Source organism: Cytobacillus luteolus (assembly GCF_017873715.1).
In the GTDB taxonomy this organism is placed as follows: domain Bacteria; phylum Bacillota; class Bacilli; order Bacillales; family Bacillaceae_L; genus Bacillus_BV; species Bacillus_BV luteola.
Genome location: NZ_JAGGKM010000005.1, coordinates 172,749 through 230,419 on the forward strand (window position 1 = coordinate 172,749; position 57,671 = coordinate 230,419).

41 protein-coding genes and 3 riboswitches (1 of these 44 only partly in view) are annotated in these 57,671 nt (G+C 37.7%); of the genes, 24 read left to right on the top strand and 17 right to left on the bottom strand.

The genetic code is table 11. The features are described 5' to 3' along the window. Positions 1-59: 59 nt before the first annotated feature. A complete protein-coding gene (locus J2Z26_RS15445) occupies positions 60-992 on the bottom strand; it encodes an ImmA/IrrE family metallo-endopeptidase (protein WP_193534622.1) in 933 nt (310 codons plus the stop codon). Positions 993-1,294: 302 nt separating this feature from the next. Between J2Z26_RS15445 and trhO the strand changes: the two genes are divergently transcribed. The 4 genes from trhO (at position 1,295) to J2Z26_RS15465 (ending at position 7,296) form a co-directional block, all read left to right on the top strand. Next, a complete protein-coding gene (gene trhO / locus J2Z26_RS15450) occupies positions 1,295-2,203 on the top strand; it encodes an oxygen-dependent tRNA uridine(34) hydroxylase TrhO (RefSeq protein WP_193534621.1) in 909 nt (302 codons plus the stop codon). A gap of 140 nt (positions 2,204-2,343) precedes the next feature. Beyond that, entirely contained in the window at positions 2,344-4,302 is a 1,959-nt protein-coding gene (locus tag J2Z26_RS15455; RefSeq protein ID WP_193534620.1) for a glycosyl hydrolase family 18 protein, read from the top strand. Next, complete coding sequence (locus tag J2Z26_RS15460) at positions 4,280-5,929, top strand: S8 family peptidase (protein ID WP_209794376.1); 1,650 nt, start codon at positions 4,280-4,282, stop codon at positions 5,927-5,929. Before J2Z26_RS15455 ends, J2Z26_RS15460 begins: the two co-directional genes overlap by 23 nt. 227 nt (positions 5,930-6,156) lie before the next feature. Continuing rightward, positions 6,157-7,296 carry a M20 family metallopeptidase gene (locus J2Z26_RS15465; RefSeq protein WP_193534618.1) on the top strand — a complete coding sequence of 380 codons (1,140 nt, stop codon included), beginning with the start codon at positions 6,157-6,159 and terminating at the stop codon, positions 7,294-7,296. A 400-nt stretch (positions 7,297-7,696) separates the two neighbouring features. On the opposite strand, the gene J2Z26_RS15470 is transcribed toward J2Z26_RS15465, so the two are convergent. From J2Z26_RS15470 to J2Z26_RS15485, 4 genes are all read right to left on the bottom strand, one after another. Then, the gene (locus J2Z26_RS15470; RefSeq protein WP_193534617.1) at positions 7,697-8,728 is read right to left on the bottom strand and encodes a DegT/DnrJ/EryC1/StrS family aminotransferase; all 1,032 of its coding nucleotides are present in this window, start codon (positions 8,726-8,728) and stop codon (positions 7,697-7,699) included. A gap of 155 nt (positions 8,729-8,883) precedes the next feature. Continuing rightward, positions 8,884-9,564: a PIG-L deacetylase family protein gene (locus J2Z26_RS15475; protein WP_193534616.1), complete on the bottom strand. Its 681-nt coding sequence runs from the start codon at positions 9,562-9,564 to the stop codon at positions 8,884-8,886. Positions 9,565-9,586: 22 nt separating this feature from the next. After that, entirely contained in the window at positions 9,587-10,282 is a 696-nt protein-coding gene (locus J2Z26_RS15480) for a WbqC family protein (protein WP_193534615.1), read from the bottom strand. Positions 10,283-10,421: 139 nt separating this feature from the next. Continuing rightward, the gene (locus J2Z26_RS15485; RefSeq protein WP_193534614.1) at positions 10,422-11,798 is read right to left on the bottom strand and encodes a glycosyltransferase family 2 protein; all 1,377 of its coding nucleotides are present in this window, start codon (positions 11,796-11,798) and stop codon (positions 10,422-10,424) included. 146 nt (positions 11,799-11,944) lie between these two features. Then, a riboswitch (cobalamin riboswitch) is annotated at positions 11,945-12,143 on the top strand. Between the two features lie 121 nt (positions 12,144-12,264). On the opposite strand from J2Z26_RS15485, the gene J2Z26_RS15490 reads away from it, so the two are divergent. The 7 genes from J2Z26_RS15490 to J2Z26_RS15520 all read left to right on the top strand — a co-directional run bounded on the left by J2Z26_RS15490 (position 12,265) and on the right by J2Z26_RS15520 (position 20,571). Further along, positions 12,265-14,007: a DUF4430 domain-containing protein gene (locus tag J2Z26_RS15490; protein WP_193534613.1), complete on the top strand. Its 1,743-nt coding sequence runs from the start codon at positions 12,265-12,267 to the stop codon at positions 14,005-14,007. A gap of 200 nt (positions 14,008-14,207) precedes the next feature. Next, the gene (locus J2Z26_RS15495; RefSeq protein ID WP_193534612.1) at positions 14,208-14,777 is read left to right on the top strand and encodes a class D sortase; all 570 of its coding nucleotides are present in this window, start codon (positions 14,208-14,210) and stop codon (positions 14,775-14,777) included. Positions 14,778-14,786: 9 nt separating this feature from the next. Beyond that, on the top strand, positions 14,787-15,542 hold the full coding sequence (locus J2Z26_RS15500) for a DUF4430 domain-containing protein (RefSeq protein ID WP_209794378.1): 756 nt from the start codon (positions 14,787-14,789) through the stop codon (positions 15,540-15,542). Next, positions 15,542-16,423: an energy-coupling factor transporter transmembrane component T gene (locus J2Z26_RS15505; protein WP_193534610.1), complete on the top strand. Its 882-nt coding sequence runs from the start codon at positions 15,542-15,544 to the stop codon at positions 16,421-16,423. Before J2Z26_RS15500 ends, J2Z26_RS15505 begins: the two co-directional genes overlap by 1 nt. Then, on the top strand, positions 16,405-18,015 hold the full coding sequence (locus J2Z26_RS15510; protein ID WP_193534609.1) for an ABC transporter ATP-binding protein: 1,611 nt from the start codon (positions 16,405-16,407) through the stop codon (positions 18,013-18,015). Before J2Z26_RS15505 ends, J2Z26_RS15510 begins: the two co-directional genes overlap by 19 nt. Then, a complete protein-coding gene (locus J2Z26_RS15515; protein WP_227413597.1) occupies positions 17,994-18,686 on the top strand; it encodes an ECF transporter S component in 693 nt (230 codons plus the stop codon). The genes J2Z26_RS15510 and J2Z26_RS15515 overlap by 22 nt, the downstream gene beginning before the upstream one ends. Before the next feature lie 352 nt (positions 18,687-19,038). Further along, positions 19,039-20,571, top strand: a complete 1,533-nt coding sequence (locus J2Z26_RS15520; RefSeq protein ID WP_193534608.1) for a S8 family serine peptidase — start codon at positions 19,039-19,041, stop codon at positions 20,569-20,571. Positions 20,572-20,652: 81 nt separating this feature from the next. Here the strand turns inward: J2Z26_RS15520 and J2Z26_RS15525 are convergent, their stop codons facing one another. Together J2Z26_RS15525 and J2Z26_RS15530 are read right to left on the bottom strand one after the other, a co-directional pair. Continuing rightward, positions 20,653-22,461, bottom strand: coding sequence for a bifunctional diguanylate cyclase/phosphohydrolase (locus J2Z26_RS15525; RefSeq protein ID WP_193534607.1), 1,809 nt, complete (start codon positions 22,459-22,461; stop codon positions 20,653-20,655). A 159-nt stretch (positions 22,462-22,620) separates the two neighbouring features. After that, on the bottom strand, positions 22,621-23,163 hold the full coding sequence (locus tag J2Z26_RS15530; RefSeq protein WP_193534606.1) for a DUF5317 domain-containing protein: 543 nt from the start codon (positions 23,161-23,163) through the stop codon (positions 22,621-22,623). Between the two features lie 275 nt (positions 23,164-23,438). Between J2Z26_RS15530 and kynU the strand changes: the two genes are divergently transcribed. From kynU to J2Z26_RS15550, 4 genes are all read left to right on the top strand, one after another. Then, positions 23,439-24,719 (top strand): kynureninase, encoded by a 1,281-nt coding sequence (gene kynU, locus J2Z26_RS15535; RefSeq protein ID WP_193534605.1) that lies wholly within the window; start codon positions 23,439-23,441, stop codon positions 24,717-24,719. A gap of 134 nt (positions 24,720-24,853) precedes the next feature. Next, positions 24,854-26,938, top strand: coding sequence for a transglycosylase domain-containing protein (locus J2Z26_RS15540; protein ID WP_193534604.1), 2,085 nt, complete (start codon positions 24,854-24,856; stop codon positions 26,936-26,938). A 158-nt stretch (positions 26,939-27,096) separates the two neighbouring features. Further along, a riboswitch (cyclic di-GMP riboswitch) is annotated at positions 27,097-27,181 on the top strand. 160 nt (positions 27,182-27,341) lie between these two features. Continuing rightward, positions 27,342-28,664, top strand: a complete 1,323-nt coding sequence (locus tag J2Z26_RS15545; RefSeq protein ID WP_193534603.1) for a DUF5667 domain-containing protein — start codon at positions 27,342-27,344, stop codon at positions 28,662-28,664. Positions 28,665-28,919: 255 nt separating this feature from the next. Then, on the top strand, positions 28,920-33,953 hold the full coding sequence (locus J2Z26_RS15550; protein WP_319638016.1) for a pullulanase X25 domain-containing protein: 5,034 nt from the start codon (positions 28,920-28,922) through the stop codon (positions 33,951-33,953). A 61-nt stretch (positions 33,954-34,014) separates the two neighbouring features. Here J2Z26_RS15550 and J2Z26_RS15555 read toward each other — a convergent pair whose 3' ends face one another. The 4 genes from J2Z26_RS15555 to J2Z26_RS15570 all read right to left on the bottom strand — a co-directional run bounded on the left by J2Z26_RS15555 (position 34,015) and on the right by J2Z26_RS15570 (position 39,400). After that, the gene (locus J2Z26_RS15555) at positions 34,015-36,837 is read right to left on the bottom strand and encodes a neutral/alkaline non-lysosomal ceramidase N-terminal domain-containing protein (protein ID WP_209794380.1); all 2,823 of its coding nucleotides are present in this window, start codon (positions 36,835-36,837) and stop codon (positions 34,015-34,017) included. A gap of 204 nt (positions 36,838-37,041) precedes the next feature. Next, a complete protein-coding gene (locus J2Z26_RS15560) occupies positions 37,042-37,785 on the bottom strand; it encodes an amino acid ABC transporter ATP-binding protein (RefSeq protein WP_193534601.1) in 744 nt (247 codons plus the stop codon). 15 nt (positions 37,786-37,800) lie between these two features. Next, positions 37,801-38,484, bottom strand: a complete 684-nt coding sequence (locus J2Z26_RS15565; RefSeq protein WP_193534600.1) for an amino acid ABC transporter permease — start codon at positions 38,482-38,484, stop codon at positions 37,801-37,803. A 64-nt stretch (positions 38,485-38,548) separates the two neighbouring features. Then, positions 38,549-39,400 (bottom strand): transporter substrate-binding domain-containing protein, encoded by an 852-nt coding sequence (locus tag J2Z26_RS15570; protein WP_193534599.1) that lies wholly within the window; start codon positions 39,398-39,400, stop codon positions 38,549-38,551. 139 nt (positions 39,401-39,539) lie between these two features. Then, positions 39,540-39,646, bottom strand: a riboswitch (SAM riboswitch). A 236-nt stretch (positions 39,647-39,882) separates the two neighbouring features. Here J2Z26_RS15570 and J2Z26_RS15575 point away from each other — a divergent pair. Beyond that, a complete protein-coding gene (locus J2Z26_RS15575) occupies positions 39,883-40,776 on the top strand; it encodes an N-acetylmuramoyl-L-alanine amidase family protein (RefSeq protein ID WP_193534598.1) in 894 nt (297 codons plus the stop codon). A gap of 17 nt (positions 40,777-40,793) precedes the next feature. Continuing rightward, positions 40,794-41,441, top strand: coding sequence for a hypothetical protein (locus tag J2Z26_RS15580; RefSeq protein ID WP_193534597.1), 648 nt, complete (start codon positions 40,794-40,796; stop codon positions 41,439-41,441). A gap of 9 nt (positions 41,442-41,450) precedes the next feature. Here the strand turns inward: J2Z26_RS15580 and J2Z26_RS15585 are convergent, their stop codons facing one another. Further along, positions 41,451-42,353 (bottom strand): helix-turn-helix domain-containing protein, encoded by a 903-nt coding sequence (locus tag J2Z26_RS15585; protein WP_193534596.1) that lies wholly within the window; start codon positions 42,351-42,353, stop codon positions 41,451-41,453. A gap of 193 nt (positions 42,354-42,546) precedes the next feature. Here J2Z26_RS15585 and J2Z26_RS15590 point away from each other — a divergent pair, with 193 nt between their 5' ends. From J2Z26_RS15590 to J2Z26_RS15605, 4 genes are all read left to right on the top strand, one after another. Beyond that, positions 42,547-42,993, top strand: a complete 447-nt coding sequence (locus tag J2Z26_RS15590; protein ID WP_193534595.1) for a hypothetical protein — start codon at positions 42,547-42,549, stop codon at positions 42,991-42,993. Positions 42,994-43,025: 32 nt separating this feature from the next. Continuing rightward, positions 43,026-43,223: a hypothetical protein gene (locus J2Z26_RS15595; RefSeq protein WP_193534594.1), complete on the top strand. Its 198-nt coding sequence runs from the start codon at positions 43,026-43,028 to the stop codon at positions 43,221-43,223. 379 nt (positions 43,224-43,602) lie between these two features. Next, the gene (locus J2Z26_RS15600) at positions 43,603-46,422 is read left to right on the top strand and encodes an EAL domain-containing protein (RefSeq protein ID WP_193534593.1); all 2,820 of its coding nucleotides are present in this window, start codon (positions 43,603-43,605) and stop codon (positions 46,420-46,422) included. 477 nt (positions 46,423-46,899) lie between these two features. Next, positions 46,900-48,531 carry a thiamine pyrophosphate-binding protein gene (locus J2Z26_RS15605; protein ID WP_193534592.1) on the top strand — a complete coding sequence of 544 codons (1,632 nt, stop codon included), beginning with the start codon at positions 46,900-46,902 and terminating at the stop codon, positions 48,529-48,531. A 42-nt stretch (positions 48,532-48,573) separates the two neighbouring features. Here the strand turns inward: J2Z26_RS15605 and J2Z26_RS15610 are convergent, their stop codons facing one another. The 3 genes from J2Z26_RS15610 to J2Z26_RS15620 form a co-directional block, all read right to left on the bottom strand. Then, on the bottom strand, positions 48,574-49,737 hold the full coding sequence (locus J2Z26_RS15610) for an AimR family lysis-lysogeny pheromone receptor (protein ID WP_193534591.1): 1,164 nt from the start codon (positions 49,735-49,737) through the stop codon (positions 48,574-48,576). Between the two features lie 101 nt (positions 49,738-49,838). Then, positions 49,839-50,081: a hypothetical protein gene (locus J2Z26_RS15615; protein WP_193534590.1), complete on the bottom strand. Its 243-nt coding sequence runs from the start codon at positions 50,079-50,081 to the stop codon at positions 49,839-49,841. Positions 50,082-50,165: 84 nt separating this feature from the next. Then, complete coding sequence (locus tag J2Z26_RS15620) at positions 50,166-50,681, bottom strand: DUF3231 family protein (RefSeq protein ID WP_193534589.1); 516 nt, start codon at positions 50,679-50,681, stop codon at positions 50,166-50,168. A gap of 345 nt (positions 50,682-51,026) precedes the next feature. Here J2Z26_RS15620 and J2Z26_RS15625 point away from each other — a divergent pair, with 345 nt between their 5' ends. Next, positions 51,027-51,536, top strand: coding sequence for a competence protein ComK (locus J2Z26_RS15625; protein ID WP_193534588.1), 510 nt, complete (start codon positions 51,027-51,029; stop codon positions 51,534-51,536). Positions 51,537-51,578: 42 nt separating this feature from the next. On the opposite strand, the gene J2Z26_RS15630 is transcribed toward J2Z26_RS15625, so the two are convergent. Beyond that, a complete protein-coding gene (locus J2Z26_RS15630) occupies positions 51,579-52,118 on the bottom strand; it encodes a hypothetical protein (RefSeq protein WP_193534587.1) in 540 nt (179 codons plus the stop codon). Positions 52,119-52,807: 689 nt separating this feature from the next. Then, on the bottom strand, positions 52,808-53,884 hold the full coding sequence (locus J2Z26_RS15635; protein WP_193534586.1) for an SGNH/GDSL hydrolase family protein: 1,077 nt from the start codon (positions 53,882-53,884) through the stop codon (positions 52,808-52,810). 203 nt (positions 53,885-54,087) lie between these two features. Between J2Z26_RS15635 and J2Z26_RS15640 the strand changes: the two genes are divergently transcribed. After that, positions 54,088-55,260, top strand: a complete 1,173-nt coding sequence (locus tag J2Z26_RS15640; RefSeq protein WP_193534585.1) for a hypothetical protein — start codon at positions 54,088-54,090, stop codon at positions 55,258-55,260. 219 nt (positions 55,261-55,479) lie between these two features. Continuing rightward, positions 55,480-57,671, top strand: partial view of an S-layer homology domain-containing protein gene (locus J2Z26_RS15645; RefSeq protein WP_193534584.1) — the 5' portion only. 76 nt of this gene lie beyond the right edge of the window; 2,192 of the gene's 2,268 nt are visible here — the first part of the coding sequence; the start codon lies at positions 55,480-55,482; its stop codon lies off the right edge, out of view.

A 57,671-nucleotide genomic window follows, 5' to 3' on the forward strand; every position in this document is an offset into this window, starting at 1 on the left:
ATACTTTTAATTAAAACTTTTGGCTTGGTAAATAATTTGCTTTATGAATGCAATTCTTCCTACATCCTTTTTAACGTAATAATGTAGTACCAGCTAATGATAGCTTCAAAAAGAGTGATTAGCATCTCCTCAACTTTTCTTGGGAGTTGATATTTTTTCCGTAATTGAAAATGAAGTAATTCATGTATGATAGTCTGAAGTTGTTCGGGATAATCAAGCTTTTCATCAATACAAATAATTCGTTTTTCAGAATGATACATCCCCTTGATTTCCTTCAAGTCCATAAATAGAATTTGGATATTATATTTTGTTGATAGTATTTTAATAATTTTTAAAATATGCGAGTGTTCAATTGACATAAACTTCTTATGGAAAAATCCTATAAAAGTATAATAAGAAAGGAAAAGAATGAGTATTAGATTTACATTGATATCAGTAAAAAAAGCTAGAATCGGAAAGATAATTACAACCTCAAACACCATCGGTGCAAATTGATCTAAAAATAGTTTAGTTGATATAAATCCAGTCTCAAGAGAAACATACACATATTTAAATAGTAAACTTGAGCCTAACATAAGTAATAGTGTCACATATCTTGTCGCATAAGACTGTTCATCTGCATGAACATTATAAAATTCATTGCAAATTACAATGATGATAACATAGATTGAAAGAATAGTGAGCATCGTCTGGACGCTGCCTCTTTTTTTAAAGAAAAGAGTATAGACAAAATCAAACGTAAGATAGATTATTCCGTATACAATTGAAAATTCATCAAAAATGATCAATGATAAAATGACATGAAAAAAGGAATAACCAAATCCCGAAAATACTTTACGATTAATCTGGTCAAAAATGACCATAATACATAGAAATAAAATGATACTTTCCTGCAAATTCCACTTCTCTGGAGGAGTAATATATAAATATGTTAAAATAATTGCAGGGACTAGAAAAAGTAGATATAAATAGTTATGTCTTAACTGAATCATAGTACCTTATCCTGTTTAATTGAAAACTCCCCCTATCTATAAATCTTATAATACTGCAGAAATTAAATTTTGAATATTACTTTTCTCTTTCAAATATTGAAGCATTATGTTTATCGACACTTGTAATCCTTTAGAGCTTTAAAGTAACGGGGGTCAGGCCCCACAAGACATATTTCATGAATAGCTTTTGTCATTACAATTGAAAATATGAAGAGAAGTTAAGGATAATTGTTATGCCATTTGTTAAAATTTTTGATATTATAGGATAGGCAACAAGTTAGTGAATAGAAGGTGTGATATGGATGGATTATCGAGTATTACTTTACTATAAATATGTACAAATTGAAGACCCAGAAAGCTTTATGGTCGATCATAAGGCGATGTGTGATGAAATAGGTCTTATGGGGCGCATTCTCGTGGCTCATGAAGGGATTAATGGGACCGTTTCTGGAACAGTTGAACAAACGAATCAATATGTAGAAGCAATGCGTAATGACAAACGCTTCTCTGATATGATTTTTAAAATAGAAGAATCTGAAGGTCATGCCTTCCGAAAAATGAAGGTAAAGGTAAAACCCGAGATTGTTCACCTAAGCCTAGAAGATGATGTGAATCCTAACCAAACCACAGGAAAACATCTTTCTCCAAAGGAGTTTTACGAAGCACTCCAAGATGAGGATGTTGTCATTCTGGATGCTCGAAATACTTACGAATATGATCTCGGGCACTTCCGAAATGCAATTCGACCAGACATCGAGACATTCCGTGAACTTCCAGATTGGATTCGTAAAAACTTCAGTCAATATAAAGATAAGAAGGTTTTAACCTACTGTACTGGCGGTATTCGTTGTGAAAAGTTCTCAGGATTTTTAGTAAATGAAGGCTTTAAGGATGTTTCACAGCTTGAAGGTGGAATTATTTCCTACGGCTATGACCCAGAAGTGAAAGGTCGTCTATGGGATGGAAAAATGTATGTGTTTGATGACCGCATCTCAGTTCCGGTGAATCGTACAGAAGAAGCAACTGTAGTAGGAAAATGCTATTACTGTGATCAGCCTGAAGAAAGAGTCGTAAAGTGTGGAAACCCTGAATGTAACAAACATATCATCATGTGTGATGAGTGCGAACATGAGCATTACCGTTCATGTAGTACTGAATGTAAAGAACATGAGTGGAATCGTTATGTGAAGGAACACTCTTTAAAAAGTTAATATAGCGAAACAAGTGAAACGTTAGAGCAAAAAAAGCTCTAACGTTTTTTTTGCACCCTTGATTTTCCACATTATAAATAATAATCCCATTTTTCCTAAATACTAAGAAAGGAAATCACTTCGAGGGGGAGCATTCTAACATGACGGAATTCTTAAATCGGTTTGAAATAAGCGAGGAAAAAGATGGCTCCACGATAATATTCTATTTAAATCCTGAAACAACGGAGTTTTCAACTGAGTTTTTAGCATCCCTAAAAAATCAAAAAGAAACCATAGAGGGAAAAGTAAACGAGCTATTAAAAGAGAAGTTACCCGGTGTGAAGGCGTCTGCTGTTAAAGTCGTGGTTGGTTCCATGATCATCACGACAATACCTCTATATACCGAAAAAGCTAGTGCTCATAATGTAGAAAACTTTAATATGTCCTATATCTATTTTGGTAATCCCAATACACATGTGAGCTATGTAGAAAGAACACAAGGAAATTTGCAAGTAATATCACCAAGTTATTTTGATATTAACCCCGATGGTTCACTAAAATTAACCCGATTGGTAAACAGTGCATTTATAGAAGAGATGCATGGCAAGGGTGTTAAAGTTGTACCGTTTTTAAGTAACCATTGGGACCGAGCTTCAGGAAGGGCAGCTCTTGAAAATCGAGAAAAGCTTGCACAGGACATTGCCAATGCAATTGAAACCTATAACCTTGATGGCGTAAATGTTGATATAGAAAATGTAACAGATGTTGATCGAGAGAACTACACGGACCTTGTGCGACTTTTAAGGGAAAAAATACCTGCTCACAAAGAGGTTTCAGTAGCTGTTGCTGCAAATCCAAATGGGTGGAATGCAGGGTGGCATGGTTCTTATGATTATCATGCACTCTCTCAATATGCAGATTACCTAATGATTATGGCTTATGATGAGAGTTATACAGGAGGCCCAGAAGGACCGGTAGCAAGTTTGCCGTGGGTGAAAAGGTCAATTGAATATGCCATAAACAAAGGTGTGCCTAAGGATAAAATAGTACTTGGAATTCCTTTCTTTGGGCGCTATTGGGTTGAAGGACAAGCCTTTGGTGGCTATGGAATCTCAAATAACCGTGTTGAGGAGCTAATAAATCTTTATGAGTCAACTGTGACCTATGATGAGAAGGCTCAATCACCGAAAGCTACAATCATTATTAAGGATACAGACCCAACCTATAACTTGGCTGGCAGAATATTAGGTCCAGGAACGTATCATATTTGGTATGAAAATGAACAATCGATTAAAGCTAAAGTAGATTTAGTTCATGAATACGAAATCAAGGGGACAGGCAGCTGGGCACTTGGGCAAGAGAATAATTTGATCTGGCAAAATTACGGAGAGTGGCTGAAGGGACATACAGCTACGACTGAACTAAAGACACCCGAGGTTCAACCTAGTTATACCAACTATACCGTGAAGTCAGGTGACAGTTTATCCTCTATAGCGTTACGACATGGCACCACAGTAGCAAAAATAAAAGAAGTAAATGGCTTAACGAGTGACCTTATAAAAATTGGTCAAACACTAAAAATACCGAATTCACAAGCAGCGGGTACCACTACACCAATAAATGATACAACACCAGACATAGTTAGAGGACCAAGAGGTGAAATTGGTCATGTTCAAGTTAAAAAGCGAATTAATCTATGGAAAAGGGATGCTAACGGGAAGTTAGAATTCGTGAGGATTTTAAATCCAGGAGAATCATACCGAGTCTATAAAATTGATAGTAGGTATGGAGGACAATATGATGTAGGGGGAAATCATTGGATTACGAATATGCCTGACCATGTTACCTACCAACCATTAACACAAACCACGCAAAATGATATCACGGTTGTAAGAGGTCCAAAAGGTGAAATTGGACATATAAGAATACTAAAACCAATTAACCTATGGCAAAGAGATGCGAATGGAAAGTTGCTATATTCAAGAGTGTTGAAACCTGGTGAAGTCTATCGTGTATACAGTAACGACGAAAAATATGGAGGACAATTTGGGGTAGGAGGTAATCATTGGATTACAAACATGAAGGGATATGTTTCATATGAACCACTTCAAAACAAGTAATGGACTAGTAAAGTGGTTTGTTCTATTTCTATTATTCACCTTGACCTCCTGTCAGCAAAGTGAGGAGCATGAAGGATTTTCAGTGTCCGAAGAGAGAATTGAACATCAAACTATTACTGAAACCTACTTGGTTCTTTTTAAAAAAGAAATTGATAAGTCTATCATTACTGAATTGGGAGGTTCAATTGTTAATCAAATGGAGAACCTCCCACTCGTTACTGCCATGATACCTCCTGAAAATGTACAATTCTTAAGAGAAAGTCATTTAATTGAAGCAATTGAAAAGAATAAGGTTTACAATATCAGTCCAGAAGAAGTTGACAAACAGAGAGTAGAAATCCATTCCCCTAAGATTTTTAGTACTGGTTTAACCGGAAAAGGAATTAAAATCGCTGTACTAGACAGTGGGGTTGTACCTAACCATCCAGATTTGAAAATTGCGGGTGGAGTCTCTTTTGTCGGAGGTAGTAATGATTATATTGATAAAAATGGACATGGAACCCACGTCACAGGAATCATTGGGGCACAACATAACTCAATTGGTATAAATGGAATTGCACCAGATGCGACCATCTATGTTGTTAAAGTGTTAGATGCTGAAGGTTTTGGGTTCCTTTCTGAAATAGCGGCGGGAATTGATTGGGCAATTAATAATAATATAGATATCATTAACCTTAGTATTGGGACTAATGAAGATTCAATAACTTTATCTAGTATCATAAAAAAGGCATATAATAGTGGTGTTTTTGTAGTAGCATCGGCTGGTAATGACGGAGATCCTAACGGGGATACAGATACAATAGATTACCCTGGGCGCTATCTAGAAACAATAGCAGTCGGTGCAGTTGATAAAGATTTTGTCCGAGCAGGTTTTTCTGCGACTGGTCCTTTATTAGAAGTTGTAGCACCAGGAGTGGATATTCTAAGTACTTATCTAAATAATGACTATGCTATCCTTAGTGGTACAAGTATGTCTACTGCTTACGTTACAGGGGTGTTAGCACTTATTAAGGAAGCAAATGCTGGTGCTTCTGCGAGTGAATTACGAACCTTTCTACAGGAATCTTCTAAGGATTTAGGCCCTGTAGGTAGAGACTCACTTTATGGGTATGGGATGGTTCAGATTCCTAATATCCAAATGCCTACTAACATAAAAGAGCAACTTAGAGGTCCAAGAGGGGAAATTGGTACAATAAATATCCTAAAACGAATTAACCTTTGGACCAGGAATGAGAATGGAAAATTAGTATATTCTAGAGTTCTAAATCCCGGAGAACGCTACAGAGTTTATAGTATTGATGATAAATATGGCGGGCAGTATGGAGTTGGAGGTAACCATTGGATTACCAATATGGCGACCTTTGTTCAGTTCGAGGCCTACACAGAGAATAGGGAAGTTATGAAGGGGCCGCGGGGCGAAATTGGCTATGTTACAATTACCAAACGAATTAACCTTTGGAAACGTGATCCAAATAGTAAACTTCAGTATGTGAGGGTGTTAAATCCTAGAGAAAGGTACCGTGTTTACGGTACAGATTCAAAATATGGCGGTCAATACGATGTCGGAGCAAACCACTGGATTACAAATATTCAGGGTTATGTTTTATATGAACCATTTTCATATTAGTTAAAAATGAGCTTAGGTTTATTTTCCCGAGCTCATTTTATATTAGAAAAATACATCCTACGTCAATTTTGAATGGATAGCATGGTATATTAGTAGAAGGATAAAACAATTCGACTAATGGGTGATAACTCTTAATTAAGACTGACCTTTATTCACTAAGGTAGTTTTGACAATTATCACGTAAAAGTCGAACCCTATGTTTAAAATGATTCGGGAGTGGTCAAAAAGTGGATACGTTTTTGCAAAGTAAACAAGAAGAAATGCTTCAGTTAATAGAGAAGCTTGTTAACATAGACAGTGGATCGGATGATAAAGAGGGTGTCGATAAAATCGGTGCCATTTTAAAAGAAAAATATGAAGAGCTCGGCTTTGTTGTTGAAGTAAGGGAAGAAGAAAACCAAGGAAATCACCTTTTAATCCAGCACAAAGAGGCAGTTGACCCAAAAATTATCCTTGTTGCCCATATGGATACTGTGTTTCCAAAAGGGACGGTAGCAAAAAGACCATTTAGTATCGAAGGCGACCGTGCATATGGACCTGGAGTGGTTGATATGAAATCCAGTCAGGTTGAACTTTTATATGCGTTAAAGGCATTGGTGACCACAGGAACGCCAGGATTTGAGAATGTCCAGATTATTTTAAATAGTGATGAGGAAATTGGATCGCCGACATCACGTGCGCTAATCGAGGAAAAGTCTCAGGGGAAAGAATATGCTTTGATTGTTGAACCAGCACGAAAAGATGGCTCACTTGTTTCTTCTAGACGAGGTGGAGGACGCTATAAGCTAGTTGTTAAAGGAAAAGCAGCACACTCAGGAATTGAACCACAAAAAGGCAGAAGTGCGATCGAAGAATTAGCTCATAAAATCATCCAACTCCACGGCCTTACTGACCACGAAAAAGGCATAAGTGTGAATGTTGGCTTGATCGAAGGTGGCTCAGCCGTTAATACAGTTTCTCCAAGAGCGGTTGCTCATGTGGACATTCGAATTTCTGAAATGGAACAGGCTGAAATGTTACAGCAAAAAATCAAAGAAATTTGCTCGACTACTGAGGTTTCAGGGACACAAGTCACGATGAAGGGGAAAATTAGCCGCCCTCCTATGGAAAAAACAGAACAATCTGAGTCACTGTTACAGGTCATCCAAGAGGTTGGAAAAGAAATCGGAATTGATGTCCAAGACACGTCAACCGGTGGTGGTTCCGATGCATCCTTTACAGCGGCTAACGGTGTGGCTACTGTCGATGGGTTAGGCCCGGTTGGTGGGAATGCTCACAGTGAAGATGAATACTTAGAAATCCCCACCCTTATAGAAAGAACATTACTGCTGGCAAAGACGATTCAGCGATTAACTGAGGACGAATAGTAAAACCAGGTACATAGTGCCTGGTTTTTTGCTTGCTAAGGAGGCACATCAAGGGTTATAGAAGGATATGATAGTGAAAAAGGGGTGATTTACTTGTCGATTTTTAATTTTTTCACCAAAAAGTGTGCCATCTGCAAGCGGAAAATAAAGCCACTACGAAAGTATGAGGACGACAAAGGGAACACGCTGAATGTTTGCATACCTTGCTCAGAATATGCAGAGAGAAGAGCTTACAAGATTAAGAGATAGGTGCTAGGCTTTATTCGACAAATGCCACGTACTTGTCGAAAAAGGTATCAGGTAATCAATCTCACAACCTCATTTAAGGAACCATATAGTGTTATATTCGACAAGTACGTGGCATTTGTCGAGATGTCGAAAGGCTAATATCGAAAGCATCTTAAGTAATCATGCGCGATACTGCCTCAATAACCCTTTCTACCTCTTCATTCTTCAAGGAAGGATAGATGGGCAAGGATACGGTGCTTTGAGTCCAATCGAAGGAATGGTGATAGAGGTGACCAGGACCTAATAATTCTTCAGCTTTCAGTGGAATTGTTGCTTTTATATTCGCTTTTTCTAAACCATCCAATAACTTCTGCTGATGTCTTGTTTTGATAATGGCTCTAAATCGGATGGGTTGAAGGTCACTCGAGTGTTCTTCTAAAAGAGGGAATCCTGCTTTTTTGTATAGTTGAAATATTTCTTCTCGGCGTTTGATGAAGGAAGGTAGTTTTGATAGCTGAACTCTGCCTATTGCAGCTTGTAAATCGGTCATTTGGAAGTTAAAGCGGTGAGCATGATCCTTTCGTTGGTCAAATAAACGATAATCTCGTATTCTATCAATTATTACTTTATCCTTAGAAACAACCATTCCTCCTTGACCGCCAGAGGTGATGACTTTTGTTGCATAGAAGGAATAGATACCGATATCGCCCTGCAAGCCTGCAGGTATACCATTTACCTTTGCTCCTAGCGATTGTGCACAATCTTCAATGATCTTGATATTTTTTGGTAGCTTAGTTAGATTCTGTGGAATACCATACATATGTGGGATGATTGCAATGTCAGGGCGTAGTTTATTCAAAAGATCACAGTTCATATTGTGGCTGGTTTCATTATTATCTACTAACATTTCAATACCACCTGCCATTGCAGTTGCATTTCGAAGGGCCGAACATGTATAGGCTGGGAAAGCTACTCTTTTTCCTTGAGAATCCAGGGACCATAAAGCTAAATAAAGCGCGGCTGTCCCACTCGATACTGCAACAGCATGACCTCTTGGGAATCCAAGATATTCACAAAACTCATTTTCGAATTTTTGTACCTCACTCCCCCCGGCGAGCCAGCCTGAACGAAGGACATTGATAGCGGCTTTTTCTTCCTGTATCCCGATGGTTGGTTTATTGTGAGGGATAAGATTATTATTCATATTTAAGTCTCCTTGCTTTTAAAAAATAAAGATGAATTCAATCAATTGCGATAACTGGCGCAGGTTTAATTAGTCAAACGTTTGATTAAATCTACTAATAAAACCCAGATAACGAGTAAAGTTATTTGAAAATATTTTTTATATCAAACTGTTATTCATATTATCATTGATTTTAAGACATAATACTTTTCCGCATATTCAAGACCAATCTCTAGGCCTCGCATCTCTGCCCATTTCTTTACATTTTCAGGGGCAATTGGATGGTTTGATGGGCGCATTTGTGATTTGTGTTTTTTAAATGCTTCTATTTTTTGATCAATGGTATCTGAGATATCTAAATACAAACTGCCAATATTCCAAAAAGGTTTTGGATTCCAAAAGGTTAGCGGATATTCGTACATTGCTATTAATTTATAGAGGTTGTTGTTTGGTCTCAATGCGGCAATACATGCATCGTAAAGAATCTGGTGATCTTGGTGATAGCTCGGTAAAGGTATGAAAATCATCGATGGAGAAAAAGCTTCTATGATTTTATCAAGCTTTCCAATTAGTTCTTTGATAGGGATGGTGTCTAACATAGAGTCCTTGTCATCGTACAACACTTCAAAATCCTTACAGCCCAAGAAATGCATTGCCTCTTCAAGCTCTTTTTTTCGAATATCACCTGTAACAGCATCCTCTTTATGAGGATGTTTTGTATTGCCAACTGCTGTGACAACGACCTTTACAGCGTTGTTGTATCTACATGCTTTTTCAATTACTCCTCCACACCCTAATACTTCGTCATCTGCATGTGGAGCGATCACTAATACACGTTCATTCCCTGATAAAAGCACTATAACTCACTCCCTTCACTTGTTATTTTCGTAGACTTCTAATGATATGAATCGTGTCAGGTCCACAATGGAAAATCATATCAATGACAGAAAGATTTGCGATAAAATCACCCCAATTTTGTTGATATACCGGATGGTTAAACTCCTGATATTGAAGGGTGAGATTGTTCTCTTTGTACTCGGCTTCGTCATTGTAAGCCTTTGCTCCGGTTCCAGATAAATAAATATCTCCATTTACATGCTTAACTAGATTGATATTCCTAGTGTTTCCTTTTCCAAAGTCTTTATTAAAATCTGATTCTATAAAAATGTCGGTTTCAATGCCTAAGATATCTTTAATATGCATTATCAAGGCAAGGTTTAAGTCGACTAATTTAGACCAGTTGTGTGAATAAATCTTTTCGAATCCCTCCTGATATAGGGACCAATACTTGCTTTTTTTATAATTACTTTGAATTGTTTTCCAGTGCTTTTGATTCCATCTCTTATTTAAATCAACGTCAATTTGGAATATAGGGATCTCCTTTTGTTTTATGGGTACAGTTAACCACAAGTTTCCCTGAGGGGTTTTAATTCTATTTCTGTTTACAAATTCACTTTTTGAATGTACAGCTGTATCTAGCAGAATAAAGGCATCCGCTTGATCCATTTTATCGAAAAAGCCAATCCATGGTAGATAATTAGGTTGATGAATAGCTACTTTTTTGATGTGATACACCACCTTTTACATCTTTTTAAAAAAAGTCTATATTCCTATGTCATTTCTATATAGTATGTAACAAATAACTCATGTGAATGGTCGTACGAACTAGTTATTGGGAGAAAGATTAAATTCATTTTAAAAAGGGTGACACCTATTATTCACCCTTTTCATCACTTTGACCAAACTGATTTGTTCCAGAACGTTCAAACTTGTTCCATCCAACACTATAGCCTTTTAGTGCCATTAGTATAGATTTCCACGTAACATAGGCTATTAAATAGCGGTAGGCCAATCTCTGAATAAAAACCCATAGTAGTGGTTTCATTTTTTCTTTTTCTAACTTAAAAGCATAAATTGATGCAACTGTATCTGTGAGATAAAAAAACAGAGCGAAGAGAAAGATTGATTTTGCTCCCGTTAGCAATGCAATTATAAAAATGACGTCAATTAGAGGAGCAGTAAGGTAAAGGAAATATGAAAATAGCATACTTGGTATTGCGAAGTATTTTAAGGTTCTATTTTTGGAGTGAAATATCGTTTTTTTATGCTTCCACGAACTTTGGAGTATGCCATATGACCAACGATAGCGTTGTTTTATAAAATCTTTTATCTTCTCAGGGCATTCTTCATAGGACAGAGCACGGTCTTCGTAAATGATTTTGTAGTCGTTATTTAAAAGCTTTAAGGTTAAGTCCGTATCCTCTGCTAGTGTGTCATGGTCATAGTAACCCGCCTTTACAACGGCTTTTTTTCTCCAGGCACTGTTCGAACCTGGGACAACGGTTATACAATTAAGGTATTCATAGGCTCTTTTCTCAAGATTAAAAGCAGTGACATATTCAATATGCTGCCAGACGGCTAAGTAATTTGAGAGATTACCAATCTTACAATTACCAGAAACAGCTGCTACGTTACGGTCTTTAAAGGGTCTTACTAAATAGGTAATGGCTCGTTCTGTAAAAATGGTATCAGCATCAATTGTGATCACAATGTCTCCAACGGCCTTCTGGAACCCAATGTTAAGTGCAGAAGCTTTTCCGCCATTCTCTTTTTCAATAACCTTTACTTTCCTAGAACCTTTAAAAGCATTTTTCACAACTTGAACGGTTTGGTCAGTAGAGCCATCATCAACAACTAAAATTTCGCTAATACGATACTTACTTTTCTTAATTGCTCTCACGGTACGTTCAATCACAACTTCTTCATTATAGACAGGAATAATAACACTCACTTTTGGTCTGAATTTCTTTTTACGGCGACGTTTAATGCGTTTCTTTTTCAAAGGTTTTTTAGTGCGTTTATATTCTTTTTGTTTGTATTGCTTGTAGCTAAAATACATTAAAATAGCCATTCTAATTAGTCCGATAATAATAGCTACCAGTAAATATATTTTTAAAATAGTAGATAATAAGACCAATGTGAAATCAAAGAAATAAATGAAAAGTAACATAGTGAATAGGACCGTGGTGAAACTAATCTTCACCAATCTCCAACGCTTCCCTGTTTCATCCTGAAATATAGGTTTGCTCAACCTATCACCACCTTTTCCTATTACATGTATATGACTATAAGAGTAGATGGGTATAGGCAGTGTTGTTATCTTTCCTCGAGTTTAAAAAACATTTCCCACTATACAAACCCTCCCAACATTTGTATAATAAGGTTCGACATAAAAAATTGAATTAGCAAAAAATAGGTGCTATTTATCTTCGATGTACTAGGGTAGATAGCTTAATAGGGAAGTTGGTGTAAATCCAACGCGGTCCCGCCACTGTAAGTGAGAGCAACCTATATTACGTCACTGTCTTAAAAGGATGGGAAGACATAGGAAGCGATGATCATGAGCCAGGAAACCTGCCTGTTTTTTTTGCACCAAGGCCTACGCGGATAGGAGGGTGTTAAGACGGATCGCAACTCATGAGTCCGTGATACTTAACATCAAATCTCCTCCAGAGGGGATTTTTTTTATGGAAAAATCACAGATAGGAGAGAAACAGATGAAAAAATTGAACACATTCTTGTCATTTCTTGTAGCATTTACTCTTTTGTTTGGAAGCTTCCATACAACAGCTTTTGCACAGGAAAATAAAGAAGAAAGCGTTACAGTTATCGGTAGTAAAGAAACACTCGTTGATTTAAATGCTGTTGCGGATGCTGAAGGCTCATCGGCGTTTGATGCACTAGTAAAAGCAGTCGGTGAAGCGAATATTGAATTTACTGAAAGCCAATATGGAAAAATGATCACCTCAATTCAAGGTGTTAAAGCTGAGGGGACTTTCTTCTGGGCATTCTATGTAAATGGTGTTGGAGCACAAGTTGGTGCAGATAGCTACATCCTACAAGATGGCGATCAACTAAGTTTTGTTTATCAAGACTGGACAGTGGCAACTAACAATAAAGCTTTTCTAACAGTTAATGGGAAAGAAGCTACCCCATTAAAAGAGGCGACAGACGTTGGCTTTATTAATAATCCAACTGCGCTTGACTTATTAACGGTTGTGCTTGGTCATGACAAACTTGAGACATCTGTTTCTGAATATGGAATAATGATCAATGGTATCTCTGGTATTGCAGCTGAAGGCACATACTACTGGGCTTTTTATGTAAACGGTGAAATGGCTTCTGTTGGAGCAGATAGCTACAAACTTAAAGCGGGAGATCAAATCACATTCAAGTATGAATCATGGGAATCAGCAACAGAAAAGGAAACAACTGAGGACACAGTAGAAACACCTGCTACTCCTTTTGATAAAAATGCACTAGGTGCTTCAGTTGAAACTGCAGTAGCTTATGTACTAGCAAATCAAGTAGGCGAATGGGAAGCAATTGCCTTAAAACAAGCAGGTAAAACGGTACCAGCTTCTTATTTAGAAAATGTAAAAACACTCGTAAATGAAAAGCAAGGAAAGTTTGCTAGAATCACAGATACAGAGCGCTACGCACTAGGTATTTTAGCAGCAGGAGAAAACCCAACAGCGTTTGAAGGTTATAACTTAATAGAAGCAATTTATAATGGTAATGTTACAAAGCAAGGTCTAAATGGCGTGGTTTATGGATTACTTGCATTAGATAGTGCAAACTTTGAGGTTCCTGCTAATGCTACATGGACACGTGAAAAACTAGTAAACCACCTTCTTGAAAATCAAAACGAAGATGGCGGCTGGTCATGGGATGGTAGTGCAAAAAGTGATATCGACACAACTGCTATGGTTTTAACGGCACTAGCAGGCTACCAAGACCAAGCTGAAGTAAAAGTTCACATCGACATCGCAGTTGAATTTTTATCTGCACAATACCTAGCTGGAAAAATTGATAACAGCTCTACAGCAGCACAAGTTGTTATTGCATTATCCGCTCTAGGAGTGGATGCAAATGGAGAATTGTTTGCAAAAGACCGAAGCAGCTTAATCGGCTTCTTACTATCCTTCCAAAATGCAGATGGCGGCTTTGACTGGCAAGGTGGAGATGAGAGTGATGTATTCTCAACAGCCCAAGGCTTCCAAGCAATCGTTGCTTACCAGCTTTTTGTAAAAGGAGCAGGCTCACTTTACAGCTTACCTTTATCAGCAGCAGATGCAACTCCTGTAGTTGAAGAAAAGGACGCACCAGCAGCTCAAGGCGATGGAAAACCATTACCTAACACAGCAACAGATATGTACAACTATTTAACATTTGGTATTATCCTATTATTAGCGGGTATTGCTCTTTACGTAAATGAGAGAAGAAGACGCACTTCTTAATATAGTAAACAGAGTGGATTGAAGCGGAAGGCATTTGACTCCTGCGGGAAATAGAGGAAAGGTCGAGACCCCGCAGACGGAACGTCGAGGAGGCTCGACTTCCTCCCCGCGGAAAGCAAATGCCTGTAGCGCAGAGGGGTCTAGGTTCAGATTAGAAAAACAAGTATATTAAAGCGCTTAGAAAGAAGGCTTAATACACAATGAAAACAAAATTATCCCTCTTGTTTATGGCAGGAGGGCTCTTTTTTATAACCCTTGCAGCCAGCAAACTATACACCACATCCAAAGTACAAACTGACACACTTCTCAAGGCAACCGAACATGTTGCTTCAACACAACCTTTGCACAAGGTTGATCGAACAGTAATAGTTGAAAATCACGACATCCTGGGAGTTCTCAATCTCCCTTCTATTGGTTCAACTTTGCCAATTGTAGCTGGGGTGTCAGATGATGACCTTGAAAAAGGAGTAGGCCATTACACAGGAACGGCTCTACCTGACCAAAACGATCAAGTTGTTTTATCAGGCCACCGCGATACTGTGTTTAAGAGACTTGGAGAGTTAAAAATAGGTGACGAAATTACGGTTCAAATGAACTATGGAACCTTCACTTATGTGATTGAAGAAACCTTCATTGTGGAAGCGGATGACCGAACTGTGATTAAGTCAACAGCTCCAAACGAGGTACTCACCATTACAACCTGTTATCCATTTAACTTTGTCGGTAATGCACCACAACGTTATATTGTCAATGCAAAACGAAAAGAGTAGGAGGACACAATGAAAATGGCAAAACTAGTTAAACTACCTACCCTTATTTTAATAATAGCTATGTTAGTAAGTGGTTGTGGAAATAATTCAGAAACCACTAAACCAATAGTAGAAGATACAGGAAAAGAAGATACAATTGAAGTAGTTGAAAACAATGTAGATTCAGAAGCTGAGACGGAGTCTTCCGATTCTAAGCCTGAAACTGAAGTTGTTGAAAAAAGTACCGAAAAACCAACCGACACGACAAAACCGAACGATACCGATTCAACATCTGAATCGAAAAATACAACAGAACCAACCACTACGGCAAAAAAAGAAACACCAAAACAAGAAACAACCAGTCAGTCTAAAAAAGAAGAAACAAAACCGAAAACGCCAGAAACAAAACCAAAAACAACTGAAGCAACAAAACCTAAACCCGCAGAACCTCCTGCTACTAAAGCAACAATCACAGTGATAGGTCCAGCAGATGTGGGAACACTTATAAATACAACAGAGGTTGCCTTTAAAGATGGTGACACGATTTTAGATGTATTGTTACAAATTGCAAAAAAAGCAGGTATCCATGTTGACTATACAGGTAGCGGGGCAATGGGGTATGTCGTAGGAATTGATAATTATTACGAGTTTGATTATGGTCCGAAAAGTGGGTGGACTTGTAAGTTAAACGGCTCAACACTGTCAAAAAGCTCAGATGCAATCAAAGTTAAAGAAGGAGATCGAATTGACTGGATCTATACAGAAAACTATTCGAACGATAAGTAATGGAACATCGCTTTGAACAATTTCATCCGACTGTTATCTTTCTATATTATGTCGGAGCACTGTCCCTTTTAATGCTCATGTTGCACCCTCTGTTTTTAGCAGGGGGATTTATCATAGTGCTGTTAATTAATGTAGTCCAAGGTCACGTAGAGGGTTTAAAAAGATGGGGCTTCTTAATGCTTTCGATGTTCGTCTTCATCTTGATACTAACCCCTCTTTTTAATGAACGAGGAAGACACGTATTATTTGAAATCGGAACCCATCGTGTCACTCTTGAGGCTGTCACCTATGGAGCTATGACCGCCATATCCATTATTAGTGTAATTTCTCTATTCATTTCATACAATGAAGTGCTGACACCGAATAAATTACTCTTTTTATTTTCTAAATTTCTACCACAGTTTGCGATTTTGCTTATGCTCACACTCCGATTTATTCCTTTAATGAGGAGACGGCTGGCTGAAATATCAGCCGTTCAAAGTAGCAAAGGAATATCCGTGCTACACGGACACTTTAAGGATAAGGCAAAAAACGGATTGCTTTATGTTCAAGTGTTGCTCACTTATTCCTTGGAGGAAGCCATTCAAACAGCTGACTCGATGAAAGCAAGAGGCTATGGAAGTGGCAAACGCTCAACGTATGAGCATTTTTATTTTAAAAAAGCAGATAGGTTTGCCATTGCTTTCTTAGTTTCAATTTTCATCATAATCTTCTTTTGGAGACTTCATAGTGGGTATGGTTTTTTAACGATTTACCCAAGGATGGAGAGATTCCAATTATCAGACCTAGAGATGTTAAGTCTTGTAGGTTACCTTATTTTCGTAAGCTTTCCACTACTCGTTAAAGGATGGGGGTATGTTAGATGGCGTATATTGAACTAAACCAAGTTTCTTTTTCATATCCAGATGCGTCGTCTCAAGCCCTTCGAGATGTTTCTTTAACTGTAGAAAAAGGCCAATTTGTGGTGTTATTCGGCGCTTCGGGTAGCGGGAAAAGTACACTTTTACGATTAGTAAAAAAAGAAATTCAACCACATGGCAAGTTATCTGGAACCATTCATGCCGAAGTGAAATCACCAGATGTTGGCTTTGTGTTTCAGGACCCTGAAAATCAAGTAGTTGCAGATCAAGTACTTCATGAACTCGTTTTTGGTCTAGAAAATCGTGGTCTATCTACAAATGAAATGAGAAACCGAGTAGCAGAAATGGTTCATTTTTTTGATGCAGAACCACTGTTACATCGTAAAACCCATGAACTTTCGGGTGGGCAAAAACAGCAAATGAACTTGGCATCGGTTCTTTTAATGCAGCCTGATGTTTTGCTATTAGATGAACCAACCGCTCAGCTAGATCCAGTTAGTGCCCGAGGATTTTTAGACATGCTTGTTCGACTCAATGAAGAATTCGGAATGACGATTATCCTTGCTGAGCACCGGTTAGAGGAAGTTTTTACAGGCGCAGATAAGATTGTGATGATGGACAATGGACAGATTGTACAAGAAGGAAATCCTCGTAAAGTCTTGAAAGAACTTTGGGAGTCTCCTTTAAAAGCTTATGTACCGAGCATACCTTCCTTATTTTTAGAGCTAAAAGGAATGGGAGAACTTCCTTTGACGGTGAAAGAAGGAAGATGCTGGGCACAGCAGCAGGTATCAACATCTAAATTGACTGATTCCAAAACGGAAGTACAACCCCAAAGTGAATTAATGAAATTGAGTACTATCTATTATCAATATGATAAAAAAAGTGAACTCGTATTAAAGGAAGTTGACTTTTCGATAAATAAAGGAGAAATCTACGCACTCCTCGGTGGGAATGGATCTGGAAAATCAACCTTATTAAAGGTGCTCGCAGGTATATATGAACCACAGCGGGGAAAGGTGCTTTTTGAAGAAAAGCCGTTAAAATCTATGAAAAAGAAAGAGGCTCGAATCGGATACCTGCCACAAAATCCAAAACTCTTCTTTATCCATGACACAGTTGAAGGTGAGATTCAGGCAACCATGGAACAATGGGGCATAAAGGATCGTGATGAGGTTGAACAAATATTAATAGATTTAGGCATCTCTCATCTCTGTAAAAGTCATCCATATGATTTAAGTGGAGGCGAACTACAGAAAGCGGCTCTTGCTTGTTTGCTTTTACGAAAACCTGAGATTCTCATTTTAGACGAACCAACAAAGGGACTTGATCCTCTTTCTAAAGGACACTTAGTGCAGATTTTACAGAGACTAAATCAGGAAGGCATGACCATTATGATGTCCACACATGATGTGGAATTCGCCGCCCAATATGCAACGAAATGTGGGATGATGTTTCAAGGGAAGATTACAGCTGAAGATATACCAAGAAACTTCTTCAGAGGGAATTTCTTTTACACAACCATGCTACAACGTCTATTCCGCTCAGCACCTGATGCTTCGATCGTAACGTTTGAGGAGGCTGTTAGAGCATGTACCTTAAACAAAAGATAGGGATGGTTGGCCTCATAGTTGGGATTGTTACGTTGTTAGTTCTAGCCATTTTATGGGAGGATTATTATTTATATCTGAGCTTTGGTATTGTTGTCGCAGCCATTCTACTACTTTTAGTAAGATTTGAAGCTAGAAAGGTAGAAGCAAGTGAGTTAGTTTTACTAGCCGTTCTCGCAGCCATAGCAGCAGTTAGCCGTGTGCCTTTCGCAGGAATACCTAGTGTGCAACCAACGACCTTTGTGATTATGATGGCTGGTTTTGTGTTTGGGGCGGAGAGTGGATTTATGATCGGTGCAGTTGCAGCTTTAGCCTCTAATATGATACTCGGACAAGGTCCGTGGACTCCCTTTCAAATGGTTGCATGGGGCTTAGTAGGACTAACTGCAGGGCTACTTCGAAACAGGAAGTTTATGCAAGTTACTTGGGGTAAGGCACTCTTTGGTATTGTATGGGGCTTTATATTTGGTGCAATCATGAACTTCTGGGGATTGGCCGCCTTTATACAATCTGGAACAGGAATTGACATAAAGCTACTAATTACCTATTTTGCTGGTAGTGCCTTATTTGATGCAATGCATGCCGTTTCAAATGTAATATTCCTACTATTATTTGGTGGCATATGGCTTAAAATATTAACTCGATTTAAAAGAAAATATGGCTTGTTGGAGTAGAGGGATGGTGTTATTGATAACATTGCCCCTCTATTTTATGTCTTTAAATTGGCGAACTTTGTCGAAAAGTTTTTTCTGCAAAAAATGCCTGTCCTACTATTTATTTAGGATATTACCAATAATATGTAACCTCTCTACAACTCTATTCCTATCCTCTCAAAAGTAATCATCACTAAAAAGAATCCATTATCCTATGACATTAGAATCAGCTAACTATAAAACGACAAACTGTAAAAATATGAAATTTGAAAATAATTAGAATTGTCAGTATAGTGGTGACAAGCAATAACTAGTAGGTTTGGAAAACTAGTTTTTTGAGACAACTAGAACAATATTTAGGAGGAATAGAAGAATGGTTTCTAAAAAAAGAAGTACATTATTCAAAACAGTAACAGGCACGATTACGACGGCACTACTGGCTTCTTCTCTTGCTTTTTCAGGGGCATCTGCCCAAACGACGAACTATGAATTTGGTAGTCAGGATTTTACAATTGCATTTAAATCACAAAGTGTACCTAGTGATTTTAATGCGTTTATGAATAGTTTGGGTGCTAAAGTAGAGACTGAGCTAAACTCAATTGGGGTTGTTCAAGTTGAAGTAGCTGGGAATCCAACAAAATTCTTGAAATCTACTTTATCTCATAAAGAGGTATTAACAGTCACTCCTTCTATTGAAATGCCACTAGATCTGCCAGATGTTGAAGCAGAAGAAATGGGAACAGTGGGAACTGCTATGCCAGAATTACCTACTCTAGCAAAAGAAGACAGTATCTGGGGCACTAGTTACCAGTGGGATATTCAACGTGTAACAAACAATGGGGCAAGTCATGAGATTTCTTCAGGATCTAAAGATACAGTAGTCGCTGTTATTGATAGTGGTTTCGACCTTAATCATCCTGATTTAGTAGATAACATTGTTCCAGGTTCGAAAACGTTTGTACCTGGGACGACTGACGCAATGGATTATAATAGCCATGGTACACACGTGGCAGGAACCATTGGTGCAAACGGACGTATGAAAGGTATTGCACCTGAAGTTGGTTTACGTGCATACCGTGTCTTCGGAGCAACAGGGGGAGCACAGCAAATCTGGATTACGAATGCAATCTTAGCGGCTGCTGATGACGATGTGGATGTTATCAATATGAGTTTAGGTGGTTTTAGAACGAATGGTCAATGGAATTATATTGACCCAACGACTGGTGAGAGAATTAAATTAGGTGGCGACTCTGCTGATATAGTTGCATACAATCGAGCTATTCGTTATGCAGTTAACAAAGGAGTTACAGTTGTAGCTGCTGCAGGTAATGATGCTCAAGATCTGTCTAATCCAGCAAAACTTACTGATTGGTATAATGGTTACCTAAGATCTCTAGGTTATACTCAGTATGACATCCAAGGTGCTACTATTAACGTACCTGCAGGGATTCCTGGAGTAATCTCAGTATCTGCAACAGGTGGTGGCTTTGGAACGGAAGATCGTCTAGCGTTCTTCTCAAACTATGGAAATGGCAAAATTGACTTAGCAGCTCCAGGTGGAGACGTTGGCCCTGACTATCCAACAACTGGGAAACGTGTTGCTGGTGACCATGTATTCTTAGTATTAAGTACAATTCCAACATATATTGGTCAATCTTCAACTGCTGTAAAGGCATTTGGAGAAGGCGGCTACGGCTGGAAAGCAGGAACGTCAATGGCAACACCACAAGTATCTGGTGTAGCGGCAGCTTACATTGACCACGTGTTTAAAACAACAGGTAAGAAACCATCTCCAAAGCAAGTTCAAACACATCTTCAACAAACAGCTGAGGATATTGGTAAAAAAGGTTATGACGCTTACTATGGTCACGGGTTAGTTAATGCTTATAATGCGTTAACAAAATAAAGGGTAAGGATGTTAGGGGGAGTCTCCTAGCATCCTTTTTTGCATAAAAAAATGGTGTCAGCTCTGACTGACACCACTCTTTTATAGCATTTGAGGATACTTTTCTTCGATCATTTCAATAAATGGTTCAACAAACGCTGGATCAAATTGTTTGCCAGCACATTTCCTCAGCTCGACAATCGCCTCACCAAAGGTCTTCGTTTTTTGATAAGGACGTTCAGTTGTCATTGCATCAAACGAATCGATTACACATAAAATCCTAGCAAGTTTCGGGATATTCTCTTCCTCCAAACCAAATGGGTATCCTTTTCCATCAAACCGCTCATGATGTAGTTCAATTAACGGAATGAGTTCATTGTACTTTTTGGCAGAAGAGATAATTTCTTTCCCCCATGTCACGTGTTTTTTCATCATTTCCCACTCATGTGAATCTAGCTTACCTTTTTTATTAATAACATCCCTAGGGATTTCTAGTTTTCCAATGTCATGAATCAAAGCCCCTAAGATGAGGTTTCGTTTTTCCTCATTGCTAAGTTCCAGTTTGCTGCTAAGGTCTGTAGCATAGGTGAACACTCGCTTACTATGCTGGTAAGTGTAAATATCCTTTGCTAAAAAGATTTGCAGCTGTTGCTCGAGCTTTTCTACTTCTTTTAACAAATACAAGTCATTATCGTATACATTGTTTCCCTCGTGATAAACTTGTACACAATTCTTCCCTTGTGCTTTTGCAAAATATAATGCTTTGTCCGCTTTTCTTAACAGTTCAGAAGATCCATAGGTTCCTTTTGCAAACTCGACAACACCAGCCGAAAATGAGATACAACCGAGTGGAAGATACTCAACACCTTTAAAGTGGGTATCATTTACTTCTTTTCGTATTCTATTTAAAATGGAGACTGCCTCATTCACTGAAGTGTTTGGCATTAAAATAGCGAATTCCTCGCCACCATATCGTGCAGAAATCATATCCGGATAAGTGGACATTTTTTCTTTTATAAATTTGCCGAAGAACTTTAGTAATTCGTCACCCTGCAAGTGTCCGTTTGTATCATTGTATTTTTTAAAATCATCTATATCTAAGAGGGCAACCGTAAATCCATTATAATCCTCATTTTCTGCAAACATTTCATCAAGTTTAAGTTTAAAAAAGCCATGATTATAAAGTCTTGTTAAGAAGTCAATTTTTGATTTTTCTTCGGTATCTTTGTATAAATCGAAGAAGTTCTTAAATGCAAAGGATAAAAACACAGACAATACAGTAAATAAAAGCAACCCAAAGTACAGTGATTCTTTCATTAAAATAGTTAATATTAGTGATAATATGAGTAAGCTAAAATAGCTCGTGAAAGACTCCTTAAGAACGGCTTTTGTTATTGCACCTTTAATCACATTTGTCACTTGAGAAGGTGATGCAATCGCAAAATAGCCCCAATAGATTAAGACATTTAATAAAAAGTATGTTGCGAGTGAAAAGATATAAGGAATAATTGTGTAAAAATCGACTATGCCAGGTACTCCATTCATTAGTGTGAAAATAGAGTAGGTACAGACAATCGTTAACGAATAACTCGCAAAGTTAAATAAGTGTTTCCACCAGGCAATTTTTCTGTAATACATAAACCAGATGATCGTTGTTACCAATAAAATGCTTAATGTAACTTCTAAACCAAACAAAAAGAGACTGGCTAGATAAATCGCAGAATCCATTGATAACGAATTTCCGGATGGAGGTAGAACGATATTAAAAAAGTTTAATAAAAGCAGCACAGCTGTTAATACACCGATTAATTCCCATTGTGAAAAAGCAAGATTATAATTCCCCACAAAGAAGAGAACACCTATTATGCAGAGTAAAGTTGCGTAGAGAGAATCTAATCGCAGTTTTTTCATTAGTTATCCACGCTCTTTCTCTAAAAATTTTCAGGGAGCACTCTAGAAGCACTCCCTGAATGTTTAATGAAATTTAAACCCTGATGTTAGGGCAACAATGACAGAACCTAATATGATTAAGTTTAGAATGGTCTTTTTTGTTTTTGTACTCATGTTTTTTTATCTCCTTTTAACCAATACTTTTTGTATAAAGATAAAAACACCCACATTCATAATGATATCCCCGATACTAATCACTTGCTCCTTAGGATACGGAGCAGACAGTGGGATGATATCTCCTAAAAGAGCAAGGTGTGTGGAGCTCGTGATTAACTCGTGTTTTGCATAAAGACTGTGTTTTAAAGCATCTATATAAGTGGGGTCTAATGCAAGAGCTGCTTGTGGAGAAACAGGCATCCTGCCACCATTTAGTAACATCACGATAAAGTTTAAACCTACTCCTACTATGATCATGAAAAATCCAGGAAGGTCACGATTCATCCATAGAAAGAAAAGCCCAATAATGTACACGAATATAAACGCTATATTACTATAGGTACCAACCCAGTCTATTTCATTTTGCAGGGAAAATACGATAATTTGGAAGAGTAAAAGAATTGGGAATACCCACCCCATTTTCATATTCATTTCAGAAAGGTTAGTAATTTTCCCTCCGCGAATCAAGGCCACAATTAAGGCGATAATAATGCCATCGTAAACCATAAGAGTGTCTCCTTTTATCAAATTGTACATAGTTTATTACAACAAATACCTATAGGTAATACAACAGGAATTGACTGGGTTTTGTGCTGTTTGACGGCGAGAATTGGAGAAAATATGATGAGAATAACCTTGAAAAGAAATGCCTAGGTTACCTGGTAAATTAAAGTAACTATAGTTGGTCACAACTTACCTAACTATTCCGAAAATCTAATAGTTAACAGTGTGGATATATGAGATACTGTTATTAGTGAAGATAAGCGGGGAGGCAGAAAATAGTGAAAACGAATACATTTATATCAACAGTCGATTATGCAAGACAATTAGACAGAGAAGCGACAACCTTTCGAGATGAATTTTACATAAAAGAAGAAATCTATTATATGGATGGTAATTCCTTAGGATTGTTATCCAAACGCGCCGAGAGAACACTACTAAACTCACTGCAAGATTGGAAAGAACTTGGAATTGATGGTTGGATGTCGGGGAAACAGCCCTGGTTTGAGTTTTCAGAAAGACTTGGAGCACTAACAGCACCATTGATTGGTGCCCAACCTGAAGAAACCATTGTAACAGGTTCAATTACAGCGAACCTTCACCAAGTATTGGCAACCTTTTATGAGCCAGATGGCAAACGTACAAAGATTGTTGCAGATGAACTAGATTTTCCTTCGGACATCTATGCGATAAAAGCTCAGTTAAAACTACATGGATTAGAGCCTGAGGAGCATCTTGTTTTAGTAAAATCCCGTGATGGTCGAACCATTAATGAAGATGATGTGATAGCTGCAATGACGGACGAGGTAGCGATTGTTTGGCTTCCATCTGTTTTATATAGAAGTGGACAACTTTTAGACATGAAACGTTTAACGGCAGAAGCTCATAGACGTGGTATTTTAATCGGATTTGATTTAGCTCATTCCATTGGTGCACTTCCTCATTCACTCCATGACTGGGGAGTGGACTTTGCGGTTTGGTGTAACTATAAATACTTAAACAGTGGTCCTGGTGGAGTTGGCGGAATGTTCGTTCATAGTAATCACCATGGTATTGCACCAGGTCTAGCAGGTTGGTTTAGCTCGAAAAAAGATAAACAGTTTGACATGGAACATGAGCTATCACATGCAGAAACAGCAGGGGCATTTCAAGTTGGGACACCACACGTCTTGAGCATAGCTCCACTTTTGGGATCGCTTGAAATGTTTGCAGAAGCAGGTATTGAAAGATTACGTGAGAAATCATTGCATATGACAGAGTATATGATGTATTTAATAGAGGAAGAGCTATGTGAGTTTGGTTTTGAAATAGGGAACCCACGAGAGAATGACCGCCGTGGAGGGCATGTCTGCTTGGAACACCACGAAGCAGCACGCATCTGTAAAGCACTAAAAGATAACAACGTCATCCCAGATTTTCGAGCACCAAACGTCATTCGCCTCGCACCAATGGCGCTCTACAACACCTATGAAGAAATCTGGCAAACCATCACAATCCTCAAACACATCATGAAAACCGAACAATACAAAAACTACGAAAACACACGCAACGTCGTAGCTTAAAACTTTGGGTCCTGACCCCCAGCGCGTTAAAGCTTTAACGCACCGGGGGTCAGGCCCCGTTTGACATTTTGTGTTCGTATTTTGGCTTTTTTCCTATATAATAAGGTGAATATTTAACATGAAGAGGAGTTTTTATGGAGCGTTTACAGCCTTATTGGGAAAAGATCGTCCATTTTTGGAGAGAAAAGCATATTACGAAAATTTTCCTATTACTCTTATTGATTTTCATACTTTTATCGATGCTCTTTTTTGCTTTTATGGCGACCACGGCAAATGTACAGTCATTAAAGGAAGGGTTAAGACAATCGACAATTATTATAGATAAGAATGGTGAGGAAGCGACTTCTGTTGTAACGAACAGAACAAGTGGAGTTGTAGTTGAAGAATTACCCGACCATGTGAAAAATGCTGTTATAGCGATTGAAGATCACCGCTTTTTTGAACATAATGGTTTTGATCTTCTCGGTATTACCCGTGCCTTTTTTAAAAATTTGTTTGCTGGAAGAATCACCGGTGGAGGTAGTACAATTACACAGCAGTTAACGAAGAACGCCTTACTCTCGCCTGAAAAGACCTATAAACGTAAAATTGAGGAACTCTTTTTAGCGGTAGAAATTGAAAAACACTACGAAAAAGATGAAATCCTTCAAATGTACCTGAACCAAGTCTATTTTGGCAGTGGTGCTTGGGGAATTGAACAGGCGGCTAGTAAATACTTTAATAAAGATATTCAGAAGGTAACGATTAGTGAGGCTGCTACATTAGCGGGCTTGTTACAGGCACCTTCAGCTTATAATCCTTATAAAAATTACGATAGAGCGGTTAACAGGCGAAATGTTGTTTTAGCTAAAATGCATGAGTTAGGAATGATAACAGAAGCCGAATGGAACCATTCTAAAGAGGAAAAGCTTACCCTTATTGAAGGGAAGGGAAGCTTTATTGAAAGAAAGTATCCTTACTATGTGGATGCTGTGTTAGATGAAGCTATTTCTAAGTATGGTCTTACTCAAGAAGAGTTACTAACGAGAGGGTACAGAATCTACACACAACTCGACCCGAATATTCAATCCTCCTTGGAGAAAGTGTATGAAAACAAAAAACATTTTCCTAAAGGGAAAAAGAATACACTAGTGCAAAGCGGTGCGGTTTTACTGGATCCATCTACGGGTGGCGTTCTTGGATTAGTCGGTGGACGAGGAGAGTATGTGTTTCGTGGATTTAACAGAGCAACTCATATAAAAGCACAGCCAGGATCTACAATGAAACCACTAGTAGTTTATACACCTGCTCTAGAAAATGGCTATACTGTTACATCGGTATTGAAAGATGAACCTATGACCTTTGGGGACTATTCACCTCAAAATTCTTCGCGGAAATATAGTGGAGAAGTACAAATGTATCAGGCGTTGGAAAAGTCATTGAACGTTCCAACCGTTTGGTTATTAGATCAAATCGGGTTGGAAAAGGGTGTAGATGCTTTACAGCGGTTTGGTATTGGGATAGAGGATGAAGATAGATACCTTGGATTAGCACTAGGTGGGATGCACAAGGGGCTCTCTCCTTTACAATTAGCTGAAGCTTATTCAACATTTTCTAATGAAGGAAAAAGATATGAAGGACACCTGATTACTCGAATCGTTGGACCTACGGGGAATGTCATTGCTGAACATAAACCTAAGTCGACCAAGGTAACCTCTAAAACAGTTTCTAATGAAATTACTTCGATGTTGTTAAATGTGGTAGAAACAGGAACTGGAACCGGAACACAAATCAAAGGAGTTACACTTGCGGGAAAAACAGGCTCTACACAGCTTCCATATAATGATATTAAAGGTACAAAAGATCAATGGTTTGTAGGCTATACACCAAATCTAGTTGGAGCCGTATGGCTTGGTTACGACAAGACCGACAGAGAACACTATCTTCCAAATAGCACCTCAGAGGGAGTCGTTCCGCTCTTTAAGGCAAGCATGGAACAATCACTGCAACATGTGGAACCTACTGAATTCTCGGTTCTATCAGTGAATGACCGACTAGCGGGAAAAGAACAAAAAACAGTAGATCGAAAAAAGGAAATAATAGAAACAGTAGATAAAATCGAAGAAACACTAAAAGAAGAAGCACCAAAATGGAAAGAGAAAATTGACTCAATCATTCTTGATATAGCTGAAAAAAGTGAAAACCTACTAGAAAAACTTAAAAACATACGGGACGAATAATTGTGTCTTAAGGGGCCTGACCCCCAGTGCGTTAAAGCTTTAACGCGACGGGGGTCAGGCCCCGTTTTTTAAATACTTTTAATATAAAAATTAGTAACATTTGCTTATATATATTCGACAATATTTTCAGTAAACTGTAATCAAAGTATTTCGTCCCATTCAAATAAAGGCAAAATCGTTGAAAAGCGATGACGCAAAGCCACAGGCCTAAAGTAGTTTTACCATGGCGGCTGGGTTGCTAAGAATGAGGAGTAACGTGTACATCTGTTATTTCTTACTATTCTTGCAATCTATTAATTATTTTTTAATAGAATGTAAGAATTTTTTAAATTTAGCGACATAAACGAAAAACTGGGCTCGAATACCTTTAGTACAATTTATTACAAAATAGGAGGAATTCTACATGTTTTTCGACAAGAAGATTAGAAATGTATTGGCAACGAGTGCGATTGCTACAGCTTTAACATTCTCATTGGGGACAAGCAGTGCATTCGCAAGTGAAACAACTACAACGCCTGAAACGACAGAAGAACAAGCAGTGACTACTGAGACAACTGAGACAACAACGACTCAGATTTCTGAAACAACTGAAACTGAAGCATCTGCTCCAGAAGAAAATGAACCATCTGTAGAAGAAGTAAATTTATTACCAGGAGATTTTTTTTACTTTATTAAAACATTTACTGAAAAGCTTAAGCTAGCTTTTACATTTGATGATGCTGAAAAAGCAAAAGCAATAACAGAAATTATGGAAGAACGAATTAAAGAAGCAGAAGCTCTTTTAGCTGCTGGTGATGAGGAACTTGCAGAAGAAACCATTCAAAAGGCAATTGAGCAAATGGAGGTAGTGTTGGAATTAACACCAGATGCTGTGCCAACAGGGGAAACTACTGATGAAACATCTTCGGAAGATGCAGATACTGCAGATGATTCAGAGACAACAGAGGAAACAACTGTCGAAGAAGAGAATGCTGAAGTAACTGGTGAGGAAACAACGGAGGAAACTGTGGCTACTGAAGATAGCGCCGAAGCTTCAGTTGATCCATTAGCAGAATTAAGAGAGAAACTCTCACAAAATATTATTGCATTAACGGCTGCAATGGAAAAAATCCAAAATCCTCAAGCAAAAGCTGCACTTGCTAAAAATATAAAAAAGGCTGAGAAAAAGCTAGAGAAAAAGATTGCTAAATATCTTGAAGAGGAAGAAGAGTACCTGGAAGAATTAATAGATATAGAAGAAGAGTTAGCTGAGGGTGACTTAACTGAAGAAGAGGCTGAAGAGGAAAAAGCTGAATTATTAGAAGAGTATAGTGAAGAGCAAGAAGAAACGATTGCTGAGGCAACGAAGGAAGTAACAAAAGCGATTGAAAAAGCAGAAAAGAAAACAGAAAAGGCTCTCATAAAAGAAGCTAAGAAGACAGAAAAGGCAGACACTAAATCTAATAAAAAGTCGGAAAAAGATGAAGATGACCTAGAAAAGGATAATGAAAAGGCAGAAAAAGCACGTGAGAAGGCTCAAAAAGAAGCTGAAAAAGAACGTAAAAAAGAAGAAGAAGCACGTGAGAAAGCTGAAGAAGAAGCTAAAAAGGCACGTGAAAAGGCAGAAGAAGAGCGTGAAAAAGCTAAAGAGAAGGCTGAGAAAGCACGTGGAAATGCAGATAAAGGCAAGAAAAATAAAGGCAATGATGACGACGATGAAGACAACGACGAAGATGATGACAGATAATACAACTAAGAGTGCTAGGCAATTATGTCTAGCACTTTTTAAAAAGCTAAAATTCTACAAAGTTTAACATAATCTCTTAAAACCGAACAAAATTAAAGCGCCAGTAACAGTTTTTCTGTCGGACAAAATATGTTGAGTAATAAGCCTACTCTATGCGAGAATTTAGTTATATGGAAGCGATTGCACAAAAGGATTCCCCGCCTGGTTTGTGCAATCGGTTTCACGCAAATCATACTTAACAAGGAGGTAGGAAAAGTGAAAAGGAAAAACATGAAAGTACTTTCTTTACTTATGATTTTTTCATTAGTTATCCAGCTGTTTTCTGGTGCTTTTTACTTTGAAAAAATAAGTGCCGAAACACTAGAAGAGCGAACTGTCACTTTAGTAGGGAATCTTCAATCAGAACTAGTAAATGGTGATGATACTATAGATTGGGATCCTACGTTGGAAGCAACTAGAATGACCCATACGGGTAATGATTTTTACACATTCACAGGAACTCTTCCGGCGGGTACCTATGAATACAAGGTTGCCATTAATGGGAGCTGGGATGAAAGTTACGGAGACAATGGTAATAATATATCTATTAATCTAGCAGAAGAATCGGAAGTTACTTTTTACTATAATGATAAAACACATGCTGTAACTGACTCAGTTAAATATGAGGCAATTGCTGCAGATAAACAGCCAAGAGTTGTAGGAAGCTTACAAGATGAAGTAGGAGCAGGTTCTGAATGGAGTCCAGCTGAATCAAACTTATTTTTACTAGATGATAATTTTGATAACGTTTACATATTATCTGTAAATGTGCCAGCAGGGTCTTATGATTTTAAGGTTGTTCTGGGCTCTACTTGGGATGATGCGGCGTATCCAGGTCAAAATGCAAAATTAAGTTTTTCAAATGATGCACTTGTTACCTTTTCATTTAACAATGATACAAAAGAAGTGACATCCACAGCAGTAGAAGAAAGTGAAACTCCACCCCCTGGAGAAGAAATACCAGGGAGAAATGTTGTTTTAGTTGGTAGTCTACAAGATGAGCTTGGTCACAGTGTAGACTGGGATCCAGCTGCTTCTACAACAAAAATGAAACATGTCGGAAATGATCTTTATACTTTTACTGGCACATTACCGGCAGGTCAATATGCATATAAAATTGCAATTGGTGGTAGTTGGGATGAAAACTATGGTGCAGGAGGAAGAAGTGGCGGGGATATATCTCTAAATCTGGAACAAAGCACAGAGGTTACTTTCTACTATCATGATCAAACTCATGCCATTGCGAATTCAACTTTTTATACCCCCATTCCAAGAGATAAAACCCCGCGCATTGTAGGGGATATTCAACCAGATATTAATGCCGGAGATGACTGGAGTCCTGCCACCTCTACTGCATTTATGACAGACTATGATTTTAATAACACCTACGAATATAGAACTGTAGTGCCAAAAGGGAATCATGAATTTAAGGTTGTATTAGGAAATGACTGGGGAGAACAATATCCAGGGGAAAACTTTAAGTTAAATGTAGTGGAGGCAACAGAGGTCACCTTTACTTTTAATAATCTTACAAAAGAAGTGTTAACAGATTACAAACCAAGTGGTTCTGACGGAACAGTTGACCAAGGAATGTTATATCACAATACGTGGAATAATGCATACCGTCAACCATTTGGTGCAATTTCAGCCGGTGAAACGGTAACTTTACGATTGGCTGCGAAAAAGGATGATTTAACAAGAGCTACTCTGTATGTTAGAAACTATTTAACAGGCAACACCAAAATGGTGAATATGGAGTACGTGGGCTGGACAGATGTTCAAAGCCAAGGGAATTTAGAATTTTGGGAAGCAACCTTTACACCTGAAGATAAAGGTGTTCATGGTTATAAGTTTATCGCGGGAGATGGCATGGCAATAGCTGAATATGGTGAAGATACGCTTGAAGGTGAAGTTGGTAGTGCGGCTAATAGTAACGCTGGATTGTTCCAACTAACGGTCTATGACCCTAGCTATCAAACACCAGATTGGATGAAGGAAGCGGTTGTCTATCAAATCTTCCCGGATCGCTTTTTCAATGGAAATCCAAAAAATGATACAGCAAAAGAAAATGCACGTGGTGAAGAGCCAATTGAGCGACCAGATAGTTGGGATACCCTACCTGATAATCCTCGTATTGGTGAAAAGGACCCAGGCAACTATACTGGAGATGGCATCTGGAGTAATGATTTCTTCGGAGGAGACATTGCCGGAATCCATCAAAAATTAGATTATATACAATCACTTGGTGTAAATACTCTTTATTTAAATCCAGTTGCTAAAGCTGCATCAAATCATAAGTATGATGCGACCGATTTTAAAGAGGTTGATCCGATGTTCGGTTCACCCGAGGAGTTTAAGGCGTTTACAGATGAATTAGCAAGACGTGATATGCATTTAATTTTAGACGGGGTATTTAATCACGTTGCCGATGATTCAATTTACTTTGACCGTTATGGAAAATATGAAACGGTTGGAGCCTATGAATATTGGGCAAAAATTTATGATTTAATGAATGAAAAAGGATTGACGCAAAAGAAAGCCGAGCAGGAAGCCCATGTTTATTTTAAAAAGGATAAACAAAAATTCAGTCGTTATGGCTTCCATAACTGGTTTAATATCGAAAATGAAATCATTGATGAAGGTAAGCCAACTGAGCGTTATAAATACCAAGCTTGGTGGGGCTTTGATAGTTTGCCAGAAATTAAATCGATTCCAGGTGAAGCAGTAAACTATGATAGTGAGCTAAATAACAAGCAGTTCGCAAATTATATTTTTTATGAAAGAGATTCTGTTGCAAAAAGTTGGTTAACTAACGGTGGATCTGGTTGGCGTTTAGACGTAGCCAATGAGGTTGACATGGAGTTTTGGAGAGAGTTCCGTAAAGAGTTGAAAAACGGTAATTACAAGCGCGGAGCAACACTTAAGGATGGCGAACAGCCATTAATCCTTGGGGAAATCTGGGATGATGCTTCTAAATATTTCCTTGGAGATCAATATGATTCGGTCATGAACTATCGTTTTGAGCGTGCGATTTTAGGTTACTTAGAAAATGGAAATGCCGGGCAAGCTGAGAAACAGTTGAAGGCAGTTCAAGAGGATTACCCAGAGGAAGCATTTTACGCGTTAATGAATTTATTAGGTTCACATGACACGCCAAGAGCGGTGTATTTACTAGGCGGTGGAACTGATTCATTTGAGCGTGCGGAGTTTGACTCGAATTATAATCATGAGCTTGGTGTGCAGCGCCTTAAGTTAGCGTCGATTATCCAAATGGGCTATGCCGGTGCACCAACCATTTACTATGGTGATGAAGCAGGTGTAACAGGCTCGAAGGATCCAGATGATAGACGTACGTATCCATGGGGCAAAGAGGATCAGGATCTAATCTCTCATTATAAAAAAATTGGAGCAGTCCGTGAAGACAATGCGAGTCTCTTTGCATATGGTGAACTTCACCATGCATATGCGAAGGATGATGTGTTAGTGTATGTTCGAACAAATGATGAAAAGGCAGCGATTGTTGCGATAAATAGAGGTAGTGAGGACAGAACGATTGAGCTACAAGTAAAGGATTTAATTGCAAATGGTGTAAACTTTATTGATCAATTGGATTCAAAATATGAGGCTGTTACTCGAGATGGAGTGATTGAACTTAAAATACCTAAGATGTCTGGAAGAATGCTCGTTTCAGAAAATCTTCCAACGAAGGTTGAGCCAGTAACATCTTTATCTGCAACGGAGGGTTCAAAAACAGCTCAGTTAAACTGGAATGGCAATGGTGTTGAATACGTCGTATATCAAACAACAGTTGAGGGAGCACTTTATCGAAAAATCGGTAAAACGTCTGATGAAACTTTTACAGTTGAAAACCTTCAAAATGGACGTCAATATTTCTTCGCAGTGGTTTCCGTTGATGAAAATGGAAATGAGTCTGAAAAGGTAGCTACAAGTGCTGTTATCCCTCATTATGATCTAACAGCAGAATGGGTAGGGAATTTAACGACATTAGAAAATAGTACGCTAGATTTATCAGCTGCACAGGTAATTAGCGCAGAATTATATGTTGAAGGTGCAACCGAAACTGAGCAAGCGGAAGGTGTTATAGCCAGATTAGAAATGAAAAAGGACAGTGAAACTCAGTGGGAAATCCTGAAGGCAGGATATGCAGGGCAGGCCGGAAATAATAATGTATTCTCAGGTAGCTTCCTACCTTTAGAAGTTGGCACCTATGAGTACAGAATCGGTGTTTCCTCAGACTTGGGGCGTGAATGGAAATATACAGAAACCACTAATACGGTCACTTTCGTACAAGATGAAGCGGACCAAACGGCACCAGCTACAGCTGTCGAGCTTGCACAGCCGATGCAAGAATCTGGTCAGGTTAACTTAAGTTGGACAGTAGTAGACTCAGAGGATCCATACCTATACACGATTTTACGTGATGGTATTGTAATCGATCAGGTGGTTGATGGCTCGTTAACATCTTACCGTGACTACCAGGTTGAAAACGGAAAAACGTACCAATATCAAGTTCGCGTTTATGATAAAGTAGGTAATTTTGTAGATTCAAACATAGTTACCGTTACTCCTGATATTGTTATGGTTCAGGTAACCTTTAAAGTAAATGCACCAGATTATACACCGCTAACGACAAGTGTTAACATGCCAAACAGTATAAATGGCTGGAATGCCGGGGCGTGGTCAATGACACGTAACGGAGCTGTTACACCTGATTGGGAGTATACAGTCGAAGTTCAAGAAGGAACTGAAATTACCTATAAGTATGTAAAGGGTAATTCATGGGATCAAGAAGGCCTTGCGGACCACACACCGAATAATCGTACAGATGATGATATCAGTTACTATGGTTATGGTGCGATTGGAACCGATATGAAAGTTGTCGTACAGAATCAGGGCAATAATAAAATGGTAGTTCAAGATTACATTGTACGTTGGATTGATATGCCTGTTGTCGTAACCTCTCATGAAAACAATGCTACGGTAACAACTGAAACAATCGAATTAAAGGGTACAGCAATTAAAGGTGGAGTCCTCACCATTAATGGGGAACAAGTTACTATTAATGATGATATGTCGTTCAGTCATACAGTTACTTTGGCTGAGGGTAAAAACGACATCAATATCTCCATTAAACCATCAGAAGACAGCAAGAAGAACATCTTTAATAACGATAGTGGAGCAATAGCTAAAAACACAAAAACAATTGTCCTAACTGTGAACAAACAATGACAGAAGGGGCCTGACCCCCGGCGCGTTAACGCGTTAACGCCGTGGGGGTCAGGCCCCAGTTTTATTTAATTGCCCTTAAAAGTTCTACAAGAGTGTTAGAGAGGATGGCTGCTGTTGAAGGCCCGACTGAGTTGATTTCGCCGTATAGTTGTTTGTTCTGTATGCGGTGAATACCTTCTTTCCAATAAAGTCCATCTTGGACCAGTGGGACGAAGTCATTTCTTGGGATAATGTAGCCAATCGCATCATTAGATAAGCCAAGTACAAAATTATATTTACCTGACATGTTTGGCTTAATCGCTAATTCATGAGCAGCATTTGGATTGTGTGCTAAGCTTTTTGTTTGGAATTTTCCAAGCTCTATTTCTGGGTATAACTCTCCAGGAACCATAGCAAACTGTGCATCCCCGATTTTTACCGCTGATACTTCAGTTAATAAATCAACCTGTTTTCCACCGTATTGTGGAGGAAGTGGCATACTGCTTTGCTTTGCACCATTAATGTATACATCTCGATTTAACATTCCGTAGTATCCTAGTAAATAGTAGTTTGGATTTTCTAAGGGTAAATATACATCTCTAGTAGCAATTTTTATCGTATGATCCTTACTAATTGTACTATTTTTAATTGCCGTTAGAGCTGCAATACCAGCTCGCTCTCCAATAACCTTCATTGTTGCTTTACTTCCTTCTTTACCAGTTCCATAACCAACATCAACTTTTAGGGAAGTTAATAATCCGCCAATTGCGCCATTCACGAATACAGTGGTTCCACCAACACTTTTCTCAACAGTCTCTCTTAATGGATGGACATAGTCTGAAGTGATAGCTTCATTATAGTGGCCAAGAATGGTCTCAGGGTGGCTGGCCCATTTTACTAGTGTACCAATTGTTTGATTGTTAAGACCTACTGCATGCATGACATAGATATCGTCATCCATCACATTTGGATCGCGTGAATCTCTAATTAGGCCAGAGGTATCTTGTACTCCGTAACGAAGTTCTTTTACAGTTTGCATAGAAGTTGCAGCATTAATAATTGATTTAGCTGCCTGACTTATTAAATATTCTTGGTAAAATGGGTTAATACCGCTTTTATTTTTTGCTCCCCAAAGCCCCATTGTGTCTGGAGCATGATGAGTATGTGTTGAAGACACGACAATATGATCAACATAGATGCCTTTTGTACGCAGTGCATCACGAGCTCGTTTTTGAATCTCTAAAGAATCCTTTTGAAAAATACCTACAGAATCAAGGGCAGTAAATGCGACCGTTTTTCCACCTGATTGAAGGATGATTGTTCTTGCCCATAATTCATCAAGTACCTGATTAGGGTCAGCTTTTCTACCATTTCCGTACCCACCAAGATACAGAGGACCTTGTTTTGTAGCATCCATCATAGCTGTGGTAGGTGTAATTTTTTCTTTAGAAGCTCCAGCTTTAAGAGTAACTGGCTGTGGTAAAGGTTGTGACTTCTTTCCGTAAAGCTCTAAAACTACGTTTCTAACTTTTTCACCAGCTGCTCTTTCAATCGATACTTGTTCTTCATATTTCTTAGGATCCCATTCACTCTCAGGAATTAGATAACCAAGCGTATCATGAGTAAGCCCTAAAATCATTGAATATTTATTGTCCATTACTTTACGGAGACTAAGACCAAGCCCAGTTACTGCTTCTCCTGGAGCCGTAACTAGTTCAATGTTTGTATTTTTATCCCCGATGGTTACTCTTGAAATTGTGCTCTCAAGCTTCAGTACATTATTTACCTTTTTCATTTCATAATACGGGCTTAAAATTCCTGTGTTATAGCCACTAACAAATCCTTGATTCTCTACTACGAAATCAACTTTTTTATTCGTAATTTTTAACCCTTTAGGTAAAACTCTAGCATTATCTATAGCTTTCTCAACATATTTAGCAATCTCTTTTCCATAGTATTCGGCCTTCTTTTGGTCAGTGTTGCCATTAGAAATCGGTGTAGCATCACCTAAAGCACCGTTAACAAAAAGAGAGATGCCACCAAATTGGTCTTCTACTTCAGAGTGAAGGTACCCTACAAAATCAGCAGAAAAATTTTTATTATCTCTACCTAAAATAGTCGGGTGAACAGCAAAGTTTATTAAGGTAGCGATGACTTTTTCTTCATCATCGTCCCCTTTATTGTGGCCTTTACCTTTACCCTTATCATGCCCTTTACCTTTGCCTTTTTGATGCCCTTTACCCTTACCCTTTCCTTTACCTTTTTCCTTCTCTAGTTGAGTAATCTGTAGGGTTGTTAAAGTTGTATCGGTCTCACTTTTGCCCCTTCGATTATGGACCAGGTTTTGTGGAACCACTGTAGAGCCTACAGTAACCATTGAATCTTCTTGGTCATCTACTGCTTCTTCAATTGTTTTTACAACCTGATTGATAAAGTAATCCTTGTAGGAATTAGATACACCACCCCACAAGCCTTGAAGATCTGGTCCTGCATGTGTATGAGTTGAGCTAATCATGATTGCATTCTTAGATACTCCGGTCTTTTTTGATGCTTTTTCACGAATCACATTCAGTACCTTGTTCCCTACACCAGTCGTATCCAATGTGACAAAAACAAGCTTTTCGGACTCAGACTTAAGTGCCAGTGCGCGGGCATAAATCGGATCAGCTACACCTATAGCTTTACCACGTTGTTTAAAACCATCATACCCTCCTAAATAAACGCCTTCTGCCAAATGACTTTTAGTTGGGCTAATTCTATTCTGCGCTACACCCGCCTCAAATGCTTCATAAAACTTGTCATCATCATCATCATCATCATCATCGTGCTTAGCCAGACCAATAGATGGAATAAATAACGACAACACTAAAACTGAGATCATAAATACCTTAAAAAACTTCTTCAACTTCTTCCCCTCACCTTGTAGAGCACACTCTACTAAATTTTTATCACTACTAGATTTACAAACACCTACTTAGGATATATGTGCTGAAGGCAAGGCTTAGACTGGTTCAAAAAGCTTAAAATCGAAGATGGGTAAATATGACGATTGGGGCCTGACCCCCAGTGCGTTAAAGCTTTAACGCGCCGGGGGTCAGGCCCCAATTTTTTATCTTGTTAGTACTTTTTGTAGAAACTGTTGTGTTCGTTCTTCTTTTGGCGTTGTGAAAAGGTCTTCTGGTTTTCCTTGTTCAACGATGAAGCCATCTGCTATAAAGATCACACGGTCAGATACGTCACGTGCAAAGCCCATTTCATGAGTAACGATAATCATCGTCTGTCCTTCTTTCGCGAGCTCTTTAATAACAGTTAGAACTTCTCCTACTAACTCAGGATCAAGTGCAGATGTAGGTTCATCAAATAGTAGGATTTCAGGTTTTAATGCTAGCATTCTAGCAATGGCCGCACGTTGTTTTTGTCCTCCTGATAATTGTTCAGAATAATGGTCCTTGTGCCCTAGCAAGCCAACTTTACCCAGTAGCTCCTCAGCTTCTAAAACTACTTCGGTTCTCCTTCTTTTTTGAACAACCAATGGTGCTTCAATTATATTCTCTAAAACTGTTTTATGTGGAAATAGGTGAAAGTGTTGAAATACCATCCCTGAGTAATTTTGTACATTTCTCTTTTGTTGCTTAGAGGGTGTTTTACCGTTAAATCCAACCTGGACTTCGCCAATCGAAAGTGTCCCCGATGTTGGAATCTCCAGTAAATTCATACAGCGCAGCAATGTTGTTTTTCCAGACCCTGATGGCCCGATAATGCTGACTACTTCTCCCTTTTCTATTTGCAAGGAAATCGATTTTAATACTTCATTATCTTTAAAGCTTTTACTTAAGTGTTCTATACGAATCATTTTCGCAGCCTCCTATCATGATGAAACATAACGGTTTGCTTTTTTCTCGAGGTAATCTTGTAACAAGGTTACAATTGTACAAAGTCCCCAGTAAATCAAGGCAACTAGAATATACAATGTTAAGCTCTCATACGTTTGACCAACTACAACTTTTGCACGGTAAAACATTTCAGATACCGTGATAACCATTGCAAGTGAGGTTCCCTTAATGATATCCATGAACACACTTGATAAAGGAGGGAGTGCAATCCGAGTAGCCTGTGGTAAAATAATCCGACGCATTGTTTGCCAATAACTCATACGAAGGGTCTCCGCGGCCTCCCATTGACCTTTAGAAACAGAAGATATGGCAGAGCGAATAATTTCGGCACTATAAGCTGAAAAATGCACACTAATACCGATAATCGCTGCTGTAAGAGGCTGCAACTCAATACCAAGCATCGGTAAGCCAAAATATAAAATAAATAAAATAACGAGAAGAGGGGTTCCTCTCATAAATGATATGAAAATCCGAGCGGGAATACTGTTAATCCAATACTTACTCATTCTTGCCAGCGCAATAAACAAACCCAATACTAAGGAAATGCCCATGCTTACAACGGCAATCAGAATCGTATACCAGGCCCCTTCCAATATAAAGGGAAGTGAGTCTAACGCAATTTCTATATTAAATAGATATTCCCATTTGAAATTTGACATAAATAGGACTCCTTTTTATGATTATCTGCAAAAAGAAAGGAATCACAAAGATTCCTCTCTAACACTAGTCAAGAGTGACTGGTTGTGAAACATCTGCACCAAAGAATTCAAGTGCAATCTCTTTAATCGTTCCATCATCAATCATTTCTTGTAAAACTGTATCTAATTGTTTTTTTAACTCTGGGCTATCTTTTTGCATGACAATGGCCCCAACGTTAGGCTCAAATTTTACATTTTCAGCAAGTTTTAGCCCAGGCTTATCGAATTGTTTTAAGTGCTGAATTAAAACAAGATAGTCATTTAAAGTAGCATCCACACGTCCGTTAACGATTTCAGGTAAAACAGTATCAGAACCTGTGTAAACAACAACTTCTGCACCTTGGCTACGAGCAAAGTCTGAGTAATTACTAGTAGCTGAACCTCCAACTTTTTTCCCTGTTAAATCCTCAACTGTTTCAATATTCGAGCTACCATCTTCACGGACAAGAGCAGACCCAAATGAGTGTTTAATAGGAATTGTAAAATCAAACTTCTCTAGGCGTTCTTCAGTGATTGTAAAATCATTCGCAGCCACATCAATCTGACCATTTCGAAGAGCAGGCAGTAATCCATCAAACTCCATCGTTTTAAATTCGATTTCTAGACCTAATCTTTTACCTAACTCTCTAACGACTTCAACATCAAACCCAGTTAATTCTTTTGTCTCTTCATCAAAATATGTAACTGGAAAATATAATCCTTCAGTACCAACAACTAGTTTTCCAGATTCCTTGATTCGATCCCATGAACTCTGCTCCTCAGAAGCAGTATCTGAATTTGTAGCACCTGAGTTTGAAGTTCCTGCTTCCTCAGTCCCACAAGCAGTTAAAACAAATCCAATCGTTAATATAAAAAGCAATAATGAAAGTTTTTTCATAGGTGTTATACCATCCTTTTCTATAGATTTACTTGGTTTTAGTTAAAAAGTGTTTTTCTCTCATCAACAAAATTCATAAGAAACAAAAAACCTCTTCAAGAAAGAAGAGGTCATGAATTCAAATTGAAAACGTGCGCTCTTCTTATCTATCAAGCTATCGCTTGCTGGAATTGGCACAGTACTCTCAAAAATGAGTCCGCTGCCGAGGTTTCCTAGGGCCATTCCCTCCACCTCTCATGATAAGAAAAAAACGATTATTTAACTGATGATGAAAATATTAACACCATTAAACTAATGAGTCAACAAGTTTGTTTATAAAATTACTCGGTTTAACGCATTAAACCATTGGGGGCCTGACCCCCAATGCGTTAACACATTAACGCACCGGGGGTCAGGCCCCAATTTCTACTCCTTCTTTTAATTTTATGTTGTTTTGTTTAAAATGATAGAAAAGATAGAGACTTGTAGTAGGGGGTGGAAGGTTGTTTAAAAAATTGTTTTTCCTAGCACTATTCATCTTTTTTCTATTTCCAGTTACACAACATGCTGAAAAAACGGTGATTATCGATGTTGGTCATGGTGGTAAGTATAGTGGAACTTGTGGTTATTCAGGCTCAGCAACGGGTTTTTGTGAAAAGGATGCAAACCTGTTAGTTGCATTGAAATTACAAGAAATCCTAAAACCGACAGACATCAAGGTTCATTTAACTCGCACGACCGACACGGAGTTTGCCCCTTATTTGAAAAATGCTGATGGAACCACGGATGGTGGAGATTTCGATGTGCGGATGAAAATGGCGAATGCATTTGCTGAAAAAAATAACAACAACAGTATTTTCATTTCAATCCATCACAATGCTCACCCAACTAATTCCTTCAGAAGAGGCATCGAAACCTATTATTACGATGGGGTAAAACACGGCAAGTCTGAATATCCACACGACCCCTTACAAATAAAGTACTTGTCAGAGAATAAACGACTTGCTGAAGTAGTGCATCCGATACTAGTAAATTCATTACGTCTTCCGGACCGGAAAATCCACTCTGATCAAAGCTTTTATGTCATCCGGAATGCACAAATGCCGTCTATCTTAGTAGAGCTTGGCTATATGATTAATCGACATGAAGAAAAATTAATAAAAACAGAGAGCTATCAGTTTGAAGCAGCAGGGGCACTTGCTAAAGGAATAGAAGCTTACTTTGCTGTTTTTGAAGTGTATGGAAGTAATAATGAAAGATTAGCTACTTTTTCGAATGAAATTGAAGCATTAAGCTATGCTTATACAGTAAAATCAGCTATCTCAGTGTTAGATAAAAACCGTCAAACAACCATTTATGTAAAAGATAGTTTTAGATATGTACTGAAGCCTTGGTAGAGGGAGGAAGAATTCAAGTGAAATTAATAAACGGCATGTTACTATCCTTACTTCTACTTGTCGGATGTTCTCCTCCTCCTACTCAGCAGGTCGAGGAAAAAGCTGAAACTCCCCCACAAGAGCAACCTAAAGAAGCAAAGGAAGTTGTAAAAATAAAACAAGGAAATTTTAAAGAATATCGCCCGAAAGTAGGAGAGAAACGAATATATACGAATGCAGGTGAAGAAATCTATGTTCATGAAATTGTTGCTGAGAATGAAGAGTATGTTCAAGTCATAGTATCTCTAAGCGGTGCACCAACTACTCAAATCTATCGATGGACGAATGAAGAATATGCTCTTGTACATGAAGCTGCAGGGAGGCAAAGCCCAGAGTTAATTGAAGCTTTTGTGCCAATGGAATTCCCTGAGATATTTTTAGATTTAAAAGATGATGGTCAGGCTGAATGGAAGGTAATTGATGAAAACCAAACTATCACCGTACCCAAGGGGACGTTCGAGAGCGTGATAGTCATTCAAAAGACAACAAGCGAAGTTGCAGGTGCTAATACAATCTACACTCGTTATTTTGCCCCAGAAATGGGACTCATTAAAGAAACGTATGAAGTAACTGGGGAACATGGTTATAAGGATGAAGCGAATTTGGATGAAGTTGAGCTGAACTAAAAACAAGAGTCAAACCCTCGTTTGACTCTCTAGTTTCTCTCTTATATTCTTAATCCGCTGCTCTATATAAGGAATATGTCTGTCCTCAAGCCTCAGTTCAAATACTTTCTTCGCGTTCTCCATATACCTTAAGGCGGTTATATAATTCTCAAGCATTTCATAATTGTATCCCGTATGATAATACAAATCTCCAAAAACGTACATATTATCCGTTTTTAAGCACCAATCAATTGCTTGCTTACAGGAATGATTGGACTCTTCAAATCTTGAAAGGCGCGTTAATGCTTTTGCTTTGTTATATAAGATCCTAGATTTAATGGTAACGTCATGCGGATATGGAATCCTCTCCAAGTGAGGAAGCACCATGTCATAAATCTCAATTACTTTTTCATTTTCACTACCATTAAAATGAATCACGGCAATTGAACTATAGATTTCAATTTCACGTTCATTAAATACCTTATCAGTTGAATGAGTTAACTGTATTGCTTCAAATAGTAATTCCTTCGCTAGCTCGGGATTTCTATTAATTTCATATTCACATATTCCTTGATGCCATAAAATAAGCTGTTTGTTTTTTCGTATATTTTTAAATAAAGGATTATTTTTTTCAGCTTTTACTATGTCTCTAATTAGGTCATATTTTGCCTCGCGTCTTGCTTGCCTGAACTGGTGGGCTACTTCGTTTACATAGTCAACCTTTGGTGTGCTAGCAATCTCATAGAAATAATTGATATCAACCCCTAGCTTTTGAGAGATTAAGTAGAGTGTGGATGCAAGTGGATAAACTTCACCCTTCTCTATGACACTAATCTGTGATTGTGTGCAAATCCCCTTTGCCAATTCCACTTGGGACATCCCTAAAGATTTGCGTAAATTTCGTATTTCTTCACCGATTTTTGTGAAATCCAACTTTTTCACCTCATTATTGCTACATCAATATTTTTTCTCATTTAGAAGAGAAATTGGTAGATTACTATTAGTCTAGTGACACAAAACCTTATAAACAAGGAAAACACGTTTTAAATAGTTCTTATATAATACAGTTAAATCAATTAACTACTATCTTATCCCTTAGATGGGTAAAAAGAAACGGAGTGTTATTATGAAAAAATTACTATTTGCAGGTCTATCACTAACTGTTTTGGCTGTCGGTTTTTCTTTTGGAGCAAGTGCCATTAATAAAAATGTAGCAGAGTTACCACCGATTTATCAACCAAATGCTGTAGAAGTTGCAGAACTACCACCAATCTACAGACCAAGTTCATTAGGACTAGTAGCAGAGTTACCACCAATTTACAAACCAAGTTCATTAGAACTAGTAGCGGAGTTACCACCAATCTACAGACCAAGTTCATTAGGATTAGTAGCAGAGTTACCACCAATCTACAGACCAAGTTCATTAGGACTAGTAGCAGAGCTACCACCAATATACAGACCAAGTTCATTAGGATTAGTGGCAGAGTTACCACCGATCTACAAACCAAGTTCATTAGGATTAGTGGCAGAGTTACCACCGATCTACAAACCAACTTCGTCTTTTAATGTCTAATCTATAGAATTATAAAAAGGATGTGTTGCAGTATGGCATATAAGAGATTGAAACTTAATAATACAATGCAAGAAGCTTTTAGTGTTATTTATGAAGATATAAACTCTTTGGCGTATCTAGCAACAAAAGAATGTGAGCTATCACAAAATCTGAAAGAGATAAATAGAATTAAAAATAATATTAAACAGAACTTAAAAGCAATTGAGTTCTTAACGACTACCCAGAATTAGCGTCTACACTGTAGACGCCTTTCTTTTATAAAGTTAAAGATATATTAGAAAACCAATGTATGCATATTTCGTGTATAAAAAGTCCTAATTCAGCAACGTGACAATCTACCTAATAACTCGATACATTATGGTTCTTTCGAATCATTTATTGAAAATCTTTAGAAAAGTACTTGAAAAATAACTAGATTCGTTTAAATGTATAGTTATAAGATTCAATACAATATTTTACTCTATTGGAAAAATAAACTCTAAAAATAGTACTTAACCTATTTTTTTTAACCTTAAAATGTCGAATTATGGTGAAAATGTAGTACTTCCCTACACGGTAAATAATTCATAGCAAAATAATATAGTCTATTCAGATGAAGGAGGTAATGAAATGTCGGGAGAGCAAACGAGGTATTCAAGACTTGCAACGATAACAAAATTAATAAATACAGAATTAGATTTGAAGGATGTATTACAACATGTGGTGACAGCTATATCTGAAGAAATCGTACAGTGTGACTCCGTCGGCATTTACCTACCTCAACCTGATGGTACTTATAGAGGCTATGTAAGCAAGCCAGAAGTGATTAATGGAATGACAATTGATATGCATGTTGTGGACCCATCCATTGACTTTTTAGCAAAAGAAGTAATTGAAACTCAAGAGGCCATCTATATCTCTGATACATCAAGGGATAATCGCCCTGATCGACGGGCTATTGAAGCATTTCAAATAAAATCATTACTAGGGTTACCTATTTCCTACGAGAAGGAATTATATGGACTTGTCTTCCTATTTGACTATGGCATCCCTATGAATCTAACCATCCAAGAAATCAAAACAGTAGAAGCCTACGTGAATATGGCTGCTGTTGCGATTCGAAATGCCAATAATTTAACTCGAAAAGAGAACCTCCTTTCTGACAAGCAGTTACTACTAGATGTGACTCGTGAACTATCTTTGTGTTCCACATTACAGGGAGTAATGGATACTTGCTTCCGTTACATTGGGAATGTCCTGAAAAACCCTAATATAGGGGCTCATCTACTTGATCCGGTAGCTAAACGAGGCCTTAAGCCAGCAAAATTAAGTAAAGACAGTGACTGGAAAGAAGATGATTGGAAAAAAATTCACGATGAAATTATGATTGACTATCGTGAAGATGCTTTATTCCAAGAGGTTATACGAACCAAAAAGGCTGTTTTGGTACCTGATGTGTCACTCGACCCAAGGCCGAATCATGAGGCATGCAAAAATTTCGGTATTAAGGGAATTTACATGATTCCACTTGTTGCAATGGGAGAAGTGCTTGGGACTATACCAGTTGTTAACTTAGTAGAGCCAGGTCATGTATATCCTGAAGCTTCGATGCAGCTTGCACAATCCATTGCAGATGCAACAGCATTAACACTTTCAAGCATGCTATATATGGAAAAGCAAGAATTGATTATTGCAGAAAGAACATCTGAAATTACTAAGAAAAACGAAGAGTTAAAGAGCATTGTTAATGAGTTAAAGCGCTTAAGTCGCGAGAAAGAGTTAATCCTAAACTCAGCAGGGGAAGGAATCTTTGGCTTAAACCTAGATGGTCAAATCACCTTCTGCAATCCTTCAGGAGCAAAAATGCTTGGATATCAAATGGAAGAATTGATCGGTCTCTGTTATGACATCATTTTTTCAAGAAAGAAAATAGGCAAAAGTAGTTGTGAAGACACATTTGAAACGTACCTGCAAAAAAATCTTAAAAAGTTTGATATGGATGAGAGGTTTTATAAAAAGGATGGTACTCATATTCCTGTTGAATATGTCATTGCATCCATTAAAGAAGAAAATCAAATAGTAGGATATGTTGTTACCTTTAAAGACGTCTCTTCACGTAAAAATATGGAAGAAAAAATAAAGTACCATGCCTACTACGATACCTTAACAGAATTGCCTAATCGTATTTTATTTAAGGACCGCTTAAATCAAGGGTTGACGTATGCAAGTCGTAATAGTAAAAAACTAGCAGTGCTGGTTCTGGACTTAGATCGTTTTAAAGTAATCAATGACACCTTGGGTCATAATGTTGGAGACCAACTGCTCCAAGAGGTAGCGCGCCGATTAACAGCATGTAGTCAAATCGGAGATACTGTATCTAGACAAGGTGGGGATGAGTTTACAATCATCCTGCCATCGATTGACTATGATGACCAAGTAATTTCCTATGCTGAGCAGGTACTCGATGCATTTGTAAAACCATTTACATTGAATGACGAGGAAGTTTTTATAAAAACAAGCATTGGTATTGCGTTATATCCGGGTGAAGGTGCCAATACTGATGACCTTTTGAAAAATGCAGATACTGCGATGTATAAAGCAAAGGAACTTGGCGGAAACAACTATCAATTTTACACAAATGGCATGGAAAATCGTACATTTGAAAGTGTCAAACTGGAAAATGATCTCTACCGTGCTTTAGAAAACGAAGAATTCAGTATTTACTATCAACCACAGGTAAATACGGAGACCGGAAAAATGTTTGGTGTAGAGGCATTGTTACGTTGGAATCATCCAACAAGAGGAATCGTTTCTCCAGCTGAATTTATCCCGATGGCAGAAGAAACAGGCTTAATTGTACCAATTGGTGAATGGGTCCTTCGATATGCGTGTAAACAAGTTAAGCAATGGCAGGAACAAGGACACGGTGAGTTAAGTCTTTCAGTAAACCTGTCAGTACGACAGTTTGAACAACGTAACCTCGTTCCTATGGTACAACATGTTTTAGAAGAAACGGGGTTTAGGCCAGAACTTCTAGAGCTAGAATTAACCGAAAACATCATTGTGAAAAATACAGAAGCGACGATGAAAACAATGGATCAACTTAAGGATTTAGAAATCAATATTTCAATTGATGATTTTGGGACAGGTTATTCATCATTAGGCTATCTCAAAAACTTCCCGATTAAGACACTAAAAATTGATAAGTCATTTATTGATGATGTGATGACCGATTCCAATAATGCTGCGATAACCAACACGATTATTACGCTGGGGCAAAATATGAATCTACACGTTATAGCAGAAGGTGTAGAGACAAAAGAACAAGTTGAGTTTCTTTCATCTAAAGGCTGCCGACTCGTTCAAGGATATTTCTTTAGTCCACCTTTAAAGGCAGAAGATTTGGTTGAGAGATATTTGAGTAAAGATGGGGCTTTTATTAAGTCTTAATTTACGAGGTTGAAGAGGGTAGTTTAATAGAAATTGAGATTTAAGTTCAGGGAAATTGCGGATTTCGGGAAATGAGGTCACATAAATAGGTTTACGTTCCGGGAAATTGCGGATTTTGGGAAATGAGGTCCCGTAAATGAATTTACGTTCCGGGAAATTGCGGATTTCGGGAAATGAGGTCACATAAATAGATTTACGTTCCGGGAAATTGCGGATTTTGGAAATGAGGTAACGTAAATGAATATACGTTCCGGGAAATTGCGGATTTTGGGAAATGAGGTCACGTAAATGGATTTACGTTCCGGGAAATTGCGGATTTCGGGAAATGAGGTCAGGTAATTGGATTTACGTTCCGGGAAATCGAGGATTTCGGGAAATAAGGTCACATAAACCAATTTATGCCCCCTCAAAAGCCCAAAACAACCAAACAAAGGTCACATAAACTCACACTTACGAACACTCAAAGGAGGAAAACCCATGAAAGCTGTACGTGCGGTACTTGAATACTTAAAAAGTGGTGGAGTCACAACGATTTTCGGGATACCAGCAGGCTCTGTGAATGCCTTTTTTGATGAATTATACGACATGAGAGAAATTACACCCATCATCACAAAGCATGAAGGAGCAGCCTCCTACATGGCTGCTTCCTACGCAAAATACGCAAATCAACTAGCAGTATGTATCGGCTGTAGTGGTCCTGGTGGGACGAACTTAGTAACAGGAGCAGCCAATGCCATGCGTGAGCACTTACCTATTCTTTTCATCACAGGAGCAGTGCCCGTCAATACTGTTGGGCTCAATGCCTCACAGGAGCTAGACGCCGATCCAGTGTTCCGCCCTGTCACAAAATATAGTGCAACTGTAACCAAAGCTGAAGACCTATTAAGTGAAGTAGCCAAAGCAACAGAAATCGCACTTTCTGGTGTTCCGGGCCCAGTACATATCGCCATGCCTATTGATGTACAACTAACTCAAATCTCACAAATTCCAATACCTAAATTTCCAAAACACAAACCAGTTGTACCAGATGCAACAACCATCGCTAAAACTGCTCAAGAATTAGTAAAGCGAAATGGTTATATTTTTGTCGGCCAAGGTGTAAGGTGGGCGGTTGACCAGGTACTTGAGCTTGCAGAACTATTAAACTGGCCAATCATCACGACCCCACAGGCGAAGGGGCTCATCCCACAAAATCATCCATTGCTAGCTGGTGTATTTGGATTTGCCGGTCACGAGAAGGCATCAGAACTCATTAACAACAGCGAAAGTGACGCGCTGCTCATCTTAGGATCAAGCCTAGGTGAAACAGCAACAAACAACTGGAATCCTAATCTAACAAAAAATCGTTTTACGATCCAGATAGACATTGATAATACCGTTTTCAACCGAAAGTATGATATTGATCTTCCAATTCATGGTGACGTGAGCTTAAGTCTTCTTTTCCTAAATGAAGAACTAAAATCACTGGGATTAACGAGAGAACTTCCAGCGAAAGCAGAAACAACCAAAAACAACAGCACCCAAGAGTATAACACCCAAAACGTACTGCTAAAACTTCAAGAATACTTACCAACCTCGACCCGATATACGATTGACATCGGTGAGTTTATGTCTTATGTCATTCACCATATGAATGTACTAGATTCAGATACTTTCGATATCAACGTACATTTCGGAGCAATGGGGAGCGGGATAGGGGCAGCAATTGGCTCGAAACTTGCTGAACCAAATCGACCAGTAGCATGTATTACCGGTGACGGCTGCTTCTTTATGCATGGGATGGAGATTTTAACGGCAAAAGAATACCAACTTCCGATTCTATTCATCGTCATGAATAATGCCAGACTTGGAATGGTGTATCACGGACATTCCCTACAATACAAGAGGTCACATCCAAGCTTTGAACAAGAACAAGTCAATATCGCTGCAATGGCAAACGCAATGGGCATCCCAAGTTACCGGGTTGATGCATTAGAAGATATCAATCTCAACTCGATCAGCCAACTAATCAACTTAAAAGGTCCGGCTGTCCTTGAGATTGCACTAGTAGATAATAATGTGCCACCGATGGGTGATCGTGTTAAATTCCTATCATCGTTTGGAAAATAAAAAAAGGTATCAGGCGCAACTCTATGTGCGCTTGATACCTTTTTACTTAAGTCTTAAAGCTCTCACTATCTCTGGGTTCTCACCAATTCTCTCGAGCTCTAGAAGAGGTAAATGGATATAATACCTCTCATTTGCTTCCGTAAAGTATTGGACTGACTCAAGAAAACAATTCCGATCATTAACTGCCATACCTTTATAAAACATATGAAAGCCTTTTTGGTTTAAGGTTAAACTCTCCCAATCAGTTGATTTTAATAGATTTAGGGCTTCAATCATTCTTCCAGACCTGATATGGTGAAAGACAACCTCGTGTATATCTGGGATTTCCTTACTCTCAAAATCTAAATAAGGTGGCAACTCTCCCCAGTAATTTGCTAAAAAGTTTCGACTTCTTTTAATTGCAAAAGCTAACCTTTCGTTGTTACAGTATTTTTCCGAAAGAGTTAAATGATATAATGAGCGATCATAATTTGAAAAGATATAGGAATTACCTATAAACTGATGAACCAATCCTTTTAAACGATTTCCGCCTGGCTGATCAAGAATTTTTTCCCCATATAACCGTATATTCTCGATTTCACCCAAATGGTAGCTTACACCTGTCATAATCAATGCCAGTCTTAGCATGAAACTAGTTCGAATAAAAGGAGATTTTAATTTGCTTATTTGTTTTTGTATGGCTGGGGCAGCATCCTTCATTTTTTGAACTTTTCTCAAGTCATAATAACAATACATAAGAACAATCTGACTATACACTTTCATCTCAGGAGATTTAAACTTCAGTTGATTCACAATATCAGGGAAATCATCGTTAGTAATTTCGCCTCTAGCTCTTCTTAATTCAACCTCATGCAATCTAGCCCAGTCCTGACTTTCTCGATGTTTACTTCTCTTTAATTTATCCAACATATATTCGTATAGACCATCTAGACGATTACAATCAGCGTATTCCAAACTATGTCGAGCGAGAACTTGATTAGGATCTAACGTTCGAATGTAGGAATCCATGATTTCAAACTCCTGATCCGGAAATATGTGCCTCACCATCTTTAGAATACTTTCAAAACAGTCAATCTCACAGTCAGGACTTTGAAGGAAACTGTACAACCTAGCCTTGTTGCGTATCGCTGTTACCTCTACAAGCTCATTAGCAATATGAGGGCTATTATCGAGATTATTTTTAATAAGAGTCTTTAAATCTACCATATTTCTACCCCTCAACATTGATTTACTATCTTTATAGTATCAATCAGAGGGATTTTTTAAAAGTGAATATAATTGGTTATTAAAGTAGTGATCCCAATTACCTAGTTTTTTATATGAAAAGTAACGAAAGGAACTTTCCCTACCAAAATTCTTACCACTGTTATTTGTAGAGTCGGATAATTATTTTCTATAAATTGCAAGGCAGCACTTTTTATTTGAGCATTTTCACTAGGTATATTTCCGCTTTCCAAGGAAAACTCTTCTGCAAACACTTTTTTATTAATCGTCAAAATGGCCATCAACAGTCCGTGCTTTGTTACAACTTGATGTTTTTGAAATATCATACTTTTCACCACGTTTTTAGTTCTAACGTTCCATAAAGTGTAAGATAATATACAAAAAAGCGCCAGCTAGGGCGCCTTTAAAAATTAACAATGATCTGCAGTATTTAAATGCAGTGGTGGTGGAATTAACCAGCCTTTTTCTTTGTTCATTCTTAGAATACGTAAACCGAATTGCGCTTTTTGCATATGGAACTGTCCAAACATTGCTGCAATGTCTTCACGGATACATTTCCCCATAGCGGCACTACATCCAACAAGTCCAGCAGCATTATCAGCAGCTAGTGTTGCTGCTATTTCTGGGTCTGTTACTCTTGCCCCAGGAGGAATATGATCCACACAAGCATCAGGGCGCTCAGGTGGCGCAGGAGGAAGTGCTACACCATTATCCTTTAAAATAGTTTCAAGTTCCTTGATCTCCGGTCTAATTCCATTTTCAATAATATCTAATATAAGTTTTTTTAAGTCGTCATCACCAGCGTGATTGTGTAAGGTTTGATAACCTGCAACCATACTTTTTGCTGCAAGTAAATGTGTCCATACTGTAAAGACCTCACCATAATGCATTGGCTCTTCTTTTGGATTACCACTCAATATTCCCATAAACAGCCTCCTAATCGTATCGTTTTTCATAATTTCACCTTCTTTTCTTAGAAGACAAAGATATTTTGGCTATTTTCGGGGTAAAGTATGAATAATTAAAAATGGTAATTTAAATATAAAAAGGTACTTGATTCAATATCCATAAAGCCTGTAAGCAAGGAATCAATATAAAAGAATAGAGTGGAAAGAGGAGACAGGAAGAATAAACCGTTGTATCACTTTTTAAATTTTTGTCACAAAATAGACATAATTTAATATAAAATTGAGGTAAATATCACACTTTTCTATATTTTCGAATTAGTATAATAGTCCCATATCAGAAAAACTTAATATGGTGGAGGAACAATGAGGAAAGTCACAACATACATAATCTGTGATCACACAATAGCATTAATCCCTATTGAAAATGGTTTTACAAAAATAGTGACAATTAATGAAGAGCTATATTGCACCAAATCCACAATTGATATCATTAAGGAATCATATTTTCAAGGTAATGCTTTTTCTGAATATAGAAGAACAGCAATTTTGGAAATGCCTTCTTTCTCACAAAGGGCCCCAATACCCATTAAGCCCCACGAGAACCTTTATTTTATTCCATCCCATAATCCATACAACGGGGAGTGTGTATGGATAAGCTATCATCATATCAAGAAAGTCATTTCAATAAGATCAAACTATACGCTAATAATTTTTGGGAACTATCTGGTAATACGCATTTCCGTATCAGCAGATATAATAAAGGACCAACTTCATAAAATGACCACTAATCAAAGACGTTGGTCTTCTGCGAATAAATTATCGCTTTGGTTAGACCCACTTGATCGAAAAGTAAGCAAAAATGAAGCTGAGTAAGCAATAAAGGTACCTAAAACCATAGAGTAGCAGGTACCATTTCTAATTACTATTTAATTCAGAAGTAGCCATTCTTAATATCTCTTTCACTTGTTCCTTCTTCTTCGCTTCAAACTCTGTTTTAAACTCAATAGCCTCCGAATCAGGATATCCGTTACTCACAAGTTCTTTCGATAACTCATCATAAATATGATAAAAGGCTTCATCTGTTTCATTTTCCAATGCCTTCAGTTCGTTTACATATTTTGTCATAGATAACAAACTTACTAGATCCTGGTCGCCCTGTACGTATTCTTCATATGCCTGATTCGCAATTTTTCGCATTTCATTGTTTGTTTTATCTTCTAACTTTTCAAACCGTTCTTCGTACGTAGACTTTATCTCAACAAGTGCTATAGAATTCTGACTAACGGGCAAAGCTTGTTTATTTAAAAATTCACTAGATACAGCTTTTGCCTCGTAAGGAGACATTTCCTTATATGGAGAATGAGCCGCCGTCTTCGTATCGGAATCTAATATGATAATCGTAGAAAATACAATAAGCTCTAAAACAATTCCAATAAACAAGAGATTTCGTACCATCAAAATCACCTCCTAGCTCCATTGTTGACTGGAGTCGGGGAGAATATACGAGAGTGAAGTAAAAAGCTGAGCGAGGCAAGGTAAGTTGTGGAGAAAAATGTGAAAATGTAGATTAAAACTATTGAAATCATAGAAGATTAGAGCTACTTAAGATAAGAACATTTATCATGGACATTTTGTGATAATCTTATTGAGCGAATGTCTGTGATGAGAGTTATCAAGGCCAACTTTCGCCAACTTATCCAGCGAAATGTCTATGAGGAGCGTTATCAAAGACAATTGCATCAAGTTATCCAGAGAAATGTCCATGAGGAGGGCTATCAAAGACATTTTCACCAACTTATCCAGCGAAATGTCCATGAGGAGCGTTATCAATGACAACTTGCGCCAATTTATCCAGCGAAATGTCTGTGAGGAGGGCTATCAAAGACATTTGTACCAACTTATCCAGGGAAATGTCCATGAGGAGCGTTATCAAAGACCATTCCACTCAATTTATCCACCAAAATGTCTCTGAAGGGAGTAATCAAAGACAATCTCACTCAATTCATCGAGCATATTGTACCTGAAGAGCGATATTACTATGCTTGCTATTACGAAAACTCTAAAGTTAAGTAATAAATAAAATAAAGATAAAAAAAGCCCAAATCACTATAAGATTTGGACTTCAATTCGATATACAATCTTCTCTAATTATTCAATAACTGTAATTTAGCCTTTGATGGTGTTTGATAATTAATAAACCCATCAATCTTTGTAACATAATACCCATCACCTAAACCGTATTGGCCACCAAATAATCCGTCATATCTATAGACACGATATTGTTCACCAGGCTGTAAAACTCTTTCAAATACAAGCTTTCCATCAACACGTTTCCATAAATTGATAGGCTGAATAACTTCAACTTTACCAATTTGCCCTTTTTTCAAAAGTAATCCATCCCAATAAATAACAGGTGTAGGTTTATTTTCAACTGGTTGAGGTGAAGGTACTGGAGCGGGAGCTGGTTCTTCTTTTACCTCAGGCTTCATTTCATTCCAGAATAGCTCAGCTACTGCTTTATATCCTTCTTCACTTAAATGAATATCCTGAGGGTTTGGAAGGAATCCAATATTAGCGCCAATTGTTTCTTCTGTAGCAACATAAGTAGAGCCAGATTGTTTTGCAACCCCTTCAATGACCTTATTTAACTGCTGTAGTCCTGTAAGAATAGGACCTTGGGCTTCTGCTGGTAGGTGAGGGAGTGCGTTATAGTATCCCATTAAGTATATTTTTGCTGTTGGATTTAATGTTCTAATGGCAGTAATCGTTCCGACTAAGTTGTCAGTAACCGACTTTAAAGAATTTAGAACACCAATTTGATCGATTGTACCAGTCGTACGATTTAGGTTAGCTAACAAATCATTGGCACCAACCCCAAGTGTAATATGAGTCGCTTGACCAAGGACCTCATGAATGCTCCCGTTATCACCTTTTGTAACATTGTTTGTAATGTCGTCAAGTACATGTTTAGAAGTGTAACCATTTACTGCATAATCTCTCACAAAAAGCTTAAGTACATCGACTTCCATAAACTTTTCCGCAATAAAATCTGGATAACCTTTCGCATTCTCTCCAAAAGGAGTTCGTCCAGCGGCTAAAGAGTCTCCTAAACTAACATAAACAACCTCACTTTCCGATTCTGCAAATCCAATAAGAGGTTGAAGTACCATCATTAATAATAAAGAAAAAACCACTGAAAGCTTTATAAAGAATTTAGACATTTTTTCCCTCCATCACTTTTTAATTTACAAAATTAGGATACTATAGTTCTATTAGACTAAACAACTTTTATAATACTTATAATTCCGACAAATTATCCTAAAATACGTCAAAACCAATGGATTTAGAACAGTTGATAACGTTGTAAATATAAGGTAATGTATAGTTACTAGTTTGCTAGTATAGAATTTGGAGGATCGAAACAATGCGTAAATTTGGAAGAGTATTTGCTTTAACAGCAGGTTTAACCTTGCTATATCCAATAGTACAAGCTGAAGCATCAACATATACTGAAGCGGAGAGGTTAGTAAGTGAAGCTGAAAAACATGCAGGTTCACTAAAATGGCAAATATCAGTTGAGCATACAAAAGAAATTAAATATCCCGACATGTTGGTATTTAATGCAACGAAGGACACATATTTGATTGCTAAAAGCGCTACATCAAAACTAAATGCAATTCAGAGGAAACAATTAGAAGAACGTCTAGCGACTAATGTTGAGGTGCATTATAATCGGGCAATCGGTTATATTGATGCGATTACTTCCGGCCGAAAAATTACTGAAAAAACACAAAGATATAAATCCCTATTTGAAAGAGAACCTACGAGTGATCATACGGAAGCTGCGTATCATTCACTTTCGGAGGAGATTCGAAAACAAGCTTCTTTACTATACAGAGTGTATGGCCAGTCTACACGTAGTGCGATACTTAATAAATACAAACAGCCTGGACAAGCAGCTATAAACCAAACAATTTATCCGATTACAACGAAAATGGAAATTGATAAATTAGGAGATTTAATAGAACGAAAGTCTTCTCAGGAAAAAATAAGTGCAAAGGTTGAAGAAATCTTTGGTTTATTTGAATTTATTTATAGTGACGAGTTTTATGAAGCTTTTTATGGTAAATATGCTGAAGTCATTCGAAAAGACCCATACTTCGTGCAAATGGAAATTGAAGTGAGGGCTTTCTTTGAGAGATATAATGATGCTTATAACACTGAAGATATTGATAAAGTGAAATTAGTTCTGCATGAGGATTATCCTTACAGAGAAGGGGATATTGAATTAGCAATTGAAATGTTTCCAATTTATGATCTGAAATTTGAGAGTATCTCAATAGAAGTTCTTGCTATCCTTGGGGATATCGCAATTGTTCGTGTGGTGGAAACTGAAATAAATGAAGGTGATATTGAGCACGAACAGATGTTACATGAGGTATTGTATGAATTAAAACTTTCTAACGGAGAGTGGAAAGTACTTAATTTACAAGTAATTGATTCGAGTCCCTTTAATAAAGAGGATGAGAACAAGTCCGATACAGATAACCCAGCTATAGAAGATCCGAATGCTCCAGTAGTCAAAAAGGTATATTAAAATGAATGGTCTATTTGATAATTTATTATCAGGTAGACCATTTTTTAATAAATAAATAGTCTAGCGCATTTCATTAACGCATAAAATGTACAAGCATATAGATATAGTGCTAAAGTACTATTTTGCCAAATTGGTAAAACTAGCCACAAAGCCATTGGTTTATTTTGGTAAATGTGTGTTACTATCTAATAGGTACTAAAATAAAAGGGGGATATTTAGTTGAAAATTAAAAAAGTAGGACTATTATCTTTATCAGCTGCTCTTTCACTGAGTGTATTTTCGAGTACAGCTGCCGCAAATGTAACGAACCAAACTGAACAAAAACAAGTTATCACTATTGCAAATGTAGATTCACAGATTTCTAAGGAAGAACTTATTAAACAGTTTAAAAAACTATTTCCAAATAAATTCGATTTTCTAACTTCAAAAGACTTTCACTTTAATACAGGCCACCGCTATCCAGAAGATGATGAAGCAATTATTCGTTATAGCCTTTCTTTTAACAAAGAAATGAATGGGAAGCACCTACATGGTAGTGTTGAGTTTGTAGGAAAAGAATTAACGATTCAGTCATTTTACTACAGACCATTTGATGTTAAAGATGCCTTATTCCCTGCAAAAGTAAGTCAAAAAGAGGCTCTTGAAATGGCCACATCATTTATTGATGGACAATATCCAAACGAAAACTACCAATTAAGTGATAACCAGGATATGTATTACCCAATGCCAAGAAGCTTAACGGAACCAATTCAATATCGCTTTAACTTTGATAGATTAGAAAATGGTATACCAGTAAGTGGGCAAAACATGAATATAACGATATTGGGCAACGGTGAAATGGTTGAGTTATACAGTGGGCAATATTATAGAGAAAAGTCAAATTATGAAAATAAGGCAAATATTATCTCAAGTGATGCAGCCAAAGAAAAGATCAAGTCAAATCTTGGTGTGTCATTACAATACATGATTGATTTTGACTATCGAAATGAAGAAGCGAAGGTTAAATTAATATATGGAGTAGAACCTCCTATTTTCGGCATGAGTGCGAAAAATGGAAAATGGCTAGTAGGACAAGAATTTGTAGACACACTACCTGGAATGAACCCAATCAAGATGCTTTCTTCCTCTGCGGTCACTGGAACAACAAAGCCGATTAATGAAAAAGAAGCTAAGGCCATTGCAGAGAAACTATTAAAACCAGGTGATGAAAATACGAAACTAAGAATAGAAGAAATTTACGAGCATGAAAATAAAATGCTAGGTAAAACAGTTTATTCTGTACACTATCAATACCAAAGTAAGAACTCAGGCTATGGTTCTACAATAGAAATAGACAAAAATACTGGAGAAGTTATCAGCTTCCACGATATTACGAGAGATATGCATTATGAAACAAAAGTCGAGGCTACAAAAGAAGAAGCAAAAAAAGAGGAAGAGAAAAAAGCAGGAGTATCTTATGAAAAAGCTTTAGAAGCTGCAGTTGAAGCTGTAAGAAAGTACACGCCTTCAGTTATGCATGAGTATTCATACCCTACTTATAGTGAAAAACAAGAATCCTATGAGGGACGTTACCATTTCTCATTCCCAAGAATTAAGAATGGTATCATTGTTCAAGGAGACTCAATTAACATTGGAATTGATAAAGAGGGAGCGATTTCACATTACAACGTTCACTCCCCGATTATTAAAGAATGGCCGAATGTTGAAAAAGTAGTATCTAAAGATAAGGCATTAAATGCTTATTTAGAAGAGTTAAATGTTAAACTAACATACTCAAAAATCAAGTATGATAGCAAAGATTATATGTTAATGTACCACACTGAATTCAAGAATGCGTTTAATCATTATAATGCTGTGACAGGTAAGTGGGAAAGACCAAGTCATTATCCTACTCAACCTGAACAACCAGGAATGGAAGTTAAGCACCCAACAGCAGAAAAAGAATTAAACTACTTAATTCAAATGGGAATCATTAAAGTGGATGATCCAAGTACTTTTAACGCCGATCAACCTGTTTCAAGAGGAGAAGCTCTAGAAATTCTTATGAAGTCGATTGTAAATTATTATGAGTTTGATCGAATTGATGAGAAGAAAGAAGGCACCTTTGTTAACATTAAAAAAGAACATGATTTATACAATGTAATAGAACTAGCAGCACAACAAAACATTATAGACACAAGTAAAAAATCGTTCCCGGTAGAATACAATATTACGAAACAAGAATTAGCATATTGGTATGTCCGTGCACTCGGACTTGATGAAGCAGCTAAGCACCATGATATTTTCAAGCTATCATTCAAAGACGCTAATAAAATTCAAAAAGAATACACTGGATATATTGCTCTAGCTGATAAACTAGGTTTATTAGAAGCTAATAAGGCCAACATGTACCATGCAACATCAAATGTAAC

Bases quoted from the DNA above. Each gene is read 5' to 3' on its own strand.
- J2Z26_RS15445 (WP_193534622.1), bottom strand. From the start codon at position 992: ATGATTCAGTTAAGACATAACTATTTATATCTACTTTTTCTAGTCCCT.
- trhO (WP_193534621.1), top strand. From the start codon at position 1,295: ATGGATTATCGAGTATTACTTTACTATAAATATGTACAAATTGAAGAC.
- J2Z26_RS15455 (WP_193534620.1), top strand. From the start codon at position 2,344: ATGACGGAATTCTTAAATCGGTTTGAAATAAGCGAGGAAAAAGATGGC.
- J2Z26_RS15460 (WP_209794376.1), top strand. From the start codon at position 4,280: ATGAACCACTTCAAAACAAGTAATGGACTAGTAAAGTGGTTTGTTCTA.
- J2Z26_RS15470 (WP_193534617.1), bottom strand. From the start codon at position 8,728: ATGAATAATAATCTTATCCCTCACAATAAACCAACCATCGGGATACAG.
- J2Z26_RS15490 (WP_193534613.1), top strand. From the start codon at position 12,265: ATGAAAAAATTGAACACATTCTTGTCATTTCTTGTAGCATTTACTCTT.
- J2Z26_RS15495 (WP_193534612.1), top strand. From the start codon at position 14,208: ATGAAAACAAAATTATCCCTCTTGTTTATGGCAGGAGGGCTCTTTTTT.
- J2Z26_RS15500 (WP_209794378.1), top strand. From the start codon at position 14,787: ATGAAAATGGCAAAACTAGTTAAACTACCTACCCTTATTTTAATAATA.
- J2Z26_RS15505 (WP_193534610.1), top strand. From the start codon at position 15,542: ATGGAACATCGCTTTGAACAATTTCATCCGACTGTTATCTTTCTATAT.
- J2Z26_RS15510 (WP_193534609.1), top strand. From the start codon at position 16,405: ATGGCGTATATTGAACTAAACCAAGTTTCTTTTTCATATCCAGATGCG.
- J2Z26_RS15515 (WP_227413597.1), top strand. From the start codon at position 17,994: ATGTACCTTAAACAAAAGATAGGGATGGTTGGCCTCATAGTTGGGATT.
- J2Z26_RS15520 (WP_193534608.1), top strand. From the start codon at position 19,039: ATGGTTTCTAAAAAAAGAAGTACATTATTCAAAACAGTAACAGGCACG.
- J2Z26_RS15525 (WP_193534607.1), bottom strand. From the start codon at position 22,461: ATGAAAAAACTGCGATTAGATTCTCTCTACGCAACTTTACTCTGCATA.
- J2Z26_RS15530 (WP_193534606.1), bottom strand. From the start codon at position 23,163: ATGGTTTACGATGGCATTATTATCGCCTTAATTGTGGCCTTGATTCGC.
- J2Z26_RS15540 (WP_193534604.1), top strand. From the start codon at position 24,854: ATGGAGCGTTTACAGCCTTATTGGGAAAAGATCGTCCATTTTTGGAGA.
- J2Z26_RS15545 (WP_193534603.1), top strand. From the start codon at position 27,342: ATGTTTTTCGACAAGAAGATTAGAAATGTATTGGCAACGAGTGCGATT.
- J2Z26_RS15560 (WP_193534601.1), bottom strand. From the start codon at position 37,785: ATGATTCGTATAGAACACTTAAGTAAAAGCTTTAAAGATAATGAAGTA.
- J2Z26_RS15565 (WP_193534600.1), bottom strand. From the start codon at position 38,484: ATGTCAAATTTCAAATGGGAATATCTATTTAATATAGAAATTGCGTTA.
- J2Z26_RS15570 (WP_193534599.1), bottom strand. From the start codon at position 39,400: ATGAAAAAACTTTCATTATTGCTTTTTATATTAACGATTGGATTTGTT.
- J2Z26_RS15590 (WP_193534595.1), top strand. From the start codon at position 42,547: ATGAAAAAATTACTATTTGCAGGTCTATCACTAACTGTTTTGGCTGTC.
- J2Z26_RS15595 (WP_193534594.1), top strand. From the start codon at position 43,026: ATGGCATATAAGAGATTGAAACTTAATAATACAATGCAAGAAGCTTTT.
- J2Z26_RS15600 (WP_193534593.1), top strand. From the start codon at position 43,603: ATGTCGGGAGAGCAAACGAGGTATTCAAGACTTGCAACGATAACAAAA.
- J2Z26_RS15605 (WP_193534592.1), top strand. From the start codon at position 46,900: ATGAAAGCTGTACGTGCGGTACTTGAATACTTAAAAAGTGGTGGAGTC.
- J2Z26_RS15610 (WP_193534591.1), bottom strand. From the start codon at position 49,737: ATGGTAGATTTAAAGACTCTTATTAAAAATAATCTCGATAATAGCCCT.
- J2Z26_RS15615 (WP_193534590.1), bottom strand. From the start codon at position 50,081: ATGATATTTCAAAAACATCAAGTTGTAACAAAGCACGGACTGTTGATG.
- J2Z26_RS15620 (WP_193534589.1), bottom strand. From the start codon at position 50,681: ATGGGAATATTGAGTGGTAATCCAAAAGAAGAGCCAATGCATTATGGT.
- J2Z26_RS15625 (WP_193534588.1), top strand. From the start codon at position 51,027: ATGAGGAAAGTCACAACATACATAATCTGTGATCACACAATAGCATTA.
- J2Z26_RS15630 (WP_193534587.1), bottom strand. From the start codon at position 52,118: ATGGTACGAAATCTCTTGTTTATTGGAATTGTTTTAGAGCTTATTGTA.
- J2Z26_RS15635 (WP_193534586.1), bottom strand. From the start codon at position 53,884: ATGTCTAAATTCTTTATAAAGCTTTCAGTGGTTTTTTCTTTATTATTA.
- J2Z26_RS15640 (WP_193534585.1), top strand. From the start codon at position 54,088: ATGCGTAAATTTGGAAGAGTATTTGCTTTAACAGCAGGTTTAACCTTG.